The sequence below is a fragment of the Mesorhizobium sp. B2-3-14 genome (assembly GCF_006442175.1).
GTDB lineage: Bacteria > Pseudomonadota > Alphaproteobacteria > Rhizobiales > Rhizobiaceae > Mesorhizobium > Mesorhizobium australicum.
In genome coordinates this window covers 1-55217 of sequence record NZ_VFVP01000010.1, presented here as the reverse complement: position 1 = coordinate 55217, position 55217 = coordinate 1, and the positions used below count along the sequence as shown (strand labels likewise).

At 62.8% G+C, this 55217-nt stretch carries 57 protein-coding genes, 1 tRNA gene and 1 pseudogene (1 of these 59 running past the window's edge); 34 read left to right on the top strand and 25 right to left on the bottom strand.

Going from position 1 to position 55217, the window contains the following annotated elements; all coding sequences use genetic code 11:
• Window positions 1-114: the 5' portion of a hypothetical protein gene (locus tag FJ950_RS22940; protein WP_140618817.1), read on the bottom strand. Its footprint begins 210 nt before the window's first position; only the first 114 of its 324 coding nucleotides appear in the window; it begins with the start codon at window positions 112-114; the stop codon falls past the left edge of the window.
• A 131-nt stretch (window positions 115-245) separates the two neighbouring features.
• Window positions 246-974 (bottom strand): DUF2569 domain-containing protein, encoded by a 729-nt coding sequence (locus FJ950_RS22935; protein WP_246681366.1) that lies wholly within the window; start codon window positions 972-974, stop codon window positions 246-248.
• A 371-nt stretch (window positions 975-1345) separates the two neighbouring features.
• Here FJ950_RS22935 and FJ950_RS22930 point away from each other — a divergent pair.
• Window positions 1346-1435, top strand: a tRNA-Ser gene (locus FJ950_RS22930).
• Between the two features lie 89 nt (window positions 1436-1524).
• On the opposite strand, the gene FJ950_RS22925 is transcribed toward FJ950_RS22930, so the two are convergent.
• The 4 genes and pseudogenes from FJ950_RS22925 to FJ950_RS22905 all read right to left on the bottom strand — a co-directional run bounded on the left by FJ950_RS22925 (window position 1525) and on the right by FJ950_RS22905 (window position 4189).
• Window positions 1525-2220 carry a hypothetical protein gene (locus tag FJ950_RS22925; protein WP_181171405.1) on the bottom strand — a complete coding sequence of 232 codons (696 nt, stop codon included), beginning with the start codon at window positions 2218-2220 and terminating at the stop codon, window positions 1525-1527.
• A gap of 157 nt (window positions 2221-2377) precedes the next feature.
• Window positions 2378-2600, bottom strand: a pseudogene (locus FJ950_RS29875) (SOS response-associated peptidase); the annotation flags it as partial.
• Window positions 2601-2745: 145 nt separating this feature from the next.
• A complete protein-coding gene (locus FJ950_RS29700; RefSeq protein ID WP_210242365.1) occupies window positions 2746-3210 on the bottom strand; it encodes a KTSC domain-containing protein in 465 nt (154 codons plus the stop codon).
• Between the two features lie 406 nt (window positions 3211-3616).
• Complete coding sequence (locus FJ950_RS22905) at window positions 3617-4189, bottom strand: recombinase family protein (RefSeq protein ID WP_140618812.1); 573 nt, start codon at window positions 4187-4189, stop codon at window positions 3617-3619.
• 177 nt (window positions 4190-4366) lie between these two features.
• Between FJ950_RS22905 and FJ950_RS22900 the strand changes: the two genes are divergently transcribed.
• From FJ950_RS22900 to FJ950_RS22890, 3 genes are read left to right on the top strand one after another with little or no spacing between them, the layout of a single operon-like run.
• Window positions 4367-4993, top strand: a complete 627-nt coding sequence (locus FJ950_RS22900) for a hypothetical protein (RefSeq protein WP_140618810.1) — start codon at window positions 4367-4369, stop codon at window positions 4991-4993.
• Between the two features lie 26 nt (window positions 4994-5019).
• The gene (locus FJ950_RS22895) at window positions 5020-5376 is read left to right on the top strand and encodes a hypothetical protein (protein ID WP_140618808.1); all 357 of its coding nucleotides are present in this window, start codon (window positions 5020-5022) and stop codon (window positions 5374-5376) included.
• Window positions 5373-6413 carry an LPO_1073/Vpar_1526 family protein gene (locus FJ950_RS22890; protein ID WP_140618806.1) on the top strand — a complete coding sequence of 347 codons (1041 nt, stop codon included), beginning with the start codon at window positions 5373-5375 and terminating at the stop codon, window positions 6411-6413. Before FJ950_RS22895 ends, FJ950_RS22890 begins: the two co-directional genes overlap by 4 nt.
• A gap of 494 nt (window positions 6414-6907) precedes the next feature.
• On the opposite strand, the gene FJ950_RS22885 is transcribed toward FJ950_RS22890, so the two are convergent.
• Window positions 6908-7243 carry a tyrosine-type recombinase/integrase gene (locus tag FJ950_RS22885; RefSeq protein ID WP_140618804.1) on the bottom strand — a complete coding sequence of 112 codons (336 nt, stop codon included), beginning with the start codon at window positions 7241-7243 and terminating at the stop codon, window positions 6908-6910.
• Between the two features lie 341 nt (window positions 7244-7584).
• Here FJ950_RS22885 and FJ950_RS22880 point away from each other — a divergent pair, with 341 nt between their 5' ends.
• Window positions 7585-7887, top strand: a complete 303-nt coding sequence (locus FJ950_RS22880) for a DUF982 domain-containing protein (protein ID WP_140618802.1) — start codon at window positions 7585-7587, stop codon at window positions 7885-7887.
• Window positions 7888-7992: 105 nt separating this feature from the next.
• Here the strand turns inward: FJ950_RS22880 and FJ950_RS22875 are convergent, their stop codons facing one another.
• Window positions 7993-8229 (bottom strand): hypothetical protein, encoded by a 237-nt coding sequence (locus FJ950_RS22875; protein ID WP_015315763.1) that lies wholly within the window; start codon window positions 8227-8229, stop codon window positions 7993-7995.
• 219 nt (window positions 8230-8448) lie between these two features.
• Between FJ950_RS22875 and FJ950_RS22870 the strand changes: the two genes are divergently transcribed.
• From FJ950_RS22870 to FJ950_RS22835, 8 genes are all read left to right on the top strand, one after another.
• The gene (locus tag FJ950_RS22870; protein ID WP_140618800.1) at window positions 8449-9168 is read left to right on the top strand and encodes a Crp/Fnr family transcriptional regulator; all 720 of its coding nucleotides are present in this window, start codon (window positions 8449-8451) and stop codon (window positions 9166-9168) included.
• A gap of 368 nt (window positions 9169-9536) precedes the next feature.
• Window positions 9537-9626, top strand: coding sequence for a K(+)-transporting ATPase subunit F (gene kdpF, locus FJ950_RS22865; protein ID WP_015315765.1), 90 nt, complete (start codon window positions 9537-9539; stop codon window positions 9624-9626).
• A 20-nt stretch (window positions 9627-9646) separates the two neighbouring features.
• Window positions 9647-11350 carry a potassium-transporting ATPase subunit KdpA gene (gene kdpA, locus FJ950_RS22860; protein WP_140618798.1) on the top strand — a complete coding sequence of 568 codons (1704 nt, stop codon included), beginning with the start codon at window positions 9647-9649 and terminating at the stop codon, window positions 11348-11350.
• A gap of 7 nt (window positions 11351-11357) precedes the next feature.
• Window positions 11358-11573: a hypothetical protein gene (locus FJ950_RS22855; protein ID WP_015315767.1), complete on the top strand. Its 216-nt coding sequence runs from the start codon at window positions 11358-11360 to the stop codon at window positions 11571-11573.
• Window positions 11570-13663 (top strand): potassium-transporting ATPase subunit KdpB, encoded by a 2094-nt coding sequence (gene kdpB / locus FJ950_RS22850; protein ID WP_140618796.1) that lies wholly within the window; start codon window positions 11570-11572, stop codon window positions 13661-13663. The genes FJ950_RS22855 and kdpB overlap by 4 nt, the downstream gene beginning before the upstream one ends.
• 11 nt (window positions 13664-13674) lie before the next feature.
• A complete protein-coding gene (kdpC, locus tag FJ950_RS22845; protein ID WP_140618794.1) occupies window positions 13675-14238 on the top strand; it encodes a potassium-transporting ATPase subunit KdpC in 564 nt (187 codons plus the stop codon).
• 57 nt (window positions 14239-14295) lie between these two features.
• Window positions 14296-17031, top strand: a complete 2736-nt coding sequence (locus tag FJ950_RS22840; protein ID WP_140618792.1) for a sensor histidine kinase KdpD — start codon at window positions 14296-14298, stop codon at window positions 17029-17031.
• A complete protein-coding gene (locus FJ950_RS22835) occupies window positions 17028-17717 on the top strand; it encodes a response regulator transcription factor (protein ID WP_140618791.1) in 690 nt (229 codons plus the stop codon). Before FJ950_RS22840 ends, FJ950_RS22835 begins: the two co-directional genes overlap by 4 nt.
• Before the next feature lie 24 nt (window positions 17718-17741).
• On the opposite strand, the gene FJ950_RS22830 is transcribed toward FJ950_RS22835, so the two are convergent.
• From FJ950_RS22830 to FJ950_RS22795, 8 genes are all read right to left on the bottom strand, one after another.
• Entirely contained in the window at window positions 17742-19178 is a 1437-nt protein-coding gene (locus FJ950_RS22830; RefSeq protein ID WP_140618789.1) for an MFS transporter, read from the bottom strand.
• A gap of 385 nt (window positions 19179-19563) precedes the next feature.
• On the bottom strand, window positions 19564-20046 hold the full coding sequence (locus FJ950_RS22825) for a DUF992 domain-containing protein (protein ID WP_140618787.1): 483 nt from the start codon (window positions 20044-20046) through the stop codon (window positions 19564-19566).
• A 90-nt stretch (window positions 20047-20136) separates the two neighbouring features.
• Window positions 20137-20613 (bottom strand): DUF992 domain-containing protein, encoded by a 477-nt coding sequence (locus FJ950_RS22820; protein WP_023770564.1) that lies wholly within the window; start codon window positions 20611-20613, stop codon window positions 20137-20139.
• 208 nt (window positions 20614-20821) lie between these two features.
• Entirely contained in the window at window positions 20822-21664 is an 843-nt protein-coding gene (locus tag FJ950_RS22815) for a tetratricopeptide repeat protein (RefSeq protein ID WP_127275461.1), read from the bottom strand.
• A 139-nt stretch (window positions 21665-21803) separates the two neighbouring features.
• Window positions 21804-22070 (bottom strand): 30S ribosomal protein S21, encoded by a 267-nt coding sequence (gene rpsU, locus FJ950_RS22810; protein WP_010911429.1) that lies wholly within the window; start codon window positions 22068-22070, stop codon window positions 21804-21806.
• Window positions 22071-22245: 175 nt separating this feature from the next.
• Entirely contained in the window at window positions 22246-22632 is a 387-nt protein-coding gene (locus FJ950_RS22805; protein WP_140618786.1) for an SET domain-containing protein-lysine N-methyltransferase, read from the bottom strand.
• Between the two features lie 127 nt (window positions 22633-22759).
• The gene (locus tag FJ950_RS22800) at window positions 22760-23518 is read right to left on the bottom strand and encodes an SDR family oxidoreductase (protein ID WP_140618784.1); all 759 of its coding nucleotides are present in this window, start codon (window positions 23516-23518) and stop codon (window positions 22760-22762) included.
• 102 nt (window positions 23519-23620) lie between these two features.
• Complete coding sequence (locus tag FJ950_RS22795) at window positions 23621-23989, bottom strand: DUF2568 domain-containing protein (protein WP_140618782.1); 369 nt, start codon at window positions 23987-23989, stop codon at window positions 23621-23623.
• Between the two features lie 203 nt (window positions 23990-24192).
• Between FJ950_RS22795 and FJ950_RS22790 the strand changes: the two genes are divergently transcribed.
• The 8 genes from FJ950_RS22790 (at window position 24193) to FJ950_RS22755 (ending at window position 31937) form a co-directional block, all read left to right on the top strand.
• On the top strand, window positions 24193-25446 hold the full coding sequence (locus tag FJ950_RS22790; RefSeq protein WP_023793829.1) for a sarcosine oxidase subunit beta: 1254 nt from the start codon (window positions 24193-24195) through the stop codon (window positions 25444-25446).
• A 2-nt stretch (window positions 25447-25448) separates the two neighbouring features.
• Window positions 25449-25871 (top strand): hypothetical protein, encoded by a 423-nt coding sequence (locus FJ950_RS22785; protein ID WP_140619005.1) that lies wholly within the window; start codon window positions 25449-25451, stop codon window positions 25869-25871.
• A gap of 11 nt (window positions 25872-25882) precedes the next feature.
• Window positions 25883-26179: a sarcosine oxidase subunit delta gene (locus FJ950_RS22780; RefSeq protein ID WP_140618780.1), complete on the top strand. Its 297-nt coding sequence runs from the start codon at window positions 25883-25885 to the stop codon at window positions 26177-26179.
• Window positions 26176-29169, top strand: a complete 2994-nt coding sequence (locus FJ950_RS22775; protein WP_140618778.1) for a sarcosine oxidase subunit alpha — start codon at window positions 26176-26178, stop codon at window positions 29167-29169. The genes FJ950_RS22780 and FJ950_RS22775 overlap by 4 nt, the downstream gene beginning before the upstream one ends.
• On the top strand, window positions 29162-29743 hold the full coding sequence (locus FJ950_RS22770) for a sarcosine oxidase subunit gamma (protein ID WP_015315783.1): 582 nt from the start codon (window positions 29162-29164) through the stop codon (window positions 29741-29743). Before FJ950_RS22775 ends, FJ950_RS22770 begins: the two co-directional genes overlap by 8 nt.
• 58 nt (window positions 29744-29801) lie before the next feature.
• The gene (locus FJ950_RS22765) at window positions 29802-30026 is read left to right on the top strand and encodes a hypothetical protein (RefSeq protein ID WP_041163323.1); all 225 of its coding nucleotides are present in this window, start codon (window positions 29802-29804) and stop codon (window positions 30024-30026) included.
• 76 nt (window positions 30027-30102) lie between these two features.
• Window positions 30103-30888 (top strand): ThuA domain-containing protein, encoded by a 786-nt coding sequence (locus tag FJ950_RS22760; protein ID WP_140618776.1) that lies wholly within the window; start codon window positions 30103-30105, stop codon window positions 30886-30888.
• Complete coding sequence (locus FJ950_RS22755; RefSeq protein WP_140618774.1) at window positions 30888-31937, top strand: Gfo/Idh/MocA family oxidoreductase; 1050 nt, start codon at window positions 30888-30890, stop codon at window positions 31935-31937. The genes FJ950_RS22760 and FJ950_RS22755 overlap by 1 nt, the downstream gene beginning before the upstream one ends.
• A gap of 48 nt (window positions 31938-31985) precedes the next feature.
• On the opposite strand, the gene FJ950_RS22750 is transcribed toward FJ950_RS22755, so the two are convergent.
• The 6 genes from FJ950_RS22750 to FJ950_RS22725 all read right to left on the bottom strand — a co-directional run bounded on the left by FJ950_RS22750 (window position 31986) and on the right by FJ950_RS22725 (window position 36309).
• Window positions 31986-32234 carry a DUF680 domain-containing protein gene (locus FJ950_RS22750; RefSeq protein WP_140618772.1) on the bottom strand — a complete coding sequence of 83 codons (249 nt, stop codon included), beginning with the start codon at window positions 32232-32234 and terminating at the stop codon, window positions 31986-31988.
• A gap of 187 nt (window positions 32235-32421) precedes the next feature.
• Window positions 32422-33066 carry a TetR/AcrR family transcriptional regulator gene (locus FJ950_RS22745; RefSeq protein WP_140618770.1) on the bottom strand — a complete coding sequence of 215 codons (645 nt, stop codon included), beginning with the start codon at window positions 33064-33066 and terminating at the stop codon, window positions 32422-32424.
• A gap of 91 nt (window positions 33067-33157) precedes the next feature.
• Entirely contained in the window at window positions 33158-33934 is a 777-nt protein-coding gene (locus tag FJ950_RS22740; protein WP_140618768.1) for an SDR family oxidoreductase, read from the bottom strand.
• Window positions 33935-33937: 3 nt separating this feature from the next.
• Window positions 33938-34972: a phosphotransferase gene (locus FJ950_RS22735; protein WP_140618766.1), complete on the bottom strand. Its 1035-nt coding sequence runs from the start codon at window positions 34970-34972 to the stop codon at window positions 33938-33940.
• Complete coding sequence (locus FJ950_RS22730; protein WP_023770549.1) at window positions 34969-35454, bottom strand: MaoC family dehydratase; 486 nt, start codon at window positions 35452-35454, stop codon at window positions 34969-34971. The genes FJ950_RS22735 and FJ950_RS22730 overlap by 4 nt, the downstream gene beginning before the upstream one ends.
• A gap of 39 nt (window positions 35455-35493) precedes the next feature.
• The gene (locus FJ950_RS22725; protein ID WP_140618764.1) at window positions 35494-36309 is read right to left on the bottom strand and encodes an SDR family oxidoreductase; all 816 of its coding nucleotides are present in this window, start codon (window positions 36307-36309) and stop codon (window positions 35494-35496) included.
• Window positions 36310-36422: 113 nt separating this feature from the next.
• Here FJ950_RS22725 and FJ950_RS22720 point away from each other — a divergent pair, with 113 nt between their 5' ends.
• The 6 genes from FJ950_RS22720 (at window position 36423) to FJ950_RS22695 (ending at window position 42322) form a co-directional block, all read left to right on the top strand.
• The gene (locus FJ950_RS22720; protein ID WP_140618762.1) at window positions 36423-37664 is read left to right on the top strand and encodes an acyl-CoA dehydrogenase family protein; all 1242 of its coding nucleotides are present in this window, start codon (window positions 36423-36425) and stop codon (window positions 37662-37664) included.
• A 45-nt stretch (window positions 37665-37709) separates the two neighbouring features.
• Window positions 37710-38747 (top strand): zinc-binding dehydrogenase, encoded by a 1038-nt coding sequence (locus tag FJ950_RS22715; RefSeq protein WP_140618761.1) that lies wholly within the window; start codon window positions 37710-37712, stop codon window positions 38745-38747.
• Between the two features lie 210 nt (window positions 38748-38957).
• Window positions 38958-40124: a glycosyltransferase family 87 protein gene (locus FJ950_RS22710; protein WP_140618759.1), complete on the top strand. Its 1167-nt coding sequence runs from the start codon at window positions 38958-38960 to the stop codon at window positions 40122-40124.
• Window positions 40117-41103 carry a glycosyltransferase family 2 protein gene (locus FJ950_RS22705; protein WP_140618757.1) on the top strand — a complete coding sequence of 329 codons (987 nt, stop codon included), beginning with the start codon at window positions 40117-40119 and terminating at the stop codon, window positions 41101-41103. Before FJ950_RS22710 ends, FJ950_RS22705 begins: the two co-directional genes overlap by 8 nt.
• The gene (locus tag FJ950_RS22700; RefSeq protein WP_140618756.1) at window positions 41100-41918 is read left to right on the top strand and encodes a ChbG/HpnK family deacetylase; all 819 of its coding nucleotides are present in this window, start codon (window positions 41100-41102) and stop codon (window positions 41916-41918) included. The genes FJ950_RS22705 and FJ950_RS22700 overlap by 4 nt, the downstream gene beginning before the upstream one ends.
• Window positions 41915-42322 carry a GtrA family protein gene (locus FJ950_RS22695; RefSeq protein ID WP_140618754.1) on the top strand — a complete coding sequence of 136 codons (408 nt, stop codon included), beginning with the start codon at window positions 41915-41917 and terminating at the stop codon, window positions 42320-42322. Before FJ950_RS22700 ends, FJ950_RS22695 begins: the two co-directional genes overlap by 4 nt.
• Window positions 42323-42329: 7 nt before the next feature.
• Here FJ950_RS22695 and FJ950_RS22690 read toward each other — a convergent pair whose 3' ends face one another.
• The 3 genes from FJ950_RS22690 to FJ950_RS22680 all read right to left on the bottom strand — a co-directional run bounded on the left by FJ950_RS22690 (window position 42330) and on the right by FJ950_RS22680 (window position 47646).
• Window positions 42330-45461 carry an efflux RND transporter permease subunit gene (locus FJ950_RS22690; RefSeq protein WP_140618752.1) on the bottom strand — a complete coding sequence of 1044 codons (3132 nt, stop codon included), beginning with the start codon at window positions 45459-45461 and terminating at the stop codon, window positions 42330-42332.
• Window positions 45458-46618: an efflux RND transporter periplasmic adaptor subunit gene (locus FJ950_RS22685; protein WP_140618750.1), complete on the bottom strand. Its 1161-nt coding sequence runs from the start codon at window positions 46616-46618 to the stop codon at window positions 45458-45460. The genes FJ950_RS22690 and FJ950_RS22685 overlap by 4 nt, the downstream gene beginning before the upstream one ends.
• Window positions 46619-46818: 200 nt before the next feature.
• Window positions 46819-47646: a MurR/RpiR family transcriptional regulator gene (locus tag FJ950_RS22680; RefSeq protein WP_015315801.1), complete on the bottom strand. Its 828-nt coding sequence runs from the start codon at window positions 47644-47646 to the stop codon at window positions 46819-46821.
• Between the two features lie 145 nt (window positions 47647-47791).
• Here FJ950_RS22680 and FJ950_RS22675 point away from each other — a divergent pair, with 145 nt between their 5' ends.
• The 7 genes from FJ950_RS22675 to FJ950_RS22645 all read left to right on the top strand — a co-directional run bounded on the left by FJ950_RS22675 (window position 47792) and on the right by FJ950_RS22645 (window position 55157).
• The gene (locus FJ950_RS22675; RefSeq protein ID WP_140618748.1) at window positions 47792-48610 is read left to right on the top strand and encodes an N-formylglutamate amidohydrolase; all 819 of its coding nucleotides are present in this window, start codon (window positions 47792-47794) and stop codon (window positions 48608-48610) included.
• 22 nt (window positions 48611-48632) lie between these two features.
• Window positions 48633-50174, top strand: coding sequence for an amino acid permease (locus FJ950_RS22670; protein WP_140618746.1), 1542 nt, complete (start codon window positions 48633-48635; stop codon window positions 50172-50174).
• 95 nt (window positions 50175-50269) lie between these two features.
• Window positions 50270-51640, top strand: coding sequence for a glutamine synthetase family protein (locus tag FJ950_RS22665; protein ID WP_015315804.1), 1371 nt, complete (start codon window positions 50270-50272; stop codon window positions 51638-51640).
• A gap of 82 nt (window positions 51641-51722) precedes the next feature.
• Window positions 51723-52154 carry a hypothetical protein gene (locus FJ950_RS22660; protein ID WP_140618744.1) on the top strand — a complete coding sequence of 144 codons (432 nt, stop codon included), beginning with the start codon at window positions 51723-51725 and terminating at the stop codon, window positions 52152-52154.
• Window positions 52151-52570 (top strand): type II toxin-antitoxin system VapC family toxin, encoded by a 420-nt coding sequence (locus FJ950_RS22655; RefSeq protein ID WP_140618742.1) that lies wholly within the window; start codon window positions 52151-52153, stop codon window positions 52568-52570. The genes FJ950_RS22660 and FJ950_RS22655 overlap by 4 nt, the downstream gene beginning before the upstream one ends.
• On the top strand, window positions 52571-53968 hold the full coding sequence (locus tag FJ950_RS22650) for an aldehyde dehydrogenase family protein (protein ID WP_140618740.1): 1398 nt from the start codon (window positions 52571-52573) through the stop codon (window positions 53966-53968).
• Between the two features lie 16 nt (window positions 53969-53984).
• The gene (locus FJ950_RS22645) at window positions 53985-55157 is read left to right on the top strand and encodes an iron-containing alcohol dehydrogenase (RefSeq protein ID WP_140618738.1); all 1173 of its coding nucleotides are present in this window, start codon (window positions 53985-53987) and stop codon (window positions 55155-55157) included.
• Window positions 55158-55217 lie beyond the last annotated feature (60 nt).

Below are 55217 nucleotides of genomic sequence, written 5' to 3'. Positions count from 1 at the left end.
GGGGGTCAGCACAAGGGCCGACGCCGCCACCGTGCGCGTCGCGTCGAGCACCGCCATGATGACGGAAACCGACAGCGCGACCATGGCCGCAAGACGAAAGACGAAGCGAAACATCAAGGCTCTCCCCCGGCTCACCCTGGACGTTGACCAGAAGACCACCGGCACATATCCGAAACAGAAATAGAATGCGTGCGGTTCAGCTGCAATCGCGATACGCGAATTTGAAGGCCCGCGCTTTTCTGGGCCTATGCGGTCGGCTCGCGCCTGGTGCGGTGAACGAGCCAGACGGCAAGAATGCCTCCGGCAATGGCACCGACCACCAGCCCGGCCAATCCGACGAAGGCGGCAAAGTAGCCGCAGCCGCCCTCGAAGCAGCTGACCTCGGTGACATCGGCGATCACCGAGCCAGCCAGGAATCCGCCAACGGCGCCAATGACCGCGCCCAGGACGATGCCGAGCAAGGCAGCCACGATGGAGACGAAGACCGACGGCGCTTCGGCCCGCGGCCTGGCATAGACGCCCTCGGCGCCCGACCCACGGCGCAGCAGATAGATGCAGAGCAGGCCGATGGCGATTTCGGCGCCGCCGATCAGCAGGCTCCTGGCGGAAAAGACGAAATCTGGCACGGCGAGCACATAGGCCTGCCTCGCCAGCACCCAGGCGATGGTCGCCACCTGCCAGATGATGAACTGGCGCGGGAAGCGCGCCGAGCGGCCAAAGGCAAGTCCGAGCAAATAAAGCCCCCACAGGATGGTGATGATGTCGACGGCAAGCCCGCCAAGGAGGAAATAGAAGATCCTGTCCGGCAGGCCGGAATTGCCGGTCAGCCACCAGGTGGAGGCCAGGCCGTAGACCGACCACGCCATGACGAAGATAAGCCAGCCCACCGGCACGTAGGACAGCCCGCTGTCCGGGCGCCCGATTGGCGCCTGCCCCGGCATCCCGCCGCCCGGTTGTTCACTGCCTGATGTCATGCCCGGACGATGCCCCCCGCAAAGTCTCCGTTTCACTCGACAGGTGGCCCGCGACGAAGTCAAGCGCGGCCGGCCTTGCCGGCCCGCCTGTGCACATCATTCGGGGCGTCGGCACCTTGAAACGGATGCCGCCGCGGCCTCGCGAAGCGCTGTGTGGCCGGCAAAGCGAATAGACTGTCGTTATGGCTTGGCATTCGGCGCGGGATCGACTAGATGAGCCCCGCGCCTGTTGCTTTGACGGCTCAGGTGCCGGGGAGAGGTGTCCGCTGGTTGGCGGCGCCCATAGCGCGGAAATCGCTACTCCTCCCTGAAGGGACTGCATTGTCCCCAACCCGCGCGGCGAAACCGGCCGTCGCGAAAAATGCAAGGACGGAGAGGTGGCCGAGTGGTTGAAGGCGCACGCCTGGAAAGTGTGTTTACGGGAGACCGTAACGCGGGTTCGAATCCCGCTCTCTCCGCCAATTCTCTGATGAGGCGCTAACTATCTGAAAAATAGATGCCTTAGCGCAGCGCCTTTGAAGTGGTGCCCCACGCCGGTGCCCCAAGATTGCTATTGGTTGCCGTCCTTTGGCTTTCTAGGTGGCAACGAAGCTGCTTTGTGTTCCGCCTCCCGTCGCTTTCGTTCTTTCTCGCGGTCTTCGCCGGAATAGGTATCCGCCTTGAGGTGCCGAGAGCCGCTTGCGACATATCGCCAGTCTTCCCGTATTTTCTCAATTTGCTCGGCCATTTGCACAAACGGCGTCCGGGCTCCTAGATGCCCGAAATCTGCGTAGTCCCTCATCGAAAGTTCGTAACTGAGAGATTGGCGGTTTCGGTCGGCCGGGTGGTGTATCCAGCCGGTGGAAACTTGGTAGGTCTTCTCGCCAAAGGTTTCGTAAGCTCCGGCGTAGCACGACAACGATTGACCCGGCTTCAAAACACTTAGGTGCCTGAGAGGGCGACCGATGTGCAAGCCACCATCCCTTTCTTCAAGGTCGGGAGTGAACGAGACCACTACGTCGTGAGCAGCGGCGTTTCCTGTATTGGCGACAACAAGGTCATAGTGTTTGACTGACCATGGGTTCGGCTCAAGGGTTGCCACAACGTGAGCCTGGGCCGTTGCCATCGATAGCCGCTTGGTCTCCTTTGCCAACACCCAGGTGAAGAAGCCAAGCGCGATGGTTGCAGCGGCGGTGACAATCATGGACCACGTTTGCGCGTCCGCTCGCAATGCTCCCCAAAAGCCTGCCAAGAAATCCCAAATCATACTGAGTCCCCCAAACCGTGCAGTCATAGTAAGGGCCAAGGGTGGCATGTCCAGTCGACAGTCGCGAGGGCAGCGGAACGTTCACTCGTAGTGACGGCTCAATCGGCCCATCAACTTCGTATTTACCGGCATACGCGGGACTAGCACGGGCTATGTTAGTGCCGTAGTCGGCCTTGCCCCTCATCCGTTCAACGGGTGTCGGCATGCCCCACAGCAAATTGCAAGCTCCCGTTGCCCGTCCCGCGCGTTGCGGACCACGGGGCCGGGGCGGTTGGGATAGATGTCAATGGACGGCTCAAGGTTCCCAAGATGTCCCGTAAAGTTCGGGTCCATTGGCGGACGGCTTCTTGCGACGTGGCGATGTTGTAGAGATTGCACATGGCAACTAAGCTGCAACAAAAATTGGGAACATGCCATGGGCGCGGGGAGGTAAGAAGAGGTGCCAATCAAATACAGGGTAACAACAAGAAGCCGTCTCAACTCCGACGGCGTGCATGGAACATGGATGCTGTTGTTCTCGCCCTGCTACAAGCATTTGCGTGGGCTTGGTATTTCAAAGTGCCCGAATGGTGGGCTCTCGCTTTGATCGCCATTACCACCGTTACGTTTCTCGGCGGCTTTGTGCTCGTCCTCGTTGGCCGGGAATACGACAGCATCGTTGACGAAACCAGCACTACAGGCGATCCCAAATGGCGGCTTGGCGAGCGCTAGGGGATTAGAATTCCGGAACTGGCTTATCCCTGCAACCGAACTTGCCGCGCCCGTCGCCGCGTCCTTGATGTTCTTGTTGTAGAAAGCGCCCTTTGACCCGGCTGCCAACAGGGCAGACACCGTGCCTTGGTCTATCTCGCAGTAATGGTACCAGACCTGCTTTAGCCGGATGAGCATATAGGAATGCTCAGCGTTGTAGCAGACGCGCTTGACCACGCTACCGTCTAGCTCCGCTGTGCAATCGAAGTTGGCGAGGTCAACGGGACCGCGATATTTCACCTCAACTGTCTCCGCGTATCGGGGCCTCGCTGACACCAAGAGCAACAGAGCCCAGCAGGAAAGCAACCGACCTTGTTTCAGCAGAGCCACCATATCACTCGCTCCCCGGATGATGCGCCAACAGCCTACGACGCAAGAGCATCTAAAAACGCAACATCAACGCCCTGATGATACGTTGCGCCTCGAAAGGAGCGCACCGGACATGAGCGATTTGGAAGTGTCAATTTGGTTCGCCAAGGTAAAGGCCAATGGCCCCCTTGCTGTGGTCGGCACACTGTTGGCCATATTCGCTCTCGCGGTCCTAGTTCTATTTTGCGGAGCTGGTAGCTTCTTGGTGGGGCTGCCAAGCGTCTCACCTCACGCAGCCCCCAAGCACAAACTTACGGACCAAAGCGGAGCCCAGCCCCTAAGCTTCTGCGTTCTCTGCAAGAATTCGGAAGACGGACGCCCTGCTAATCCCCAAGGCCTGCACGATGTCGTTGACAGACTTGCGCTCTGTACGGAGCCGAAGCACCTCGCCGGCCTGCCGCCGGGCTGTAGGCTGCCTTCCAGCATACTTTCCCTCCGCCTTCGCCTTCGCTATCCCCTCGCGTTGCCGCTCAAGCATTAGCCCCCGTTCGAACTCCGCGATTGAACCCAGTAGGTTCAACATCAGCTTTCCTGTGGGCGTGGCCGTGTCGAGGTTCATTGCCAGGATGCGAAGACCTGCCCCCTTTGCCTTCAAGGCTGCCGTGATCGACACGAGGTCGGCAACGGAGCGTGCTAGCCGATCCAACTTCGTGACAACCAATGTGTCGCCTTCACGCACCCATTCAAGCACGGCGGCAAGCTGAGGCCGATTGGTGGCAACAGAGGAAATCTCTTCGCGAAACACCTTTGTGCATCCCGCTAGCTCAAGGTCGCGAAGCTGGGCATCAAGCCCTGCCTTTTGGTCAGTGGTGGAAGTGCGAGCGTAGCCGACTAGTGCGGTTGTGGTCATGACATAGGGTTCTCCATTGGATTAATTTGATACCACTATGTGAGACTGGCAGTCGAAATGTCAAGAAACCATTCATGTGAGACCGCTTGGACGACCTTTTGCGAGACTCACACGGGCTTGCTCTAGTGAGACAAACTGAACTCGTGATAGAAACTCCTCGATGAGGAGGGGTGGGGGATGTCATCAGCGAATATTGGCGACATGGCAACTTGGGCGGCGGCATTGGTCGCCCTGTTGGCGTTGCTAGTTGCAATTGTCGAACGACGTGGGGCAGATCGCGCCAACTTGGAGAACCGCGAACTCGCTCGACAGAACGCCGACTTGCTCAAACAACAACATCGGCTGGAGCAGCGAGCCTGGACGGATACGCATTTCGATGCTGTTCGTGACTGGGCCCAGCAAGTTTGCTTCACTGTTGCCGAGGCAATGCATATTCAGGAGGGACAGCGGGCTGCTGTGCTAAGCAAGCTGAGCGCCTTGATCGACATTGGGCGGTGGTATTTTCCCAACCAGTGGTCCGAGAAGTACGGAATTGACAAAGAGCCTGCGTACCGGGGGCTTAGACAGCCTGTATTGGATTGCTTGGTTGCCGTTTACGATTCTCTGTCAGACGGAACGCCTAGTTCTGAACTTAGATCGCGGCTGGAAGCTTGCCAACGACATTTCGTCAGCCAGATTCAGCTAGTCATCGATCCGCGTCGTCGCGAGAAGCAAGTCGCTCGTATCCTTAACGATTGGGAACAATCAGAGCGGCTCCGCGATCTACCAGATGGCGATGAAAATGCAGGGGCTAAGCCGAATTAGCAAAAGGGGCAGGAAAACAATAGTCGTTGAACAGTGAGCGCGAAGCCCGCAAAACGGCGCCGGCAGGGGGACAGGGCGGAAAGCTTGCCGCCGCGCTCACGATATGGCGTCTCAAATGTGTGACCCAAAAATTTCACTGGAATGACATCTCTAAGGATTTCAATTTTGCCGGATACGCCGTAGTGATTCCCATAAAGAGGAGTTACCTTATGACAACTTCTGACTGGATAGGCATTGCGGCAATCATAGTTGCTATCCTACTTGCAGTAATTGGCTGGGTGTTCGTCACCGGAAAACGAAAAAACTCACCTGACCAAAATCAAAATGTTGGCAAGGGAGGCACCGGAATTCAGTCGGGACGGGACACTAATTTACGCCGATGAGTAAACAATCCCAGCATGTCGCAGAAGGCGGCGTAGCAATACAATCTCAAGGCGATGTGACATTGGGCCTGACTCCCGACCAGATGGTCGAAATCATGACCAAGCTGATGCATAACCAAATCCAGTTTCAACAGGAAGCGCAGGCGACCGCCGATAAGCGGATGAAAGACCTTTGCGACGAGTTGTTGCATGTATTTGTTGATACCAACCGAGCTAACTCGGAAGCCCTACGGGAACCAGATTTCCAGTATATGCTTGGTGAGGCACAAGACGCCTTTGCACGAAGCGGAAGCCCCGCCGTAAAAGAGACGCTGGTCGATATCATCGCTAGGCGCTCCCAGGCCAAGGAGCACTCCCGAGAGGCTCTCACGCTTAACGAGGCGGCTGCTCGCGCACCGCGCTTAACAGTCAATGAGTTTGCTGCACTCTCACTTTGTTACGTGGTACGGCATACCGTCACACATTCGGTTAATTCTGTTGAAGCGTTCAGAGATTACATTAATCAAAAGCTGATTCCATTGGCTACCGACGTATCTCTGGAGCAGTCATCTTATTGGCATATAGTTGCTCAGTCGTGCGGCATCATTTCAATGGGTGAATTTAAGCTGCGTGACGCACTCGTAATGAGCTATGGCGGTTTGATCGGAATGGGAAACTCACTCGATGCATACAGGGCTAGCGTTGCGCCAGAGAAGGCGGAAAGCGTCGATAATTTATTGGTCGCCTGTGTCAGGAACCCGGGGATGGTCCAGCCAAACGCTACAAATGTAACTGTCTTCACGACACGGGGTTTAGCCCAGTTCGCCAAAGCGGAGCTTGAAGCCATCTGGGGAGTATACGCGGCGTCGATCCCCCAAAGAGATGGGTTGATCGAGATGCTGACGCCAGAGTCGCCGGAGATTGGCATGCTGTTCAACAAATGGGATGATTCCCCAATTAAGCACTTGGACTTGAACAGCGTTGGGATCGCCATTGGTCACGCAAATGCGGTTCGCGTTACGAATTTCGATGCACCGCTCAACGTCTGGATAAAGTAGCAACGCTGTGGAGAACTGCCCGCAGGAAGGCCTCAACATCCACCGCCAACGGCTATCCCAGTAGTCAGCTCAACTTCGACGCAAACGCTGGGGCAGCGCACCTGCCCAGCGCGTCGTCCACCTTGCCAGCCATACCGTTGCAATGTGCCTTGGGGCGATGAGCCGAGACGAACTCGTGCGGGTGGACATGCGGGGCAGGCTATGGGCCACAATTTTCCGCAACTTAGGTCAACCTTTAACGCCGCCTGGACCCAGCTAGCGGAAGCTTAACGGCCTCCACAAGCGCCCTTTTCGCCTTCTCCGGGTCCTGCCCAGCGTAGCCCGTGCTGGCTGAGGGCTCTTGGCCCGTTCGCTATCCGTGTGCCCCACCACCCATGTGATGGTCCACATCGAAGCCTTCCGCCCCCGCAAGCTTGGCATCACGCGCCTTGCGGATGAACCATCGGCGGAACGAGTGGAAATCCACATTGCTCTTGGCTTTCTCGTTTGGCCGCTCATCCACCCCCGCCTTGCGACGATACCGGGGAACTGCTTTGCAGCGGGTCGGAACGCGTCTCGCGTGACTTCGGGATAGGCGGCAGATCGTCAAACAAATATTCGCTGTCCTTCTTGCCTTCCGTGCGGCGCTTGACGATCTCTTCAAGCCCGCTGTGGATTGGGACCGTGCGGCGGGCGTTATCGGTCTTCCCTGCCCACACGCTGAACATCTCATCTCGGTAATCAGAAACGTGGAGTTGACAAATCTCCTCGATACGCATTCCGCTCAGCGCTCCGATAGGCACCAGGTCATTGAGCAGCGGACCGGCATCACCCGCCAGCAAGGTTGCCACTTCGCTATCCGCAAAGGGCCGCTTACCTTTGTCTGGTTCCGCTTCACGCCGTTGTCCCGCTCTCTCCGCCAGCTTCCCTTTTCAGCAGGAGCTTCTGGGTACAGCCTGGCATATTGCATCTCGATCATCGAACCTTAATCCGTCTTCTCGCCGGTCCGACCGAGCAGCAGCCATGGCCGGTGGATCAGGATGCAAGATTTTCGGCGCACTCAGGCGTGCGTTCCGCAAACGGTCCTGTTTGCTCCGGAACCTCCCGGCTCGCGATGCGTTACCCGGCGTCTCATCATAGATCCCCGCCAGGATTTTCTCCGAGAACCCGCGTCCAATCAGGAGCCCGCTTCATGCATGACAAGTTGTTTCATCCGCCCGTCGCACTGACCGTCGGTCTCGGCTTCAGGCGCGAAATCGCCTCGCTGGCCGAAATGCACGATTTCCTGACCAACTGGACGACCTCTCGCCGTGGTCCGCTTTATCGCAATGCCGTCGAGGCGTGCGGCCTGGCCCTGGAAGGCTGCATCACGAGGGACGAAGCGCGCCACGCGTTTGTTGAATTCGCGGAGGCCACCGGTATTCTCTGGCCCGAGATCGAGCCTGTCATCGTGGCGCGGGCCGTCGCACGCGGCCATGGCGGCTACGCCGCCTGATCGTTGGAGCTGTCATTGCGATGGCCAGTTCGTACGGCCGTCCCCGAAAGCCCGGCTTGGCCCTCCGAGCCGGGCTTTCCATTCCATCTTGCGGAGGGGCCGCGGTCAATCGCACCAACTCGATGAGATGACGAGCGATGCTTCGAAGACATGGCGCCCGCTCTCGTCGCGCACCTTCACGGTGATGGCCGTTCGGTCGTTTTCGATCATCTCGTCGCGAATGATGTCGGGCAGGATAAGGATTGCCTCGCGCCGCAGACGCTCGCGCGTATCGAACACCTGACCATGGTCATCCACCGTCAGGCCATCGCCATTGTAAAGGTCGAGAAAGTATCTGGGCATGATGCGGCCGGATCCCGAGCTGATGAAATTTCCAAAAGAGACTTGAGCGACAATTCGCGGGCTAAGCCGTTGTTCCATCAGAGATGATCTTCGTTGGCGAATAAGCGCCTTCTAACAAATGTTAATGCCCGCCGGCGCCCGACGACCTAGTGCTTCGGTAGCCGCCCCTTGCTTTCGACAGTTGGCGATCGGCTCTGAGCCCTTTCGCTGGAGATAGCGGTGCTGGAATCCCTGTATCTGAATCTCGCCCAGCACGACGCGCTTTCCGATGCCGAAAAGGCGCTGCTGGCAGAGGCCATGACTTTCGAGCGGCATTTCGCGGTCGGCCAGGATATCGTCGCATCGGGCGCGCGGCCGACCTATTCGACCCTGGTCCTCGACGGTTTGGCAGCGCGCTACAAGGTGCTCGAGAACGGCGGCCGGCAGTTCACCTCGCTGCAGGTGCCTGGCGATTTCGTCGATCTCCACGCCTTCCTCCTGAAGACGATGGATCACGGCATCGTTGCCATGTCGCCCTGTCATGTGATGTTCGCCGATCACAGCCGGCTTCGCGCCATCACCGAGGAAGCGCCGCATCTGACGCGGCTGCTGTGGCTGGACACGCTGGTCGACGGCGCCATCCATCGCGAGTGGATCGTGGCGATGGGCCGCCGCTCCAAGACCTCACACCTGGCCCATCTCCTCTGTGAGCTTTTCGTACGGCTGCAGGTGGTGCAGCGCACCAACGGCATGAGCTTTCACCTGCCGCTCTCACAGGCCGAGCTGGCCGATGTGCTCGGTCTTTCCGTCGTACACATGAACCGCGTCATCGGCGCCTTGCGCAAAGTCGGCGTCGTCAATTGGGCAAATCACACGGTGACAATCCTGGATTGGCACAGGCTCCAGGAAATCGCCGAGTTCGATCCGACCTATCTCAGCCTGACGCGGGAGCCGCGGTAGAGCGTTCCCAGCAAGGCCGCAAAGCGCGGCGGCATATCCTTCCCGGCAATCCGCGTCGACAAGCTGCTCTTCGACGGCGAGCCGCGCCGGAAACCTTTATAGAATTCCTATTTCTTTCCCATCCGCCCCGTCTCGAACCTTTATGGCGATCGGGTCCATATTCACGTCGAGCAAAGCCGTCGACGCCGCCTAGTGCGGCGCGCCGTCTCACAGTATTTACGCCCTGTCTTTGGCAGGAGACAAGTAAAAAATTGGAAGCAAGGAAAACAGAATGGACATCATTGTTCTTGGGGTCGGGGCTTTGTTCTTCGGTCTGTCCATCGTCTACGTCAAAGCTTGCGACAGGATCTAGGCTGAAGGATCGAACCATGCTTGTCGATTACATCCTCGGCGGTGGCGTGACCTTGTTCCTGCTCGCCTATCTGACATACGCCCTCATTCGTCCAGAACGCTTCTGAAGGCACGGAAAGCCACAGCCATGACACTGAACGGATGGATACAGATCCTCCTCTATTGCGGGATCCTCGTTTTGCTGGTGAAGCCGCTTGGCTTCTACATGCACCGCGTCTTCAATGGCGATCGCACGCCGCTTTCACCGATCCTCGGCCCGCTCGAGCGCGGGCTCTACCGCATTTGCGGAACCAGCGAGCGCGAGGAGCAGCACTGGACCACCTATGCGGTGGCTCTCCTGCTGTTCAACCTGGCGGGCTTCCTGGTGCTCTATGTCCTGCAACGCCTGCAAGGCAGTCTGCCCTACAATCCGGTCGGCATGAGCGCGGTCGACCCAGCGCTCGCCTTCAACACCGCCGCCAGCTTCATGACCAACACCAACTGGCAGAACTACGGCGGCGAAAGCACGATGTCCTATCTCGTGCAGATGGCCGGGCTGACGGTCCAGAATTTCGTTTCGGCCGCCACCGGCATCGCCATTGCAATCGCGCTGGTCCGCGGCTTCGCCCGCGCTTCCGGAAGATCGATCGGCAATTTCTGGGTCGATATGACGCGCGCCACGCTCTATGTGCTCTTGCCGCTCTGCGTCGTGCTCACCCTGGTCTATGTCTGGCTCGGCATGCCGCAGACGCTGGGGCCTTACGTCGACGCCACGACGCTTGAGGGCGCCAAGCAGACCATCGCGCTGGGGCCGGTCGCCTCGCAGGTCGCCATCAAGATGCTCGGCACCAATGGCGGCGGTTTCTTCAATGCCAACGCGGCACATCCATTCGAGAATCCCGACGCCGTCTCCAACCTGATCCAGATGCTGTCGATCTTCGTCGTCGGCGCCGCATTGACCAACGTCTTCGGCCGCATGGTCGGCAATCAGCGCCAGGGCTGGGCGATCCTCGCCTCAATGGGCGTGCTGTTCATCGTTGGCGTCGCCGTCTGCTACTGGGCGGAAGCCGCGGGCAATCCGCTGGTGCATGCGCTGGGCATCGACGGCGGCAATATGGAAGGGAAAGAGACCCGCTTCGGCATAGCGCTCTCGGCTTTGTTCGCCGTCATCACCACGGCAGCTTCCTGCGGTGCGGTCAACGCCATGCACGATAGCTTCACCGCGCTCGGTGGCATGATTCCGCTCATCAACATGCAACTCGGCGAGGTCATCGTCGGCGGCGTCGGCGCCGGCTTCTACGGCATGCTGATGTTCATCCTGATCGCCGTCTTCGTCGCCGGCCTGATGGTCGGCCGCACGCCCGAATATCTCGGCAAGAAGATCGAGGCGAAGGAGGTCAAGATGGCGATGCTGGCGATCCTGTGCCTGCCGCTGGCGATGCTGATCTTCACGGCGATCGCGGTGGTGCTGCCGAGCGCGGTGGCGTCGATCGCCAATGGCGGGCCGCACGGCTTCTCCGAGATCCTCTACGCCTACACCTCGGCGGCGGCCAACAACGGTTCGGCTTTCGGCGGCCTCAGCGGCAACACGCCCTGGTACAACATCACGCTCGGCATCGGTATGCTGATGGGCCGCTTCCTGGTCATCATCCCGGCGCTCGCCATCGCCGGCGCGCTGGCGGCGAAGAAGACCGTCCCCGCCTCAGCCGGCACCTTCCCGACCGACGGTCCGCTGTTCGTCGGGCTGCTGGTCGGCGTCATCGTCATCGTCGGCGGCCTGACCTTCTTCCCGGCGCTCGCCGTCGGACCTGTCGTCGAGCACCTGGCGATGATCCATGGACAGACATTCTGAGGCAGACATGTCCTGGTTCAGCAACAAGCGCCGCAATATCAGGCATCGGGCCGATCCGGGGAAGGAGGGGCTGCCGCCTCCCTTCCCGACCATGTCGACGTTTCTTGGGCTTGCCGCCGCCATGATCGCGCTTTGGCTGCTGGCCTACGGGCTTCCTCATCTTTTTTCGGCATCCGACCAGTCGCCGCCGCACACCAACACTGAAGCCGGAGCTTCAAAATGAGTCAGTCAAAGTCAGCCAGCATCATGGATGCCGGCATCCTGTGGCCCGCCATCGGCGGCGCCTTCCGCAAACTCGATCCGCGCACGCTGGCCCGCAACCCGGTGATGTTCGTCGTCGCCGTCGTCTCGGCGCTGACATCGGTGCTGTTCGTCAAGGACCTCGTCACCGGCGGCGGTGATTTGCTGTTCACGCTGCAGATCATCATCTGGCTGTGGTTCACCGTGCTATTCGCCAATTTCGCCGAAGCCGTCGCGGAAGGGCGCGGCAAGGCGCAGGCGGATTCGCTGCGCAAGGCTCGCACCGAAACCCAGGCCAAGCTTTTGACGGGCGTGGACCGCACCAGGTTCAAGCTGGTACCCGGCACCAGCCTGAAGGTCGGCGATATCGTTCTCGTCGAAGCCGGCGACATCATCCCGTCCGATGGCGAGGTGGTGGAAGGCGTCGCCTCAGTCAACGAGGCGGCGATAACGGGCGAATCCGCGCCGGTGATCCGCGAATCCGGCGGCGACCGATCGGCCGTCACCGGCGGCACGCAGGTGCTGTCGGACTGGATCCGCGTGCGCATCACCGCCGCCGCGGGCCACACATTCCTCGACCGCATGATCTCGCTGGTCGAAGGCGCCGAGCGCCAGAAGACGCCCAACGAGATCGCGCTCAACATCCTGCTTGTCGGCATGACGCTGATCTTCGTGCTGGCCACAGCGACCATCCCGAGCTTTGCCCACTACTCGGGTGGCTATATTTCGGTGACTGTGCTCGTCGCGCTGTTCGTGACGCTCATCCCGACCACGATCGGCGCGCTGCTGTCGGCCATCGGCATTGCCGGCATGGACCGGCTGGTGCGCTTCAATGTGCTGGCCATGTCGGGTCGCGCCGTCGAAGCCGCCGGCGACGTCGACACGCTGCTCCTCGACAAGACCGGCACCATCACGCTCGGCAATCGCCAGGCGACGGAATTCCGCCCGGTCAAGGGCGTCAGCGAGCAGGAACTGGCGGACGCGGCACAGCTTGCCTCGCTCGCCGACGAGACGCCTGAAGGCCGCTCGATCGTGGTGCTGGCCAAGGAGAAATATGCCATCCGTGCCCGCGACATGGCGACATTGCATGCTGCTTTCGTGCCCTTCACCGCCCAGACCCGCATGAGTGGCGTCGACATCGACGGTTCGTCGGTACGCAAGGGCGCGGTCGATTCCGTGCTCGCCCATGTCAGCCAGGCGACATCGGCCAGCCGCGCGACGCGTCCGAACAGCGACACGATCAGGGATTTACAGGCGATCGCCGACGAGGTTGCGAAATCCGGCGGCACGCCGCTGGCGGTCGAGCGGGACGGGCGCCTGCTGGGTATCGTGCACCTCAAGGACATCGTCAAAGGCGGCATCCGCGAGCGTTTTGCCGAGCTGCGCAAGATGGGCATCCGCACGGTCATGATCACCGGCGACAACCCGATGACGGCAGCCGCCATCGCGGCCGAAGCCGGCGTCGACGACTTCCTTGCCCAGGCGACACCGGAGGACAAGCTGAAGCTGATCCGCGACGAGCAGGCCAAGGGCAAACTGGTCGCCATGTGCGGCGACGGCACCAACGATGCGCCAGCCCTTGCGCAAGCCGATGTCGGCGTCGCCATGAACACCGGCACGGTCGCTGCTCGCGAGGCCGGCAATATGGTCGACCTCGACAGCGATCCGACCAAGCTCATCGAGATCGTCGAAATCGGCAAGGCGCTGTTGATGACGCGCGGCTCGCTGACCACCTTCTCGATCGCCAATGACGTGGCCAAGTATTTCGCCATCATCCCGGCCATGTTCGCGGTCTTCTACGTCGCGCCCGGCCAGACCACAGGTCCGCTGCAAGCGCTCAACATCATGCATCTGGCGACACCGCAGAGCGCCATCCTGTCGGCCATCATCTTCAACGCGCTGATCATCATCGCGCTGATCCCGCTGTCGCTGCGCGGTGTGAAGTACCGGGCGATCGGCGCGGGTGCGCTGCTCAGCCGCAACCTTCTCGTCTACGGTCTCGGCGGCATCGTCGTGCCGTTCGTCGGCATCAAGACAATCGACATGGCCGTCACCGCCCTTGGCCTTGCATAAGGATCATTCCGATGCTCAAGCAGATCAGACCCGCGATCATCATGATCGTTTTCTTCACCGTGCTGACCGGGCTCGTCTATCCCATCGGCATGACCGGCATCGCCCAGGCGCTGTTCCCGCGCCAGGCCAATGGCAGCCTGATCGAGAGGGGCGGCAAGGTGATCGGCTCCGAACTGATCGGCCAGGCCTTCGCCAGCGACACGTATTTCCACGGACGGCCGTCGGCTGCCGGCAACGGCTACGATGCCAGCGCCTCCGGCGGCTCCAACCTCGGTCCGACCAACCCGAAGCTGATCGAGCGCATCAAGGGCGATGCGGAAAAGCTGAAGTCTGAGAACCCGCACCAGCCGGTTCCGATTGACCTGGTGACGACGTCCGGCAGCGGCCTTGATCCGCAGATCAGTCCCGAGGCCGCTTATTTCCAGGTTCCGCGCGTGGCCAAGGCAAGGCGCATCGACGAGGCCAAGGTCAAGGCGCTCGTCGACGGCCAGGTGGAGGACCGGGAATTGGGCGTGCTCGGCGAGCCGGCGGTTAATGTCCTGGCCCTCAACCTGGCGCTGGATGCCGCGAAGTAGGTGATGTCCGGCGCCAGGGATCGACACGGTCCCCGGCGCCATTCATGATCGGACCCGATGCCGGACGACAGAAGCTACGTCGAAAACAGACCATCTCCCGACGCGCTGCTAGAGCATGCCGAGCGGGAAGGGCGCGGCCGTCTGCGCATATTCCTGGGCGCGGCACCCGGTGTCGGCAAGACTTACGAGATGCTGATGTCGGGTCGTGCCAGGGTGGCCGACGGTGCCGACGCGGTGATCGGCGTGGTCGAGACGCATGGCCGCAAGGAAACACAGGCCCTGGTCGAGGGGTTTGAAGTCATTGCCCGCCGCAGGGTCGACTACAAGGGGCGCGTCCTCGACGAGATGGATATCGATGCCATCCTTGCCCGGCGTCCGGCGCTGGTCCTGGTCGACGAACTCGCCCACACCAACGCGCCCGGCAGCCGCCACCCCAAGCGCTATCTCGATGTCCAGGAAATCCTGGCGCGGGGCATAAACGTCTATACGACGCTGAACATCCAACATGTCGAAAGCCTGAACGACGTCGTCGCCCAGATTACCCGGGTCAGGGTGCGCGAGACGGTTCCAGACTCCATCATCGACCAGGCGGATGATGTCGAGATCATCGATCTGACGCCCGACGACCTGATCAAGCGGCTGGAGGAGGGCAAGGTCTATTTCCCCAATACCGCGCAGCGTGCCGTCGAGAACTATTTTTCGCCGGGCAATCTGACGGCGTTGCGGGAACTGGCGCTGCGCCGAACCGCCCAGCGCGTCGACGAGCAACTGCTCAACCACATGCAGTCCCACGCCATCCAGGGTCCGTGGGCGGCGGGGGAGCGGGTTCTTGTCTGCGTCGATGCCCGTCCGGGCGGGGCAGCCCGCATTCGCTACGCACGCAGGCTGGCTGACAGGCTTCGTGCGCCATGGACGGCGCTTCATGTCGACACGCCCCGCTCCGCCGGCATGTCCGAGGACGACAAGGACAGGCTCGCCACACTGCTGCGCCTCGCCGAGCAGCTCGGTGCCGAGGTGACGACCATCCCGGGCCAGAGCGTCGCGCAGGACATCGTTCGCCATGCGACGGCCAACAATTTCACCCACATCGTGATCGGCAGGCCGACCCGGTCGCGCTGGCGCGAACTGATCGAAGGGTCGCTCACCTATGATCTGATCCGCAACGCCGGCGACATCAGTGTCCATGTCATCTCGGGAACGGAGCGGGACACCGAAACGTCTTCCAGGAGAGTGGACGCGGCAGCCGAGGAAAGGCATTTCCAGGCTAAGCCGTATTTGCTGGCCACGGCTTACGTTGCCGGATCATTGGCCGTCAGCACTGCTCTCGACCAGTTCCTCGACGTTCGCAATCTGGCGATCGTCTTCCTGCTCTCCGTGCTGACATCGGCGGTGGCCGGTGGTCTCTGGCCGGCGCTTTACGCCTGTTTCCTCAGTGTCCTTGCCTTCAACTATTTTTTCCTCGAGCCACGCTACACGCTGACGATCCGCGATCCCGAGAGCATCGTCGCGATTGCCGTCTTCGTCGCCGTTGCGGTCATTGCCAGCAACCTGACGGCGCGCGTGCAGCGTCAGGCCGCCGCCGCCCGCTCGCGGGCGCGGGCAACCGAGGACATCTATCTGTTCTCCAAGAAGCTCGCAGGCGCCGGCACGCTCGACGACGTGCTCTGGGCCACCGCCTTCCAGATCGCCTCGATGCTGAAGCTGCGCGTGGTGCTGCTGCTGCCGGAAGAGGGCACGATCACCGTCAAGGCAGGCTATCCGCCCGACGACACGCTGGCCGAGGCCGACATTGCCGCCGCACGCTGGGCCTGGGAGCACAACCGTGCCGCCGGACGCGGCGCCGATACGCTTCCTGGCGCCAAGCGCCTCTATCTTCCCTTGCGCACGGGACGCACCGCAATCGGCGTCGTCGGCCTCGACAATGACAAGCAGGGCCCGCTTCTGACGCCCGAGCAGCAGCGGCTGCTCGACGCGCTGGCCGATCAGGCGGCGGTGGCGATCGAACGCATCCAGCTCGTCGCCGATGTCGATCGCGCCAAGCTCGCGGCCGAAGCCGACCGGCTGCGCTCGGCGCTGCTGACCTCGATTTCGCATGACCTGAAAACGCCGCTCGCCGCCATCATGGGCGCGGCCGGCACGCTCAAGGAATTCGCGCCCGACCTCCCCGAGCAGGACAGGGCGGAGCTGCTGTCGACCGTGATCGACGAATCGGAGCGGCTGAACCGCTTCATCGCCAACCTGCTCGACATGACCAAGATCGAATCCGGGGCGATGGAGCCGAACTACGCCCTCCATTATGTCGGCGATATCGTCGGCACGGCGCTCGACCGTGCCCGCAAGATCACCAGCGAGCACAAGATCGAGGTCGATATTCCGCCCAACTTGCCGATGCTGCGGCTCGATCCCGTGCTGTTCGAACAGGTCCTGTTCAACCTTCTCGACAATGCCTCGAAATATTCGCCGCCCGGCTCGACGATCCGCATCCAGGCCTGGGCCGATAATGGCTCCGTCATGGTGCGGATCATGGACGAGGGACCGGGCATTCCGGCGCAGGACCTGGAACGTGTCTTCGATACCTTCTACCGGGTGCGCAAGGGCGATCAGGTGCGCGCCGGCACCGGGCTCGGCCTGTCGATCTGCCGTGGCTTCGTCGAGGCGATGGGCGGCACGATCGCGGCCGCCAACCGGACCGACCGCCCCGGTGGCGCCTTCACCATCAGGATGCCGGTGCCGGCGCAGGCGCGCGATATCGGCAACCGCGGCGACGAGCCCGGCATGGATCAGCCTCGATGACCAATTCGAATGTCAGGATACTGGTCGTCGACGACGAGCCGCCGATCCGCAAGCTGCTGCGGGTCGGCCTTGGCAGCCAGGGTTACGCGGTCAGCGAGGCGCCGAACGCCAAGGCGGCGATCGAGCTGATGGAACAGGAGACGCCGGATCTCGTGCTGCTCGATCTCGGCCTGCCCGGCATGGGGGGCCATGAACTCCTGCGCAAATGGCGGGAGGAGGGCGTCGACGTTCCCGTCGTCATCCTTTCCAGCCGTACCGACGAGGCCGGCATCGTCAGCGCGCTCGAACTCGGCGCCGACGACTATGTCACCAAGCCGTTCGGCATGAACGAACTGGTGGCACGCATCCGGGTGGCGCTGCGCCACAAGTTCCAGCAACAGGGTGAGAAGCCGGTATTCCAGAGCGGTGACCTCAGCGTCGATTTGGTCAAGCGCGTCGTCAAGGTCGAGGACAGGGAGGTGAAGCTCTCGCCGAAAGAGTACGACATACTGCGCATCCTGGTGCAGCATGCCGGCAAGGTGCTGACACACCACTTCATGCTGAAGCAGATCTGGGACGATTCGACCGACGTGCAGTACCTCAGGGTCTATGTCCGCCAGCTCAGGCAGAAGATCGAAAAAACCCCCGACCAGCCGCGCTACATCACCACCGAGACCGGTGTCGGCTATCGCCTGCGTGTCGAGTGAAACAGCCTGTCCGATAAACCTGCGTCAGCCGATCGCCTCCAGAGGCCGATTTGCCGCCGCCGATATCCGCAAGGCGGCGAGACAGCCCAGAATGCCGAGCGGCACGAAGGCAAGGAACAGCCAGCTCGCGACATTGGCCGCGGCGTCGTGATTCAGGCCCTGCGAAAAGCCGCTGGCGTTGGCGACGATGCCGGCAATGGCGGCGCCCACTGCATAGCCGATGCGCTGCATCGTCGGCACCGCGGCCGAGGCGATGGTCTGCTCCTCGGCCGGTGCGGAGGCGACGATGACGCGGGTCAGGAACGGCCAGGCAATGCCGAAGCCTCCGCCCTGCAGCAGGGCGCAGACCAGGATCAGCGGGATCGAGCCCAGCGGTATCGTGTAGGCGAAGCCGGCGATGCCCGCCGCGATCATCAGCGCGCCGCAGACGATGATCAGCCTTTCGCGCCGCGGCGGCGCGTTGGCGACGAGAATCGACAGGATCGACCAGGCGATCGATTCGGCGGCGATGATGTAGCCGGTGGTCAGCAGCGGAATGTCGTGCAGGCTGGTCAAGAGCAGCGGCCCGTAGACGCCGAAGGAGCAGGTCGCGATGGAAAAGGCGGCGACCATCGTCATGCCGGCGCCGACCGGAGTGCGCCAGGAGAACAGCCGCGCCGGGAACAGCCTGGAGCGCGGCTTCAGCGCGTCGACGTAGAAAAACAGCGCGAGGCCCGTCAGGCCCAACACGATCAGCAGCGAGGAACGCAACAGGGCGATGTCGACGCCGGCCGAGGCGATCAGCACCACGGCGACGGCAAGACAACCAAGCGCCACGAAAGGGAAGGGCGGCGCCTTGCCGGCACTCGTGCTGGGTTTCTTCGCCTCCGGCGTGTTGAGTACGAGGAAGCTTGCCAGCGCCATGGCGGTGCCGCCGAGTGTGAAGACGCCGAAGGCCCAGCGCCAGGACAGCAATTCGGTCGTAACAGCGCCGAGCAACGGTCCGCTGAACGCGGCGACGCCCCAGATAGCCGACATGATGCCGAAAAGCTGCGGCCAGATGGCACGCGAAAACAGCCGCTCGACCGATACGAAGGCCAGCGACACCAGCGCGCCGCCGCCGAGGCCCTCGATCAAGCGGCCGGCAAGGAACAATTGCATCGAGGGCGAGGTGGCGCAGATCAGCGCGCCGGCGGCATAAAGCAGGGCCGCGACCACCATGTTGGTGCGCAGCGGAACATAACTCACCAGGCGTCCGGCGGCGGCACCGGCGACGATGGCGCCGAGTTCGTAGATCGCCAGGGACCAGCCGACGAGCTGTACGCCGGCCAGTTCGCCGACCATGGCCGGCATGACCGTCGCCACCATCGTCTCATTGGTGGCGTGCAGCAGGATGCCGAGGCTGATGAAGCAGAAGCGGGCGAGGTCGCCGCTTGCCCACAATGCGCGCCAGTCTACCTTGTTGCTGGTGATTTCAGTCATGTTCACCCCTGCCTTTGCCTATCTCGCTTGTAGCGCATGCTGCCAGAGGCCAGTGCGGGCTTCCGGCAGGACCATAAGGATCGACAGCGCCGTATCCAGGCGCTGTCTACCCAGGGCAGGCCTCTAAAACCTCAAGCATGGTTGAGTTCAAGCGGCTTTTTTGCAGACGTTCGCGAAGTCTCTCAATTTCGTCATCTACGGGCGAAGCAGCCGCGTAGCGGCGTCGCGAAGACCCGAGGATCCTGTGTGTCGGTTCCTGTGTGTCGGTTCCGGTGTATGGTTTGAAGTGGGAAGGAGACCGAGTGGATCCTCGGGTCTGCGTCGCTACGCTCCTAGCTCCGCCCGTGGATGACGAATCGCCGCGGAAGCCGCCCTCATGGCCCAGTCAATTCTCGGTGCTGCGCAACTGGAATTGGCTGACGCCGATGGCGAGATTGATGCCGGTCTGCGTCTGCAGGCTGAGCGGCTGCAGGGTAAAGGCCTGCGAGGAGCCGCCGACCAGGAGATTGGCGCCGGCGCCGACGGCGGCGGTCACTTCGGCGCTGGCGCCGATATAGTCACCGGCCAATGCACCCGGCGCGTAAATGTTCTTCAGCGGCGTCAGCACCAGCCAGCGCATCACCGCCTGCTTGGTCGTGCCAATATCGAGTCCGTATTTGTTGACGGCGCCGAAATAGGCTTCCGGCGCGAAGCTCCTGTCGGCCGGGGTGAAGGTGCAGCTCAAATCCTTGCTCGAGCCGAAGATGAAGCCGGTGCCGCCTGAAATGGCGCATTCAAGCGCACCGAGTTCGATACCCTGGTCCTGCGCTCGTGCGGCGCCCGCAAGCATGATCGTGGTCGCGGCAGCGGCGATGGCTGTCCTGAACATGGCGGTCCCCTCAAAATCAAACGGCGCGAACCATACTATCTGGTTCCGCGCCGCAGGGTGAGGGGTCGTGGAGCGCGTGGCTCCGTGCAATCACTTGAGCGAGTGGATCAGCTCCAGCGAGGTGACGGCGACCGCCAGGTTGACGCCGGTCTGCGCCTGGACGCTGAGTGGCTCCAGCATGAAGGCGCTGTCGAAGCCACCGACCAGCAAGTTGGCGCCGCCACCGGTGACGACGCTCGCCTCGGCGTTGACGCCGTAGTAGCTGCCGGCAAGGTCGCCCGCGTCACGGTCGCGGGTCGCGGCAAACACCGCCCAGACCAACTGGCCCTGGTGCGTCTTGCCGAGATCAACGCCGAGCTTCGAGATGACGCCGGTGTAAATTTCAGACGGCCCGTGATGATAGGGCCGGAACACACAGGACACGCCCTTGTTGGAGGTCACGAGATAGCCGGTGCCGCCATCGATGGTGCAGTCGAGCGTGCCGAGCTGCAACCTGCCGGCGCTGGCCGGGGCGGCAGCGAACATTGTCGTTGCAAGGGCGGCAGCGCAGACGAGTTTCTTGATCATGGGAGGGTCCTTTCGCAATCAGTCTTCAGTAACGTCTCGAGCGCCGCGACCGTTCCGCCGAAAACTTGGCGCGAACAAGGCGAGGGTTAACGGCTTGTCGCGGGGGTTAATACAGGGTTGCCGGATTGGCGGCGATCTTCAACGCCGCGTGTCCTTTCGGATACGCACGATGCAGTGCGCACCTTGCCGTGGGCCTGATGAGCCGACGTCAGCTGACGCGGGCGAGGCCGTCCTTGGCCGGCTGGTAGCTGGGGTTGAGGCGCACAGCCTCGCGATAGGCCTTCGCCGCCTTTGCCTTGTCGCCGCGCCGTTCGTAGATCAGCGCCTGGTTGGCCCAGGCCTCGGCGTTCTGGCCGTCGAGCTTGATGGCCATGTTGAAATCGGAGAAGGCGTTATCCTCGTCGCCGGTCGCCAGATAGGAGAGGCCGCGGCCGTTATAGGGCTCGGCGGCGTCAGGAGCCAGCGAGATGGCGGTCGAGAAATCCTCGATGGCGAATTTGTGCTGGCCCTGGCTCTGGTAGATCAGGCCGCGATTGTGGTAGGCGCGGGCGTCCGTCGTGTCGAGCTGGATCGCCTTCTGGAAGTCGTTGAAGGCATCCTGGGTGCGGCCGGCCTTGCGGTAGAGATTGCCGCGGCCGATATAGGCGGCGTCGTAATTGCCGTTGATCTGGATCGAGCGGTTGTAGTCGGCAAGGGCTGCTTCCTGGTTGCCGAGGAAACGCTGGATGAGGGCCCGGTTCGAATAGGCCTGGTAGAAATTCGGATTGAGCTGGATGGCCTGGTTGAAATCCTTGAGCGCCGCCTGGTACTGGCCGCCGCGGCCATAGGCCGAGCCGCGGACATTATAGCCTTCCGGATCCTGGGGATTGCGCTGGATGACCGCCGACAGCGAGGAGATGTTCTCGCTCGACCCTTGCGCCTTGTCGATGTTGTTGAATTCACCGGCCGGGCCCGATGTCTGGCAGCCGGCAAGCACCAGTCCAGAAAGCAGGGCCGCTGTCAGGGCGAAACCACGCAATGCGGTCCCGCGCTCCACGCTTGTTGCGTTCATGTCTGCCCTGTCCTCACTTGCGCCGTCGTTCAGGTCCGGTTCCCCCTCCGGGCCGGGTCACATCAAAATAAAAGGGTGGCGGCGATTCCGCATCGCGCCACCCTGGTATCCTTCGAAAAGGACGAAATATTGGCGATAATCAGCGCGGCGGACGCGCTGCACCGGCAGCACCGCCAGCAGCGACCGGACGCGGGGTCATCGGCAGCAGGCCTTCGCGCTGTGCGCGCTTGCGGGCCAGCTTGCGGGCGCGGCGAACGGCTTCGGCCTTTTCACGGGCGCGCTTCTCGGAAGGCTTCTCGTAGTGGCCGCGCATCTTCATTTCGCGGAAAATGCCTTCGCGTTGCATCTTCTTCTTCAGCGCGCGAAGCGCCTGATCAACGTTATTGTCGCGGACGAGTACCTGCACGGGCAATCCTGTCTTTCGGGTTTGATATCAACAGGCAAGCAGCCATAGCCGCAAGCCTCCGCGGCGCTCGACACCACGAATTGTGGCGGCTGATAGCAGAATCAAGCCTCGCTGTCCACAGTCGAAATGAGAGACGACAGCCAAATTGCCACGTCGCCTGGAGATAGTGTGCCCGTTACGCCGTCGCCAAGTGCAGCCGCTCGAAATCCTCGAAGAACTCACCGTAGTCGCAGGTGATCTCCTCGCCGATGGCGATATCCCGGGTCGCGGTCGCACCGCCATATTGCGAAAAGTCGGTGTTCGGGGTCGCCGAATGGTTCATGAAGCGGCCATTGTCGACCTCGTAGACCATGAAACCGGGCTTGTCCGGGCTCGGATAGGCATAGCGGTCGAGCAATTCCTTCAGGGGCTGGGGTGCGGCCTCATATTTGTCCATCGGAATCAGCCGGTCGAAATCCGGATCCAGGCGCCAGATCGAGGCGCCCTTCCGGATTGGTTCGGCGGCGAACATGCCGACGCCTTCGATTGCGCTCTGGGCGACATAGGTTCGGACCAGCATCATGGTTTCACAACCCGTCTTGGCAAGAAGACCCGTTTCGACAGGAAACGGAATCGCCAAATCGCGCCGAAAAAGCAAGAGCGGCGGCCTGCGTCACAACGACGAACAGGCAGTTCTCCGTAAAAATCCTTCACGTCCGGTTGATCGACACACCGCCATCGGCAAACAACGCGGTACCCGTGGTGAAGCTCGAGGCGTCAGAGGCAAGGTAAAGCGCCGAGCGGGCGATCTCTTGCGGCTGGGCCATGCGTTTCAGGGCATGGAGGCCCTCGACGAAGGCGCGGGCCTCGGGTGTGGTCGTCGTCGCACCCGGTGTGTCGGTGCCACCCGGCAGCAGCGCGTTGACGCGCAGTCCCTTCGGTCCATATTCGGCGGCCAGCACCTGCGTCAAACCGATCAGGCCTGCCTTGGCGGCAGCGTAGGCGGCCATGCCGGGCATGCCGGCGGTGTAACCGACAAAGCTCGATGTGAAGATCAGCGAGCCGCCGCCGCGCTCCAGCATGGCCGGTATCTGATACTTCGCGCCGAGAAAGGCGCTGGTCAGGTTGGTATCCATCGTCCCGTGCCATGTCTGTGCCGACATGTCGGGGACGGAGCCCATCAGTCCGACGGAGCCGGCATTGTTCAATGCGATGTCGAGGCCGCCGAAGCTGCCGACCGCCAGCTCGACGAGGGCTTTCGCATAGGTCTCGTCGGTGACATCTCCCGCGAGAGCGACGGCCGTGCCGCCGGCGTCCTCGATTTCGACTGCGAGTGCATCAAGCTCCGTTTGGCGGCGAGCGGAAATGACGAGCCTGGCGCCTTCCTCGGCGAACAGCTTTGCCGTGGCGCGGCCGATGCCGGAACTGGCACCGGTGACGATGGCGATCTTGTTGGCGAGTGCGAGCATGTTTGGCATCCTTGTCCTTCGCGCCAGCTTCGCCGGCGATCGGATGCTTGGTCGCAAATCGGTAGAACAGCAGCCACCCGAAAGCTGCAGAGATTCGCGCCACTACCGCCGCAGCAGCCATGCCAGACGATCCAGCGAGAACGCGTAGCTGATGACGATCAGCAAGGCCATGATGATGGCCGTAATGGTATGGCCCGCCAAATGGAAACCCGCGGCGCCGCCGAACAGGACGATGAATTCCAGCGCCAGCCTGACAGCGCCCGGTACAGGCACCGGTGCCCGGCCCGACCGGCTTGGATCGTTGAGGACCGCGAAGATACCCCATGCCGCGGCTGCGGCGAGCGGCAAGGCAATGGCGAGGACCCAACGCCACGCTTCGTCCGAAAGGCTCCAGCCTGCCATGCCGAGGCCGAGCAAGGCGGCAAGCTCCAGCAGGAAGCGCAATGTGAGATTCCACCAGGCGTTGCCCATCATCATCCTCCGAACCCCAGCGCCGAGAAGTGTGACTGAAGGCAATCATGGGAGCCAGGCCGGATAGCTCTTTTTCAGCGCGGCGCAAAACGGCAAGCGCCGTCGCAAACAGCGCAAGGGTGGCAGCGCTGTTTCGCTAGTGATACACCTCGCGCGCCGGGGCTTGATGATGAACGCCCGGCTGCCATTTGCGAGGCTGGAACGTGAAGAAATATTCGGTATTCGCCATCGCCCGCGAGGCCATGCGCGGCCACAAGGGCTGGGAGGAACAATGGTCCTCGCCGGAGCCGAAGAAGGAATACGACGTTATCATCGTCGGCGCCGGCGGCCATGGGCTGGCAACCGCCTATTACCTCGCGACCGTGCACGGCATCACCAATGTCGCGGTGCTGGAAAAGGGCTGGCTGGGCGGCGGCAATACCGGCCGCAACACCACCATCATCCGTTCCAACTATCTCTATGACGAGAGCGCCGGCATTTACGACCACGCGCTGAAGCTGTGGGACGGGCTCTCCCAGGAGCTCAACTACAACGTCATGTATTCGGCGCGTGGCGTCATGATGCTGGCGCATAATGTGCACGACATCCAGGTGCTGAAGCGCCATGTGCACGCCAACCGGCTCAACGGCATCGACAATGAATGGCTGACACCCGAGCAGGCGAAAGAATTCTGCCCGCCGCTCAACACGTCCAAGGACGCACGCTATCCGGTGGTCGGTGCGGCGCTGCAGCGTCGCGGCGGCACGGCGCGCCATGACGCGGTCGCCTGGGGTTATGCGCGCGGCGCCTCGGCGCGCGGCGTGCACATCATCCAGAACTGCGAGGTGACCGGCGTCAAGCGGGCCGCCAATGGCGCGGTGACGGGCGTCGACACGACGCGCGGCTTCATCGGCGCCAAGAAGGTTGGCGTCGTCGCCGCCGGCCACTCCTCCGTCATCATGAACATGGCCGGGGTGCGCATGCCGCTGGAAAGCTATCCGCTGCAGGCGCTGGTGTCGGAGCCGATCAAGCCGGTCGTGCCTTGCGTCGTGATGTCGAACACGGTGCACGCCTATATCTCGCAGTCCGACAAGGGCGAGCTGGTGATCGGCGCCGGCACCGACCAGTATGTCTCCTATTCGCAGACCGGTGGGCTGCACATTCTTCAGCATACGCTCGACGCCATCTGCGAAATGTTCCCGATCTTCACGCGCATGAAGATGCTGCGCTCGTGGGGCGGCATCGTCGACGTCACGCCCGACCGCTCGCCGATCCTGGCCAAGACACCGGTGCCCGGCCTCTACGTCAATTGCGGCTGGGGCACGGGCGGCTTCAAGGCGACGCCGGGGTCCGGGCATGTCTTTGCCCACACCATCGCCAAGGACGATCCGCACCCGATCAACGCACCCTTCACCATCGAGCGCTTCCGCACAGGCCGCCTCATCGACGAGGCGGCGGCCGCGGCGGTGGCGCACTGATGATGATGGCCGAGGTGGCAGTCGCGGTGCCGCTGATGCTGGCGGGAGAACAGGGCATGTTCCATGTTCCGACGGCGCAAGAAGTGCGGCTGCAGCCGATCAGCCGTGCGGGAAACGAGACCGGCTGGCCGTTTTCTGTCGACGAGGGAATGCTCGCCTGCGTCTGGAGTGTCGGCCAGAAAGTGGTGATGTTCTTCGAAGGCAGGCCGCATGGGCTGGATGAAGACGAGGATTTCCAGCCGCGTGGCGTCATCGTTACGACAGATCCGATGCAGCTGACGCTCGGCAACATGGCCAACCGCGATCTGTTCAGCGCGGCGACGAGCGTCGAGGAGCGGCTGCGGCTCGTCGCTCCCTTCATGACCATGGGCCAGAAGCTTTGCGATCAACCGGCTGGCGCGCGCGTCGGCCACGGCGAATTGTAGGAACGAACAAAATGCTTCTCATCCGCTGCCCCTATTGCGAGGAAGAGCGCCCGGAACTCGAATTCCGCAACGCCGGCGAGGCGCACATCGTACGCTCGGCCAACATATCAGGCGAGAGCGACGACGACTTCGAGAAGTTCTTCTTCATCCGCTCGAACCCCAAGGGCATCATCTATGAGCGCTGGCGCCACATGCATGGCTGCGCGCGGTTCTTCAACGCGGTGCGCGACACCGTGACCGACAAGTTTGTCATGACCTACAAGGCCGGCGAACCGAAACCCTCCAAGCTGCCCGGAGTAGCGAAATGAGCGGCGCGTTGCGCATTCCCGGCGCCGGACGCCTCAGCCAGGCCAAGACCGCGCGGTTCAGCTTCGACGGCCAGTCCTATGAGGGCATCGAGGGGGACACTCTGGCCTCGGCGCTGCTCGCCAATGGCGTGCATCTGGTCGGCCGATCGTTCAAGTACCACCGCCCGCGCGGCATCCTGTCGGCCGGCGCGGAGGAGCCGAACGCGCTGGTGCAGATCGTGCGCGACGACGCGCGCAAGACGCCGAACGTGCGCGCCACCGTGCAGGAGCTCTATGACGGGCTCGCCGCCACTTCGCAGAACCGCTGGCCGTCGCTGTCCTTCGATGTCAGCGCGGTCAACGACCTGGCCTCGCCGCTGTTCTCGGCCGGCTTCTACTACAAGACCTTCATGTGGCCGAAGGCGGCCTGGAAGAGCCTTTACGAACCCAAGATCCGCGAAGCCGCCGGCCTCGGTGTTTCGCCCGACAAACCCGATCCCGACCATTATTCGTCGCGCTACGCCCATTGCGACGTGCTGGTGCTGGGCGGCGGCGCGGCCGGCATCGCGGCGGCACTTGCCGCGGCGGAGACCGGCGTGCGCGTCATCCTGGCCGACGAGCAGGCCGAGTTCGGCGGCAGCCTGCGCTTCGAATCTGGTGCGAAGATCGACGGCCAGGACGGCTTTGCCTGGGCACAAGCGGCGATCGCCAGACTGAGCGCGATGGACAATGTCCGGGTGCTGCCGCGCACCACGGCGTTCGGCTATTACGCGCAGAATTTCGTCGGTCTGGTCGAGCGCGTCAGCGATCACCTGAAGGTCCCCGGCCACGATCTGCCGCGCGAACGGCTCTGGCAGGTCCGCGCCAAGCGCGTGGTGCTGGCCTCCGGCGCCATCGAGCGTCACATGGTGTTTGCCAACAATGACAGGCCCGGCATCATGCTGGCGGGTGCGGCGCGCACCTTCCTCAACCATTATGGTGTCGCGGTTGGCCGGAATGTCGGCGTCTACACCGCCAACGATTCGGCTTACGGCGCCGCGATCGACCTGAAGAAGGCCGGCATCAACGTGGCGGCGATCGTCGATTTGCGTGACAACCCGACCGGCCCGGTGATCGATGAGGCCAGGGCCCTCGGCATCGAGATCAATTTCGGCCGTGCAGTGATCCGCGCCGGCGGCAAGCTACGCGTGTCGTCGATGACGGTGCAGCCGAAGAATGGCGGCGGCGAACGCACTATTCCCGTCGATGCGATCCTGATGTCCGCCGGCTGGACGCCGTCGGTGCATCTGTTCTCGCAATCGCGCGGCAAGGTTGCCTTCAACGACGAGACCAAGCGCTTCGTGCCTGGCACCTACGCGCAGGACTGCGTGTCGGTCGGCGCCTGCAACGGCACCGACGGCCTGACGGCGACCGTGGACGAGGCCTATGCGGCGGGCGCCAAGGCGGCGAAAGAAACAGGCGGCAAGGCGTCCAAGGGCACCAAGCCGAAGGTCGAAGCCTCGGAAAGCTGGTCGCGCGGCATGCTGGGTGCTGGCCCCGGCGCCGGGCCGGACACGACGGTGAAAGCCTTCGTCGATTTCCAGAACGACGTGACCGCCAAGGACATCCGCCAGGCGGTGCATGAAGGCATGCGCTCGATCGAGCATGTCAAGCGCTTCACCACCAACGGCATGGCGACCGACCAGGGCAAGACCTCTAACATGCACGGACTGGCGATTGCCGCCGAAACGCTGGGCAAGCCGATCCCGGAAGTCGGCCTGACCACGTTCCGCGCGCCCTACACGCCTGTCACCTTCGGCGCGATCGTCAGCCACGCGCGTGGGCCGCTGTTCGACCCGACACGCAGAACCGCGATCCATCCCTGGGCCGAGGCGCAAAGCGCGGTGTTCGAGGATGTCGGCCAGTGGAAGCGCGCCTGGTACTTCCCCAAGGCAGGCGAGGACATGCATGCGGCGGTCGACCGCGAATGCGTCGCCGTCCGCAACCAGGCCGGCCTGTTCGATGCGTCGACGCTGGGCAAGATCGAAGTGGTCGGCCCCGACGCGGCGAAGTTCATGGAACTGCTCTACACCAATCCGTGGGAGAAGCTGGAGCCGGGCCGCTGCCGCTATGGCATCATGCTGCGCGAGGACGGCTTCATCTATGATGACGGCGTCGTCGGCAGGCTGGCGCCGGACCGCTTCCATGTAACGACGACGACGGGCGGCGCGCCGCGCGTCATGAACCACATGGAGGATTACCTCCAGACCGAGTTCCCGCATCTTAATGTCTGGCTGACCTCGATCACCGAGCAGTGGGCGGTCATTGCCGTCCAGGGGCCGAAGTCGCGCGAGATCATTGCGCCGCTGGTCGAAGGCATCGACATGTCCGATGAGGCGCTGCCGCACATGTCGGTGCGCGAGGGCAAGATCTGCGGCGTGCCGACGAGGCTGTTCCGCATGTCGTTCACCGGCGAGCGCGGTTTCGAGGTCAATGTGCCGGCCGACCATGGCCAGGCGGTCTGGGAAGCGTTGTGGGCCGAGGGCCAGAAGCATGGCGCCACCGCTTACGGCACCGAGGCGATGCACGTGCTGCGCGCAGAGAAGGGCTACATCATCGTAGGCCAGGATACGGACGGTACGGTGACGCCAAACGATGCCGGCCTCGACTGGGCGGTCGGCAAGAAGAAGGCCGATTTCGTCGGCATTCGCGGCCTGACGCGGCCTGATCTCGTCGCCAAGGGCCGCAAGCAACTGGTCGGCCTGAAGACCAAGGACCCCAAGGTGGTGCTGGAAGAAGGCGCGCAGATCGTTGAGGATCCCAAGCAGACGATCCCGATGAAGATGATCGGCCATGTCACCTCGAGCTATTGGTCGCAAAATTGCGGCCGTTCCATCGCGCTGGGGCTGGTGGCCGGCGGCCGTGACCGGATGGGCGACACGCTCTATGTACCGATGCCGAACGGGGTCATCGAAGTGGAGGTTACCGGCATGGTGTTCTTCGACGAGACGGGAGGGCGCCTCAATGGCTAAGGCTGCTGCAAAGACGGCCACGATGGCTTCATCATCAGCAGAGCGGCGTCCGGCATTGGCCGGGCGCACTGTCTCCGCAACGAGTGTCAAGGTCGAAGTGCTGCCGCCGGCCGAGCGTATCTCGCTGCGCGCCCCGGAGGCTTCAGTCGCCGCTTTGTCGAAGGCGCTCGGCCTGACCTTGCCGAAGAAGCCGAAAACCTCGGCGTCGAAGGGCGGGCGTACGGCGTTGTGGCTTGGCCCGGACGAGTGGCTTGTCATCGACGAGGCCGGCAAGGACCCACTCGCCGATTGCGCAGGAGTTTCCGCCTTGCATTCGTCGGTCGGTATCTCGCATCGCAACATCGCGATTTTAGTCGCCGGTCCGGCGGCGGAAGCCGCGATCAATTCGGGCTGCCCGCAGGACCTGTCGCTCGACGCCTTCCCGGTGGGCGCCGCTTCGCGCACCATTCTCGGCAAGGCCGAGATCGTGCTGCTGCGCACGGCCGACGAGGCCTTCCGGGTCGAGTGCTGGCGTTCCTTCTCGGACTATGTCTTTACTTTCCTGTCCGAGGGAGCCCGCGACGCCGCCGGCTGACCCCGGAACGTTTGCCGCCCGCGTCCGTTGAGCGGCGACAGTCGAGGGAGAGATGCCGATGCCGTCGAAGTCCGCGCCGAAATCGCCGAAAACCGCGGCGGTCCGTTCGCTCGAACATGAGCGGCATTACGAGGCCGACGCCGAAGAGGAACTTGAGGAAGGCCTCGAGGACACGTTCCCGGCCAGCGATCCCGTGTCGATTACCGGGTCGTCCATTCCTGGAGCACCGGCGAAACCCGGCAAGGCCAAGACCGTCCCCGGCCGCAAGACCCGCAAACCCTGATTTCAGAATTTTTGGCGGACGGCCTCTTCCCAAGACCTCCGTGGATGCGATATTCAAAGCGCTTTGGAGAGGAAAAATGCCTGTTAGAGCCGTTGTCTGGGGTGAAAACGTCCATGAACAGACCAATGCCGCCGTGCGCGACCTCTATCCGCTGGGTATGCATGGCACCATTGCCGCCGCACTCAACCAGGACAAGGGCGTCGAAGCGACCACCGCCACCTTGCAGGAACCCGAGCATGGCCTGAGCGAGACGCGCCTAGCCGCCACCGACGTGCTTTTATGGTGGGGCCATGCCGCCCACGGCGAGGTCAAGGACGAGATCGTCGAGCGCGTGCAGAAGCGGGTCTGGGAAGGCATGGGGTTGATCGTGCTCCATTCCGGCCACTACTCGAAGATCTTCAAGCGGCTGATGGGCACGCCCTGTTCGCTGAAATGGCGTGAGGCGGGCGAGCGCGAGCGTGTCTGGGCGATCAACCGCGGCCACCCGATCGCGCAAGGCATCGGCGAATGCCTGGAGATCGGCGAGACGGAAATGTATGGTGAGCCGTTCGCCGTGCCGGAGCCGCTGGAGACGGTATTTATCTCCTGGTACGAAGGCGGCGAGGTGTTCCGATCGGGGCTGACCTATCAGCGCGGGGCGGGAAAAATCTTCTACTTCTCGCCGGGCCATGAGATCTATCCGATCTATCACAATAAAGGCGTTCAGCAGGTGCTGCGCAACGCCGTGCATTGGGCGCATAACCCGGCCCCGGCCTGGTCCGGCATCACCAATGCGCCAAACGTGCCGACGGACAAGGCCAAGGAGAAGATCGTCCAGAAAGGCCTGCGCCTGCATGCGGACGGTGACAAGGGGCTGAGCTGATGCACCGCCTGCTCTTGCTCGGCACCGGTTGGATCGCGGCGCATCATATCGAGGAGTTCGGGCAGGTCCCGGGCTGCGCCATCGTCGCTTGCGTGGACCACCTGCCGGGCCGCGCGGCGGCGTTCGCAGCCGCCAACAAAATAGGCAATTTCTTTGAAAGCCTCGATGCGGCGATCGCTTGGGGCGAGTTCGATGCCGCCATCAACGCCACGCCCGACCAGGTTCACAAGGCGACTACGCTGGCCCTGCTGGCCGCCGGGAAACATGTGTTCTGTGAAAAGCCGCTGGCGCCGAACCACGCCGATGCGCTTGCGATGAGCGATGCCGCCGAGGCGGCCGGGCTCGTCAACATGGTCAACCTGACCTATCGCAACACTCCGGTGATCCAGGAGGCGCGGCGCATGGTGCAGGCCGGCGAGATCGGCGAGTTGCGCCATGTCGAGGCGAGCTACCGGCAAAGCTGGCTGGTCAGCAAGTTCTGGGGCGATTGGCGGGTCGACGACAAATGGCTGTGGCGCCTGTCGGGCCGGCACGGTTCGACAGGCGTTCTGGGCGACGTCGGCATCCATATCCTCGACTTCGCGACCTATGGGGCGGCCGAGGATATCGTCAGCCTGCATGCCGATCTTGTGACCTTTCCGAAGGCGGAAGGCGATCGCATCGGCGACTATGTGCTCGACGTCAATGACAGCTTGGCGATAACGGCGCGGCTCGGTTCAGGCGCGCTGGCCACGATCATGGCCAGCCGCTACACGACAGGCCACGGCAATGATTTGTCGCTGGCCCTGCACGGTACCAAGGGCGCGATCAAGGTCGAGACCGACGGCAAGGTTTCGAAACTGTCCGCTTGCCTGGGTGACGACGTCGATCAGCACCGTTGGCGGACGCTGACGCCACCTGGCGTCAAGCACAACGCCCGGCGCTTTGTCGATGCGCTGGACACGGGACAGAACGGCGATCCGTCGTTCCGGCGGGCCGCCGACATGCAAAGGCTGATCGACGCCGCCTTCGAAAGTTCAGCGACCAAACTGCCGGTCTCGATCGGCTGAAATCACCATCCGGCCGGCTGAGCCGGCCAGAACCGACTTTCGAAAATCTCAGTAGGCGCTCGGCATGATCCACGGGTTCACCGTGATGCCGAGCCGGGGACCCTTCCCGTCGGTCGTGGCTTCCGTGGAGGCCTTCTTGTCGACTGAGCCGGTCGAAGCGCAATCGAGCTTCATATTGGTCTTGGTGTCGACGCAGGTCGCGGCGGGAACGTGCTTGACCGCGTGGGTGGCGTTGGCGGCAAAGGCCGAGCCCGAAAGTGCCAGCACGGCGGCGAGGGTGAGGAGTGTCTTTTTCATGGCCTGTCTCCGGTTTCGGCGGGTGAATTTTTTTCGTACATGTACGTTATTCCGTACAAATACGTCCGTCGATCGCGAAGTTCAAGAGAAAATCGTACGCGTACGGTAGTTTTTTGTTAACCAAGAAAGTCGCCGCGGCAGGCTTGGAGGGGCGGTGCGGAATCTGGGAGAACAAAGGATATAGCGCTCAGCAGTTGACCGGTGTCTCGGTCAATGGCGGCACATATTGCGTGCTGAGCGTGGCAAGGGTGAAGTCGCACATTCGCTTCACGAAAGCCTGCGGGTCGCCGAACGGGTAGAAGGGGAAGGTGATCAAAAGCGAGATCGTGCCATGGCCGACGGCCCACAGTATGGTGGCGATGGCGCGTGGATCGCCATGCAATTTGCCGGCGGCGACACAGGCCTCGACCCTGCTGATCAGCGCCTTCATTGCGGGGTTGCTTTCCTCCATGTCCTCGTAGCTCCTGCCTTCCGGCAGCTTGGTCTTTTCGGTCATGAAGACGGTGCGGTATTCGTTGGGGTTGCCGAGCCCGAAGGCGGCATATTCGGTCATGACCGCCTGCAAGGCCTCGATCGGATCGTCGGACGGGTGCTCCTCAATGCGTCGGGCGAGCGTTTCGAACGCGTCCTCGGCCAGGGCGAACAGGATGTCCTGCTTGTCGGCGAAGTAGGAATAGACCGACATCGGCGCATAGCCGACCCGCTTGGCCAGCTTGCGGATGGTCAAGCCTTCATAGCCTTCTTCCTGGACGAGCTTGTGCGCGGCCGCGACAAGCTCCGAGCGCAGTTCGGCCTTTTGTTTCTCGCGGCGTTTCTGGACGCTCAGCGGCAAGTCCGTTGCCCTTGTCTGGTTGGTGCCTGGCTAAATTATATACGCTGTACGGAAACGGACAAGGGCGCCGCGGGTTCCCACGCGGCAGGCGTCAGATCGCGCCGACACCGCCATCGATGGCCAGCGCATGGCCGGTCATGAAGGAATTGGCTGGGTCGGCGGCAAACAGGATGGCCGTGGTGATCTCGTCGACTTCCGCCACGCGCTTCATCGGTATGCCACGGGTCAGCTCGGCCAACGCCTCTGCCTCCGGAATGCCGGAGACGCTCACGAAACCGTCTATCATGCCCGTTCTGGTGTGGGCGGGGCAGATGGCATTGATGCGCAGACCCTTGCTGGCATATTCGACCGCCGCCGACCGGGTCAGGCCGATCACGCCATGCTTGGCGGCTGCATAGACCGAAAGCTTCGGCGCGCCCGAAAGGCCGGCGGCCGAGGCAATGTTGACGATGGCGCCGCCCTTGCCGGTCGCCTTGAACTGCCGCTCCATTTGCGGGATCTGGTGCTTCATGGCGTAGAAGACGCCGAGCAGGTCGATCTCGAGCACCCGGCGGGCTTCGTCCGATGGAACCTGCGGCAGGCGCACGAAACTCTGAACGATGCCGGCATTGTTGACGGCGACATCCAGGCGGCCAAATTTTTCCAACGCCAGCGCCACCAGCGCTTCCGACAGTGCCTCCTCGGCAATGTTGCCTGCCAGCATCGCGGTCCCGGTATCGAGCGTCTCGGCGAAACTCATCAGGGCCGTTTCATCCAGGTCCGAGAGAACCAGCCGGGCGCCTTCGGCGGCAAAGCCCTTGGCGGCGCCACGGCCGAGGCCGCCGGCCGCGCCCGTGATCAGCACCGTGGTTCCATCAAAGCGGCCCATTGCTTAGTCTTCCTTGTCGATCAGCTCGGCGGCGAGGTGCGACAGCAGCTTCACCGCCTCGCCATAGGTCCTGGCTTTTTCCGGATTGGAAGCATTGCCGTCCAGCGCCCGCTTGTAGACACCCTGGCAGATTGCCGCCAGGCGGAAGAAGGAGAAGGCGAGGAAGAACGTCCAGTTGCCGATGCCGGCGAGGCCGCGCCGCCGGCAATAGGCAGCGACATAGTCTTCTTCCAAGGGCAGGCCGAGGGCCGGGCGATCGATGCCGCCAAGGCCGCGAAAGCCGGAGGCATGCGGCAGGCGCCATTGCATGCATTGATAGGCGATGTCGGCGAAGGGGTGGCCCGATGTCGACAATTCCCAATCGAGCACCGCCAGTACCCTCGGCTGGTCCGGCGCAAAGATCAGATTGTCCAGCCGATAGTCGCCATGCACCAGCGATATCAGGCCGTCATCGACCGGCAGGTGGGTTTCCAGCCAGGCGATCAGCCGGTCCATGTCGGCAATGATACCGGTTTCGGAAGCACGGTACTGGCTGGTCCAGCGTGCCAGCTGCCGCTCGAAGTAATTGCCGGGGCGTCCGAAATCGCCAAGACCCACGGCCTCGACATCGACATCGTGCAGGGCGGCGAGCGTGGCGTTCATCGCGTCGTAGATCGCGGCGCGTTCCTCGTTGCCGTGCGCCTCCGGCAGTGCCGGATCCCAGAAGATGCGGCCGTCGAGGAAATCCATGACGTAGAACATGCGGCCGATGGGCGAATCCTCGGTCGACAGGTGCAGCATTTCGGGCACTGGTACGGCGGTGCCGGAAAGCGCCTTCATCACACGGAATTCGCGGTCTACCTGGTGAGCCGATTTCAGGAGGTGGCCTGGCGGTTTGGCGCGCAGCACGTAACGGCCGCTTGCCGCCGTCAGGAGATAGGTCGGGTTGGATTGGCCGGATTTGAATTTTTCGATGGCCGCGAGTCCGGAAAAACCCGGGATATGCGCGTCGAGGTAAGGCGCGAGCGTCGCCTGGTCGAGCGCGTTGGCGTCGCTCATGCTGTCTCGGGCTGGCGTTCAAGCAAGGTCAGCGTCAGCCAACGGGCGGTGAGCGCCGGCTTTTTGGAGCCTTCGATCTCGATGGTCACGTCGTGCGCCGTCTGCACCCAGCCCGACGGCCTGACCTTGACGTCGGCCAGCACGAAACGGGTGCGGATGCGCGCGCCGGTCTTCACCGGGGCGAGGAAGCGCAGCGAATCGAAACCGTGATTGACGCCCATCTTGCCGTTTTCCAGCGGCGGCATGGTTTCGAACGTCATCGCCGACAGCAGCGACAGCGATAGGAAGCCATGCGCGATGGTGCCGCCGAACGGCGTTTCGCGCTTGGCCCGCTCCGGATCGCAGTGGATGAACTGGTGGTCGTCGGTGGCGTCGGCGAACTGGTCGATCATGCGTTGCGTAACCACCCGCCAGGGCGAAACGCCGACCTCCTTGCCGACACTGGCCAGAAGCACATCGAGACTGATTGGTTCCACGCTCATGTCCTCCAGTTCACCTCCGGCTTCTGCGGCCGGCAAATGTCATTCCTTGAACAAGGTCAACCCATGCTGCACCGACTGTCCGCCGTCGATCGGCAAGATGGCGCCGGTGACATAGCTGCCTGCACGGCTGCACAAATAGAGCGTTGCGCCGGCAATGTCATCCGGTGTGCCGATACGGCCGATCGGCACATGGCCGCCGACATGCCTGGCTTGTTCGTCCGTGCCGGTGGCGAAAGCGGTCATGCGGCTCTGGAAGGGACCGGGGGCAAAGGCGTTGACGGTGATGCGGCGGCCTGCGAATTCGAGCGCCAGCGTGCGTGTCAAATGGTGCACCGCGGCCTTGGAGGCGGTGTAGGAATAGGCGTCGTCGGCCAGCGGCTGCGTGCCCATCACCGAGCCCAGATTGATCACGCGGGCAGGATCTTCGTCGCTGGCGGCGGCATCGAGCAGCGGCAGCAATTCGCGTGTCAGATGGAAAACCGCGGTGACATTGACGCCGAACACCTTGGCCCATGCCGAATAAGGGAAGCTCTCCAGCGGCGCACCCCAGGACACGCCGGCATTGTTGATGAGGATATCGAGTTTGCCGGTGCGCGCCTTGACTTCGCCGACCAAGGCGGCAATGCCGGCCTCGCTGGAGACGTCGCCGGCAAAGCCTTCCGCTTGGCCCGAAGCGCCAAGCCCGTTCAACTCACTGGCCACCTTGATGCAGTCCTCGCCCTTGCGCGAGGCGATCATTACGCTGGCGCCGGCCTTGATCAGCGCGGTCGCCGCCATGCGGCCGATGCCGGTCGCGGCTCCCGTCACCAGCGCGGTCTTGCCGGTGACCGAAAACAGCTCGTCCAGATAACTCATGACAATCCTCCGCACGGCCTGCGGGCAAACAGTTCGCGTTGACAAGGCTATCCGAAGTACGGTCATCCTTGCCACTGACAAAATGCCCGGCCTGCATGAAGGGTTAGCGACCGATGACGGAGATGAATCTCGGCATGACCGAACGGTTGAAGCCGATCCACGCCCGCGTCGCGGCCATGGTGCGCGACGAGATCATGCCGCTCGACAAGGAATTCCTGAGCGAGGTCGGCAAGGCCGGCGACCGTTGGGTCTACAGCAAGCGCCAGGGGGAGATCCTTGAGGGGCTGAAGAAGACCGCACGGGAGCGCGGCCTGTGGAACTTCTGGCTGACCGGCTCGGAGCGCGGCTACGGCCTGTCCACCGTCGAATACGCCTATTTGGCCGAGGAGATGGGCAAGGCGCATCTGGGCGCCGAAACCTTCAACTGCTCGGCACCCGACACCGGCAACATGGAGGTTCTGGAGCGCTACGGCTCGGCCGAGCACAAGCGGGAATGGCTCGAGCCGCTGCTGGACGGAAAGATCCGCTCGGCCTATCTCATGACGGAGCCGGACGTCGCCTCCTCCGACGCCACCAACATTTCCATGCGCTGCGAGCGACAGGGCGGCGACTATCTGCTCAACGGCGAGAAATGGTGGGCGTCGGGTGCCGGTGACCCGCGCTGCGCCATTTACATCGTCATGGTGCGGACCGCCGGCGATGAAGAGCCACAGCACCGCCGCCATTCGATGATCCTGGTTCCCTCGGGCGCGAAGGGTGTGACCAAGGTCCGGGCGATGCAGGTCTATGGCGACGATGACGCGCCGCATGGCCACATGCATCTTCGCTTCGACAATGTGCGGATATCGACGTCGAACCTGATCCTCGGCGAGGGCAGGGGCTTCGAAATCGCGCAAGGCCGGCTCGGCCCCGGCCGCATCCATCACTGCATGCGCGCCATCGGCCAGGCCGAGATGGCGCTGGAGATGCTGTGCCAGCGTTCCCTACGCCGCGAGGCCTTCGGCCAGAAGCTGGCGAAACTCGGCGCCAATCTCGACATCATCGCCGAATGCCGCATGGAGATCGAGATGGCCCGGCTGCTCTGCCTCAAGGCGGCATGGATGATCGATCAGGGCGACGCGCGGGCCGCGGCCCCCTGGATCAGCCAGATCAAGGTCATCGCGCCGCGTGTGGCGCTCAAGGTCACCGACGAGGCGGTGCAGATGTTCGGTGCGCAAGGCATCAGCCAGGATACGCCTCTCGCACGCTCGTGGACGCATCTCAGGACGCTGCGCCTCGCCGACGGGCCCGATGCAGTGCATCGGCGGCAGGTGGCACGCATGGAGCTGAAGAAATACACGCATGAAAAGACCTGAGCGCTGCCCGGCAGCGTTGCCGCTGACAAACAAGGAATACCGTCAATGACGATCCCCTCCGAAATGAAGGCGCTGCTCTTGGTCGGTGACGGCTATACGAGGACGCCGAGCGGCAGTGCGCTCGAGGCGATGGAGCCGTATCTCGAGCTGGGCAGCATCGCCGTGCCTGCGCCGGGACCGGGTCAAGTGCTGATCAAGGTCAGCCTCGCTTCGATCAATCCATCGGATGTCGCCTTCATCAAGGGCCAGTACGGCCAGCCGCGCGCCAAGGGCCGTCCGGCCGGCTTCGAGGGTGTCGGCACGGTCGTCGCGATCGGCGAGGCGCCCCATCCCAAGAGCCTTGTCGGCAAGCGCGTCGCTTTCGCCACCGGTCTGAGCAATTGGGGGTCGTGGGCTGAATATGCCGTCGCCGAGGCGGCGGCCTGCATACCGCTTCTCGATACGGTTCGAGACGAGGATGGCGCCGCGATGATCGTCAATCCGCTGACCGCGATCGCCATGTTCGACATCGTCAAACAGGAAGGCGAAAAGGCCTTCGTCATGACCGCCGGTGCGAGCCAGCTGTGCAAGCTGATCATCGGGCTGGCGAGGGAGGAAGGGTTTCGGCCTGTTGTCACGGTGCGCCGTGACGAGCAGATCGCGTTGCTGAAAGAGCTTGGCGCGGCGCATGTCCTCAACGAGAAGGCGCCGGATTTCGAGGCCACGCTGCGCGAGGTGATGAAGGCCGAACAGCCGCGCATCTTCCTCGATGCCGTCACCGGGCCGCTGGCGTCAGCCATCTTCAACGCGATGCCAAAAGGGGCGCGCTGGATCATCTACGGCCGGCTCGATCCCGAGGCAACGATCATCCGCGAGCCCGGCCAGTTGATCTTCCAGCACAAGCACATCGAAGGCTTCTGGCTGAGCGAGTGGATGCGGCAATCCAGGGATCGGCGAGGTCCGGCGGTCCTCGAGGCACAGAAGCGTTTTTCCGACGGACGCTGGTCGACCGACGTGACGGCGGTCATTCCGCTGGCCGAGGCAATGGCGCGAATGCCAGCGGAACTGGCCAAGCCCAACGGCAAGGTGTTCATCCGGCCCTGATGCCGTCTTATGCGGCGCCGGAAGGGCGATCGCAGGCTTTCTGGACGCTTTTTCCAGTTCGGTCGACCATCCTTGACGATCCCCGAAATTGATCGCCGCGTCTTTCGGCCCCTATGCCTCGTCGCTTTGTCCGTGATATGTCGCCGCCATCGAATGCCGGGACGGCGCCAAGGCTGAGGCGTCTTCCCCAATGGCGTGCGGGGTGAATTGATGACGATTTCCAAGCCGGTTTTCGATCGTTTGGGGCTGGGCATGTGGATCGGGGCATTCCTGATCGTTCTCGGCCTGGTGCTATGGTCGCCCGGCACGCGCACGGTGACGCAAGCCTATGGATATGGCAGCGAAGCATTCCTGACCGGGCGGCCGCTGTACAATCTTCAATCCGAGATGGGGTACCTGTATGCGCCAGCCTTCGCCGCGCTTTACCTGCCGGTGCTGAAGCTCGGACCCTATCTGGGCGGCGTGGTGTGGCATGTGGTGGGCTTCGCAGCGCTCACCTTCGCGGCGATGCGGCAAGTGCGCAAAATCGGCGGTGAGGAATTGCCATGGCTGCTTTCCTTCGGCCTCTTCCTTGCCCTGCCGATGGCACTGGGTGCGATCCGCAACGGCCAGGCGACGATCCTTTTGACCGCGGCCTGCTGGCTTCTGACCCTGTCGGCGCTCGAAGGGCGGCGCGCCGAAACCTTCTTCTGGGCTTCGGTCGCCATCATCGCCAAACCGACCGCGATCATCATGCTTTTGCTGGTGGGAGCCCTGCGCCTGCGGCTGATACCCGTGCTCGTGCTGGCAGTGCTGTTGGTACTGGCCATACCGTACGCGTTCGCGCCTGCCGGCTACCTCAACCAGCAGTACGGTGATTTCGCCCGCATGTTGACCTCCATGGCCGTCGACAAGTCCGGCCACTTTGTCCCTACCGACTTCACGGCGCCTTTCACCTCGGCCGGGCTGCCCATGCCTGAGTTCGCCGCCACGATCGTGCGCATCGTCGTGGCATTGCTTACGCTGTCGACCGTCCTCTGGTTCGACCGCAAGCTCCAGCCTGGAATAGCCGGACTGGCGATCTTCCTGGCGGCTGCCTTCTACATGTGCGTCTTCAATCCGCGTGTCGAGCCAAATACCTATGCCATGATCGCCGTGCCCGCCGGCCTCGCTATCGCCACACTGTGGCGGGAGGAGCGTGGCGGCGTCCTGGCCTCGGTGCTGTCGACGGTATTGTTCCTCACAGGTTTGACCAGCGTCGAGCGCCACATGCATGATTTCTTCTACCCTTGGTTCCGGCCGATCGCGGTCACCCTCATCGCCTGTTCGCTGATCTGGTGGTTCTGGGCCAAGGCGCGCGAAAAGATCGTGAGCGTCGGGCCCGTTGCACATGGCTGATCCGCGTCAAAAACTCGACATCGTGGCGCCCTTCTTCAACGAGGCGCAATCGGCGCCGGCCTTTGCCGCCCTGCTCGACAGGCTCGAGGAAGCGGTATCAAGCCGTTTCGGCATGGCCGTCCACAAGATCCTGGTCGACGACGGCAGCCTCGACGATGGCGCCAGGCGATTTTCGCAAGCCCTGTCGGGATCGTGGGAGATCGTTCGCCTCAGCCGCAATTTCGGCAAGGAGGTCGCGGTGCTCGCCGGCCTCGACCAGTCGCGGGGCGACATGGTGCTGATCATGGATTCGGATCTGCAGCATTCCATGGATATCAGCTTGAAGATGATCGCCGAGCTGGTGGAAAGCCCCGATATCGACGTCGTGTACGCGCAGAACGACCGCCGCGAGGCGAGCTGGCGGCGCAGCCAGCTGGCGCGACTTTTCTACAGCCTGATCAACAGCAGCCAGCGTTTCGACATTCCGGAGAACGCCGGTGATTTCCGCGTCATGCGCGGTCCCGTGGTGCGCGCGCTGACCAGCCTGCGCGACAAGCGGCGCTTCAACAAGGGCCTGTTCGCCTGGGCCGGTTTCCGTCAGAAAGCCATACCCTATTCGCCGGAAAACCGCGCCATCGGCACGTCGAAATGGAGCCGGCTCAACCTGATCGCCTTTTCGCTGGAAGGGTTTACATCGTTTTCCGTCATTCCGCTGCGCATCATCAGCTTGAGCGGGATGCTGGCGGCGCTGGCGGGCGTCGTTTACGGCGCCAAAGTGTTCTTCGAGGTGATGTTCTACGGCGTTGCCGTGCCTGGTTACCCCAGCTTGATGGTCGCCGTCGTGCTGCTCGGCGGTCTCAACCTCACCTTGCTCGGCCTGATCGGCGAATATGTCTGGGTCACGCTGTCGGAGAGCAAGGACCGGCCGGTCTATCTGGTGCGCGATGTGGTGCTCAGCGAGACCGCTCCCGACAAGCCGCCGGGCGCGTCCCGCGGATGACGCGGCGCATTCGCCTGATCGCCGATGACTACGGGCTGGCACCAGGGGTTTGCGCCGGCATTCTCGACCTGCTCGACCGCGGACGCCTGACCGGCACCAGCTGCATGACCGGTTTTCCGGAATGGGCCGAGGCGGCAGCGCGCATAAAGCCGCTGCGCGGCCGCGCGGCGATCGGGCTGCACCTGACCCTTACGGACCAGCCAGCGGTCACAGGCAAATCGAGCCTGGCGCCCGAGGGCCGGTTGCCGCCGCTTCGTTCGCTGGCCCTGCCGATCCTGCGCGGGCGGATCGACGAGCGCGACGTCCATGCCGAACTCGACGCGCAATATAGCCGTTTCGTCGAGGCGCTGGGCCGCAAGCCCGACTTCGTCGACGGTCATCAGCACGTGCATTTCCTGCCTGTCGTGCGCGGCTGGCTGCGGACACGTTTTCCCGACACTGCCGGCAGGCCGGTGCTGCGCGGCGCTCCGGCGCTGAGCGATGCCGCCGCCGCACCGAAAATCGCGGCAATCGCTGCCCTGGCCGCCGGCTTCAACCAATCGATGCAGCGCGCCGGCTTTGCCGTTTTGAAGCCGCTCGCCGGCATCTATGACTGGCGGCAACCCGAAAAGTTCGCCCCCCTGCTGGAGGCTGCCGTCGAGGCGCTGTCGGACCGTGGGCTGTTCATGTGCCACCCCGGCCATGTGGACCAAACGCTCTGCGCGCGTGACCCGATGCAAGGCGTGCGCGAAGTGGAATTCGGCGTTCTGGCTTCGGATGCGTTCGGCGCGAGCCTGGCCCGAGCCGGTGTCGAGATCTTGGACGGCAGGGAATGAATGGCGTTCAGCAACGGCGATCGACCGGCAGCAAGATCGTCCGTTTTGCGCTGGTCGGACTGGCAAATACGGCCATCGACCTTGCCGGTTTTTTCCTGCTGCTCAAGCTGCACGCCCCGCCGCTATCCGCCAATGTCATCTCGTGGTCGATTGCCGTCGTCTTCTCTTTCGTGGCGAATGGCTTCTGGTCGTTCGAACGCAATCACGCCATTCGGCTGCATGATGCCTTCCTGCGCTTCGTCTCGGCTGGGGCGTTGATTTCGCTCGGCGTGTCCAGCCTGTCGATCGCACTCTTCGCCGGCATCGGCGGTGTTTGGCCGGCAAAGATCGGCGGGGTCATCGTCGCGGCCGTGCTGAACTTCCTTGCCTCGCGTTGGTCGATCGAGGGCCGGCTGCTGAAATAGGGAATCTCTATTCCGCCGGTTCCACATTGGTGTAGGCGGCTTCCTCGAGTTCGCGCTTCAGCCGTGCTTCCTCATGGGTCTTCGGCGTGACGAAGCGGCCAAGCAGAAGATAGGCGACCGGGGTCAGGAACAGTGTCGAGATGGTGGCCAGGCCAAGCCCGCCGACAATGACCCAGCCGAGCGCTACGCGTGCCTCGGCGCCCGCGCCGGCGGCCAGCACGAGCGGCACACCGCCAAGTATGGTGCAGATCATCGTCATCATCACCGGCCGCAGGCGGATGGTGGAAGCCTGCTCGATAGCTTCGCGCACGCCCAGGCCTCGATCTCGCAGCTGGTTGGCGAATTCGACGATCAGGATGCCGTTCTTGGCCATGACGCCGACCAGCAGCACCAGGCCGATCTGGCTGTAGGCGTTGAGGCTGGTGCCTGAAAGCAGCAGCGCGAAAATGGCGCAGGCAAGGCCGAGCGGCACCGTCGCCATGATGATGACGGCGCTGACGAAACTCTCGAACTGGGCGGCCAGCACCAGGAGGATGATGACCAGGGCGAAGCCGAAGATGGTGACCATGGCGCTGTTGGTTTCACCCAAAGTCGCAGCCTCGGCCAGGGGCAGGATGCGGCTTCCGGGCGGCAGGAGCGGCGTGGCGATCTGCTCGGCGCGTATCAGCGCATCGCCAAGCGCGAAATTGCTTGAGAGGTTGGAGGTGATCGCCACCGATGGCTGCTGCTGTTCGCGCGACAGCGACGGCGGCACGGCGCGCTCGGTCAGCGTGGCGATGGTCGACATCGGCACGAAGCGGCCATCCGCGGTCTTGAGGAAGACATTTTCCAGGTCGGTCGGGTCGTTGATCGGATTGGTCGTCGAGACCAGCTTCACGCCGTAGCTGCGGTCGGCAATGTAGACATCGACGACGTCGTTGCCGTCGAGCATGGCTTGCATGGTGTTGGCGAGCCCCGTGATGTCGATGCCGAGATCGGAGGCGCGCTCACGATCTATAGCTACGGCCAGTTGCGGCTGCGTCGGGTCGATCGACAGGCGCGGCGTCTGAAAGTGCTCATCCTTCTGCATCTCGGCGATGATCTTGACCGCTGCATCGCCAAGCGCCTTGCGGTCGTTGCCAACCAGAGCGAATTGCAGGCCGTTGCCGGCGCCGCGGATGCCGAGACTGTTGGGTTGGACCGGGAAGATCCGCACGCTGGGCACCTGCTTGGTCAACTGACTGATCTCGGCCATGATCTCCTGCTGGCTGCGGCTGCGCTCGTCCCACGGCGCCAGCGTCATCACCATGAAGCCAGAATTGTAGGAGCCGTTCTGGCCGGCGTTTTCGAAAGTCGAGCGGATCTCGCCGGAATCGCGCATCGGCTGGATCAGCCGCTCGATCTTCTGCATCTGCTGCGTCGTGTAGTCGAGGCTGACGCCTTGCGGGGCGTTGATGCGCAACAGCACGGCGGCGCGGTCCTCGGTCGGCGTCAGTTCCTGGCGGATGGTGCCGAACAGCGCGAAGGCGACGCCGGCAAACAGCACCGCGACCAGAACCACGATCCAGGGCGCATCGAGGCAAGCGTGCAGCGCGCGCTTGTAGCCGGCATTCAAGACGCCGCCGATGCGAGCGCCGACGCCTTGGCCGCCTTCGTGGTGAAGCGGCGCGCTGGTCAGCATGCGCGAAGCAAGCATCGGGCAAAGCGTCAGCGCGACCACGCAGGACAGAAGCACCGACATCGCAAGCACGAAGCCGAATTCGCGGAACAGGCCGCCGGTCTGGCCGGGCAGGAACGAGATCGGCACGAAGACGGCGACAAGCGTCAGTGTCGTGGCGACGACGGCGAAGAACACTTCCTGCGCGCCGAGCACGGCCGCCGCACGCGGCCCCATGCCTTCGTTGCGGCGTCGCACGATGTTTTCCAAGACGACGATGGCGTCGTCGACGACAAGGCCGGTGGCCAGCACCAAAGCGAGCAGCGTCAGGATGTTGACGGAGAAGCCGGCCAGATAGATGGCGGCGATGGTGCCGATCATGGCGACCGGCATCGACAGGCCGGGGATGAGCGTGGCGCGCCAGTCGAGCAGGAAGATGTAGATGACGATCAGCACCATGGTAACCGACAGCCCAAGCGCGATCTCGACCTCGTGCACCGCACCCTTGACGAAGACAGCGTCGTCGCTGGTGATCTTGATCGACATGCCCTTGGGCAGGTTCTCCTGCAGCTTGGCGACGGCGACCTGGACGCCCGTCGAAATGTCCAGCGTGTTCGATTCCGCCTGGCGGATAATGCCGAGGCCGATTCCGGTCTTGCCGTCCGAACGCAGCGTCGTCTGGCCAACATCGGGGCCGAGCGTGACGGTCGCGACATCGCGGATGCGCGTCGTGCCGCCGATGATGATGTTTTCGAATTCCTCGGGCGTCGTCACGTCGGCCGTGGTGCGGACGATCAGGTCCTGGTTGGTCGTTGTGATCGACCCGGCCGGGGAATCGAAGGCGACGGAGGCAAGCGCCGCCCGGAGGTCGGCGACCGTGAAGCCGAGGCTGGCGAGCTTGTTCTGGTCGACATCGATGCGAAAGATCTTGTCGCGGTCGCCATAAACCTGGACGTCGGCGACGCCGGGCACGGCGGCCAGTTCGTCCTCGATCTGGTCCTGGACCACCACCGTCATGTCCTGGATCGACATGGTGTCCGAAGTCACCGCCAGCCGCATCACCGCGTCGGAATTGGCATCGGCCTTGACGATGCGCGGCGGATCGGCGGTATCGGGCATCTGGTTGGCGACCCGGCCGACGGCATCACGCACATCCGAGGCGGCGACATTGAGATCGACACCGTCGTTGAACTCGATGGTGACGCGGCTCGAGCCGAAGGAGGAGGAAGATGAGATCGACTTGACGCCGGAGACGCGGGCGACGGCGCCCTCGATCGTGTCGGTCAGTTCGCGGTCGACGGTTTCGGCGGCCGCGCCTTCGAAGGTCGTGGAGACCGTGACGACGGCGCGGTCGACGTCGGGCAGTTCGCGGATCTCGACACCGTAGAAGGCAGCGAGGCCGGCAACGGCTATAAGGGTGTTCAGCACGAACGCCATGACCGGCCTGCGGATGAACAGTGCGGTGAAGCCGGTATCGCTGGCGGCGTTGACGGAGCCGGTCATGAGCCTTCCGCGGCGTTGGTGGCGCGCTGCTCCTGGCCCGCGATGCGAACCTCGCCGCCTTCGCTGACACTTTGGGTGCCTTCGGTGACCACCATGTCGCCGCTGTCGATCTCCGCGTCGATCAATACGGTCTCGGTGTTGCGCTGGATGATGCGCACCGGCACGCGCCTGGCCTTGCCGTCCTCGACTTGCCAGACATAGGCGCCGTCCGAACCCCAGAGGATCGCCAGCGGGCTGACGGCCGGATAGGTCTCGCCGGGGAATTTCATGGTGATGGAGAACGACATGCCGGCGCGCAGCGAATCGGCCGGATTGGCGATGGTGGCCTTGACCAGAAGTGTGCGGCTCTTTTCGTCGATATGATTGTCGATCGCCGAAACCGTGCCGGTGTATGCGTTGCTCGGATTGGCGATCGGCGTCGCCGTCAATTGCGCGCCGACCTTGACGGCGGCGGCGAAGCGCTCGGGCACCTGGAAATCGACCAGGATAGAGGACCGGTCGTCAAGCGTGGCTATCGCCGACTGGTTGGTGACGTAATTGCCGGCCGAGATCGGCAGGATGCCGACCGTGCCGGTGATCGGCGCCAGGATCGAGCGGCGCTGCAGTGCAAGCTCGGCATCCTGAAGCGCCAGCTTGGCGCCGGCCAGAACCACTTCGGCATCGGCGACCGCGACCGGTGTCGCCGCGTTGGAGGCACGCAGCGACTTGACGCGGTCGAGCTTGGACTGAGCATCCTGCAAGGCAAGCTTGGCGCGGTCCTGTGCGATGATCTCCGTCTCGGAATCGAGCGTTGCGATGATCCGTCCCTTGTCGACATGAGTGCCGGATTCGACCAGCAACTCGGCAAGACGGCCGGAACTGTAGGGATTGACGGTCACCGAGGCGTTGGCACGGCCGGTGCCGATCGCTTGCAGGCGGTCGTTTATGGTGGCCGTACCGGCAGGCAAGGCGACGACGTTGACCTGCCGGACTCCATTGCGATTGCCAGCCTGTTTCGCGCCGTCCGCACCGCTTCCGGCGGGAGGCGTTGCCGCGTAGGCCCAATCCATCCCCCAGCGCGCCAGCACTGCCGGCGCGCCTGGATAGAAGCGTGCCCAGGCGGCCGCGGCGGCGACCACGATCACAAGCGCAACGACAATTTGCTTCCAGGTCCGCATCGACACTCCGGTTTCAGAAATCGTCGGCCATTCGCAAAGGAACGGCACAGCGACGATGCGGGCGGGCGGCAAAAATCCGGCCACGCCACACCCCGATATCAGCGGTTTATGGCAATTATCACGCAATCGTGCACATTAAATCTCGGTAACGTGAAACCGAGACGGCCGCGAAGCCGATGCAGTGATCCGGAGGATTCTGCTTATCGCAGGCCTTCCATCTCGCGGATGCGCCGGGCGCCGTCGGCCTCGAGTTGCCTGGTGACGGCGCCGATCAGCGTTTCGGCGACGACGAAAAGTGCCGCCGAGGAATCCCATGCGGAAGGCACGGCGGTTCGTCCGGCGATGACATGGCGAGCAAAGCGGGCGATCGGCGACAGCCACTGGTCGGTGAACAGTACGATCTGAACGCCGCGCTGATGCGCCTTCTCGGCGAAGCGGACGAGGCTGTCCTGGTAGCGCCTGATGTCGAAGATCACCAGCACGTCGCGCTTGCCCATGTCGATCAGCCGGTCACGCCACATGCTCTCCTGGCCGGCGAGGTGAAAGACATCGGGCTGGATGACGGCGAGATGGGCGGCCATGTAGCGCGCCAGCGGGTCGGTAAAGCGGCCGCCGATCAGGAATGTCTTGCCACGCCGCTCGGCCAGCCTGGTGGCAATGTCGGCAAGCTGCTTGTCGGACAGGTGCCTGAAGGTCTCGCGCATATTGTCCAGCGTTGCTTCCAGCATGGGCGACACCGTGCCGCCACTAGGCGAGGGCGGGTTGAGCGTTCGTATCGCCGGCGATTGCAATTGCGCCGCCAGTTCATCCTGCAGGCTCGACTGGAACTCGGGGTAATTCTGGAAGCCCAGCCGGGCGACGAAACGCAGGATCGTCGGCGAGGAGACGCCGGCCGCGGATGAGAATTCGGCGACCGTCTTCAGGCCGATCATCGGATAGCTCGCGATCAGCGTCTGCGCTGCGCGCCGTTCGCCGGCGGGCATCGCGCCGATACGGTCGGCAATCAATTCGGCAATGTTGGAAATCATCTTTTCCCCACCCTTGGCCCGCCGACCGTCTTTTCCCCAGATCGCATTTGACAAAGCCAAACAAACTGTATGAAATCATCCACTGGGACGCAATGAAACAAAATACGTAACATACGATACAGCGCTCCCAGGGGACGGCAGGACTATGGAGACAGCGCGGCCCGCCAGCCTTGCATCGTCTGATACCGTGGGGGTGACGAACCCCGGCGGATCGAGCCCCTTCGTGCTGACCTGCGATCACGCTTCCAATTTCCTGCCGGCTGAATTCGGCACGCTCGGCCTCGCCGCCGACGACCTGTCGCGTCACATCGCTTGGGATCCCGGTGCTTTGCCGGTTGCGCTGCGGATGGCGCAGGCGCTCGATGCGACGCTGGTCGAAACCCGCATTTCGCGTCTCGTCATCGACTGCAACCGGCCGCTCGATGCGCCGGACCTGGTGCCGCCGGTCAGCGAAACCACTGCCATACCGGGCAATACCGGCTTGTCGGAAAAACAGCGCGCGGCGCGGGTCGCCCTGTCATGGCAACCGTTCCATGGCGCCATCGAGCGCATCGTCGAGGACCGGTTGGCGCGCGGCCAGGAGACCCGCCTGGTTTCCGTTCATTCCTTCACGCCGGTCTATAAAGGCCGCAATCGGCCCTGGCATATCGGCATCATCCATGACGATGATCGCCGGCTGGCGTCGCCGCTGATATCGGCGCTGCAACGGCTCTCAGGCATCACCGTCGGCATCAACGAACCCTATTCGCCGGCCGACCGCGTCTATTTCACGCTGGAACGGCACGCGCGCTCGCGCGGGCTACCCTGCGCGATGATCGAAATCCGCAACGATGAAATCTCCGGCGAAACCGGGCAGCGGAAATGGGCGGATATGCTCACGGGCATTTTTTCGGATCTGGAGCCAGAGGAGGCCAAGGGCTCTCGACGAAGCGCAGTCGGAAAGTCAGTTCAATCGGCCAGCTAAGAACCAACAGGGGAACTCTGACATGACAACACCTGATCACTCTGACAAGTCGGAGGACACAAAAATCCTCCACAGTATGGGCTACGCCCAGGAACTAGCGCGCCGCATGAGCGGCTTCTCCAACTTCGCCATTTCCTTCTCGATCATCTGCATTCTGGCGGGCGGCATTACGTCTTTCCCGCTGGCCATGGCGACCGGCAGCGGTTTCGAGGCGACCATCGGCTGGGTCATCGGCGGCGTCTTTGCGCTCGTGGTCGCGGCGTCTCTCGGCCAGATTGGATCGGCCTATCCGACAGCCGGCGGCCTCTATCACTGGTCCTCGATCCTGGGCGGACGCGGCTGGGGCTGGGCCACGGCCTGGATCAACTTGCTCGGCCTGATCTTCGTCGTCGCTTCGGTGAATGTCGGCGTCTACCTGCTGTTTCAGGGGCTCGTTGCTGGCCCGATCTTCGGCTGGGACACATCGGCCTGGGGCTTCTGGCAACAGACGGCGGCAGTCGTCTTGATTACAGTTACCCAAGGTCTGTTCAATCATCTCGGCATCAAGACGACGACGATGTTGACCGATTTTTCCGGCTACCTCATCCTCGTTGTCGCGGTCGTGCTGACGCTGACCTTCCTGATCTGGGGCGCGCATGGCTTCGACCTCGCGCGGCTGACGACTTTCGTCAACACGACCGGCGATCTCGGTGGTGGCTATGTTCCGACGGCCCGCACCGCACTCGTGGCCTTCCTGATTGGCCTTCTCTACCCGCTTTACACGATCACCGGCTTTGACGCCTCCGCGCATACCGCCGAGGAAACGCACAATGCCCGCGTCGCTGTGCCCAGAGGCATGATCCACGCGGTCCTCTGGTCTCTCGTCTTCGGTTTCGTCATGGCGGTCTCCTTCGTCCTTGCCAGCCCCGATCTCGTGGCGACCGCCAAGGACGGCGGCAATGCCTGGTTCAACCTGTTCAACAATCTGCCGGCGCCAACCTGGCTCAAGGCTCTGCTCGGCATCGCCATCGTGCTGTCGAACTATCTGTGCGCGCTAGCAGGGCTCACTTCGACCTCGCGCATGATCTTTGCCTTTTCGCGTGACGGAGGTCTGCCGGGGTCTTCTTTATGGAAGCAGGTTTCGCCGACCTGGCGCACGCCCGTCCCGGCCATCTGGCTCGGCGTCGTTCTGTCGATTGCCGCCACGCTCTATTCGCCGGCTTTCGCGGCGCTGGCAGCCGGCTGCGCACTCTTCCTCTACGTCTCCTACGCCATGCCGATCGCGGCCGGACTTCTTGCGGAAGGAAAGAGCTGGACCGAGTTCGGACCATTCCGGCTCGGCATCTGGTCAAAGCCGTTCGCGGTCATCACCGTGCTTGGTGTTCTGGTGTTGATGTATGCCGGCATCCAACCGCCCTTCGACATCTTGATCAACTATGCGATCGGATTGATCGTTCTGCTCGTCGTTTTGTGGTTCGCCGTTGAGAACCGCCGCTTCCAGGGGCCGCCCATCGGCGAGACGGCAATCGCCAAGCGCAGGGCGACCATCGCAGCGGCCGAAAAGGCCGTTGGCGAATCCGCGTAAACAACCAATCAAGCCGTGGCTGGTTCGCCCGCCACGGTTTTTTGTTCTCGTTCATGTGACAAGCCCGAAACGCCAAGCACTGGAGTGCCAAAGGAATGGCCGGAAGTTTCTCGTTCGATCAGTTGAAGAAAGCGGTCTCCAGCGGCGAGATCGACACGGTGCTGGCATGCATTGTCGACATGCAGGGCCGGTTGGCGGGAAAGCGGTTCCTGGCGCAATACTTCGTCGATTCCGCGCATGACGAGACGCATGGCTGCAACTACCTGCTGGCGGCCGACATCGATATGGAGCCGGTGCCGGGCTACAAGGCGGCAAGCTGGTCGAAGGGCTATGGCGACTTCGTCATGAAGCCGGACCTGGCGACGCTGCGGCGCATTCCCTGGCTGGAAAAGACGGCGCTCGTCATTTGCGACGTGCTCGACCACCACACCCATGACGACCTGCCGCATTCGCCGCGCGCCATCCTGAAGAAGCAGGTCAAGCGGCTGAGCGAGCGCGGCTATATCGGCTATTTCGCTTCCGAGCTCGAATTCTATCTGTTTAACGAAACCTACGATTCCGCCCGCAAGAAGCATTGGCAGGGGCTCGATACAGCCTCGCCCTATATTGGCGACTACCAGATCGGCATCACCACCAAGGAAGAAGGCGTCATGCGCCGGCTTCGCAACGAGATGGAAGCCGCCGGTATTCCGATCGAGAATTCCAAGGGCGAGTGGGGTCCGGGCCAGGAAGAGATCAATGTGCGCTACGCCGAGGCGCTCGACATGGCCGACCGCCACGTCATCCTGAAGAACGGCGCCAAGGAGATTGCCGAGTCCGAAGGCAAGGCGATTTCCTTCATGTCCAAGTATAATTACGGTCTCGCCGGCAATTCCAGCCACATCCACAATTCGCTGTGGAGCGCGGACGGCAAGACGCCACTGTTCTTCGACAGACAAGCCGACTGGACCTTGTCGACGCTCGGCCAGCAATGGGCGGCCGGGCAGTTGAAATACGCCAAGGAATTCACCTGGTTCCTGGCGCCCTACATCAATTCCTACAAGCGCTTCCAGGCCGGCACTTTCGCGCCGACCAAGATCATGTGGAGCGAAGACAACCGCACCGCCGGCTTCCGCCTGTGCGGCGAGGGCACCAAAGGCATCCGCATGGAGTGCCGCATCGGCGGCGCCGACCTCAATCCCTATCTCGCCTTCGCGGCGCTGATCGCGGCCGGCCTCGCCGGTATCGACGAGAAGCTGGAATTGCAGAAGCCTTTCGTCGGCGACGCCTATCAGGCTTCTCGTTTGCCGGAAATTCCAAAGACGCTGCGCGATGCGACCGAGACGCTGGCGAAATCGAAGATGCTGAAACAGGCGCTCGGCGAGGATGTGCTCGAGCACTATGTCCACACAGCGAAGTGGGAGCAGTTCGAATACGATCGGCGTATCACGGATTGGGAACTGCACAGAGGGTTCGAGCGTTACTAAAGCTTTATGCAGCTTTATGTTGACAATGTAGTTAATGTAGCTCATATGAAGGCTGCAAGCTGCAATTGTTGGGGAGTTCGCAATGTCCAAATATGCGCCGCTGAAGGAATTTCTGGTCGCCCAGAATGCCGACCGTGTGCCTATGTCGTTCGATCAGATCGAAAGCGTGCTTAGTCTGCCGTTGCCGGCATCGAAGCGATACCCCGCGTGGTGGAGCAACAATCCGAGCAACAATCCCATGACCAGGGAGTGGCTCGAGGCCGGGTTCGAAACCGAATCCGTCAACGTAGGCGCTGGCAAGCTTGTCTTTCGCCGCGTTCGCAAGATGCCGACCGGTGACGCCGCACCCGCTGTGCGTACGCACCGTCACCCTGGATTTGGTTTCATGAAGGGCTTGATAGCAATCGAGGCCGGGTTTGATGTCACCAAACCGTTCGATGATGAGCCTTGGGATCGGGGTTATCTGGGCGGTGAAACTCAGGCGCAGCATGGTAAACACGTGATGCGCAAATGAGTGAAGAGCCGAGCCTGCTGCTGGACACGTGCGCGATGATCTTCATTGCAAACGACAGCAAAATCGACCCTCAGGCAAGTCAGAAGATTTCCGACGCGGCCTATGATGGCCGCCTCTATCTCTCGCCGATGTCAGCATGGGAGATCGGCGTCGGTGTGGCCAAGGGCCGGCTCAACTTGCCCATAGCGCCGCTCGATTTCGTAGAGCGATTCATTGAGCGCATGTCCGCAAAACTCAGCGCGATTTCGCCGGCTATTCTGATCGCGTCCTCCAACTTGCCGGGTTCGCCCCATGGCGATCCTATGGATCGAATACTGATTGCCACTGCAAGGGCCTTGGACATGGTTCTTGTGACGCGAGACGAGCCCATCCTTCGCTACAGCCGCAACGGCCATCTGCGTACATTAGCCTGCTAAATGGAGCACCTTTTGGAAACCGTAGAACTCAAATCCCCCATCGACGGCTCGATCTATGCGGAGCGGCCGGTCGCTACCGACCAGGCGATCAACGCCGCGGTCGAGCGTGCCAAGGCGGCGCAGGAGAAGTGGGCGCAGACGCCGATCGTCGAGCGCGGCAAGTACATGCTGGCGATGCTGGAAGCACTGGTCGCGATGACCGACGAGATCGTGCCGGAGATCGCCTGGCAGATGGGGCGTCCCGTTCGTTATGGCGGCGAGTTCGGCGGCGTCAAGGAGCGTACCAACTACATGGTCGAGATCGCGGAAGCGGCGCTCAAGTCCGTGCCGGCCTCCAACCCGAAGGACGGCTTCCGGCGCTATGTGAAGAAGGATCCGCTTGGGGTGGTCATGGTGATCGCGCCATGGAACTATCCCTATCTGACAGCGGTCAACACCATCGTGCCGGCGCTGATGGCCGGCAACGCCGTCATCCTGAAACATGCCGCGCAGACGTTGCTGGTCGGCGAGCGCTTTCAACAGGCTTTCGACAAGGCCGGCCTGCCAAAGGGCGTGTTCCAGAATGTCGTGCTCAACCATGCACAGACGGAAAAACTGCTGGGTTCCGGCAAGATCGACCATGTCAATTTCACCGGCTCGGTCGCTGGCGGCCGTGCTATCGAAAAGGCGGCGGCAGGCACCTTCATGACGCTTGGGCTCGAACTCGGTGGCAAGGATCCGGCCTATGTGCTGCCCGACGCCAAGATGGACCATGCCGTGGCCAATCTGGTCGACGGCGCCTTCTTCAATTCCGGCCAGTGCTGCTGCGGCATCGAACGCGTCTATGTGCACGAAAAAGTCTATGACGAGTTCGTCGAAGGCTTCATCGCCGAGACCAGGAATTATGTCGTCGGCAATCCGCTGGAGCAGGCGACGACGATGGGACCGATGGCGCAGGCGCGCTTTGCCGACCTGATCCGCGAGCAGAAGGCCGAAGCGCTGCGCAAGGGTGCCAAGGCGCACATCAACATGAAGGTGGCTAACGACAAGGCCGGCTCGCCTTACCTGGCGCCGGAGGTGTTGACGCAAGTCGACCATCAGATGAGCGTCATGCGTGAGGAAAGCTTTGGCCCGATCGTCGGCATCATGAAGGTGCGCAACGATGAGGAGGCGATCGCTTTGATGAACGACAGCCCCTACGGGCTGACGGCCTCGATCTGGACGCGCGACACCGAGCATGCGGTGGCGATCGGCGACCGCGTCGAGACCGGCACGGTGTTCATGAACCGCTGCGACTATCTCGATCCCGCGCTGGTCTGGACCGGCGTCAAGGACACCGGCAAGGGCGTTGCCCTGTCGGCGCTGGGCTATGACAATCTGACCCGGCCGAAATCCTTCCATCTGCGTGAAGCCATCTAATTTTCGAAAGACAAAAATGTCCAAGCTCATCTCCAAATGGAACTACCCCACCACCGTTCGCTTCGGCGCCGGGCGCATCAAGGAACTGCCGGAGGTGCTCGCGGCCACCGGCATCAAGCGGCCGCTTTTCGTCACCGATCCGGGATTGGCGAAACTGCCGGTCGTCGCCTCGACGCTCAGGATTCTCGACGAGGCCAAGGTGCCCTATGGCGTGTTCTCCGAGGTGAAGCCGAACCCAGTCGAGTCCAACCTCACCGCTGGCATCGCGGTGTTCAAGAAGGGCAAGCATGACGGCGTCATCGCCTTCGGCGGCGGCTCGGCGCTCGACCTCGGCAAGCTGATCGCCTTCCAGGCCGGCCAAGTCAGGCCGGTCTGGGACTTCGAGGATGTCGGCGACTGGTGGACGCGCGCCAACTCCGACGCCATAGCGCCGATCATCGCGGTGCCGACCACCGCCGGCACCGGCTCGGAGGTCGGTCGCGCCGGCGTCATCACCAACGAGGAGACGCATACCAAGAAGGTCATCTTCCATCCGAAGTTGTTGCCGGCGATCGTCATCGCCGATCCGGAGCTGTCGGTCGGCATGCCTTCCTTCATCACCGCCGGCACCGGCATGGACGCGCTTGCCCATTGCCTCGAAGCCTATTGCGCGCCGGGCTACCATCCGATGGCCGACGGCATTGCCGTCGAAGGCATACGCCTGGTGTTCGAGAACCTGCCGAAGGCTTATGCCAATGGCAAAGACCTCGTCGCCCGCGCCCATATGATGAGCGCGGCCGCCATGGGCGCCGCGGCCTTCCAGAAGGGGCTGGGTGCCATCCACTCGCTGTCGCATCCGATCGGCGCGCTCTACGACACCCATCATGGCATGACCAATGCCGTGTTCATGCCATATGTGCTGGCCTTCAATCGCGACTCCATCGAGGAGCGTATCGCCCGCCTCGCCGCCTATTGCGGCATCAAGGGCGGTTTCGACGGCTTCGCCAAGGCTGTTATCAAGCTGCGCAAGGAGCTGAAGGTGCCGCACGCGCTGCCGGCCCTGATCAAGGGGCTCGACATGGACAAGAAGCGCAAGGGGCTGATCGCCGACATGGCGGTGGTCGATCCGACGGCCGGCGGCAATCCGGTCAAGCTGACCAAGAAGGCGGCGCTGACACTGCTCGAAAACGCCATCGCCGGGACGGTCTGAGGCCGGTTCCCGGGGGGCGGAAGTTGATCGGGAAACGAGGGGAAAGGAGAGGGGAAGGGG

Bases quoted from the DNA above. Each gene is read 5' to 3' on its own strand.
- FJ950_RS22935 (WP_246681366.1), bottom strand. From the start codon at position 974: ATGACATCAGGCAGTGAACAACCGGGCGGCGGGATGCCGGGGCAGGCG.
- FJ950_RS22925 (WP_181171405.1), bottom strand. From the start codon at position 2,220: ATGATTTGGGATTTCTTGGCAGGCTTTTGGGGAGCATTGCGAGCGGAC.
- FJ950_RS22905 (WP_140618812.1), bottom strand. From the start codon at position 4,189: ATGACCACAACCGCACTAGTCGGCTACGCTCGCACTTCCACCACTGAC.
- FJ950_RS22900 (WP_140618810.1), top strand. From the start codon at position 4,367: ATGTCATCAGCGAATATTGGCGACATGGCAACTTGGGCGGCGGCATTG.
- FJ950_RS22890 (WP_140618806.1), top strand. From the start codon at position 5,373: ATGAGTAAACAATCCCAGCATGTCGCAGAAGGCGGCGTAGCAATACAA.
- FJ950_RS22880 (WP_140618802.1), top strand. From the start codon at position 7,585: ATGCATGACAAGTTGTTTCATCCGCCCGTCGCACTGACCGTCGGTCTC.
- FJ950_RS22875 (WP_015315763.1), bottom strand. From the start codon at position 8,229: ATGCCCAGATACTTTCTCGACCTTTACAATGGCGATGGCCTGACGGTG.
- kdpF (WP_015315765.1), top strand. From the start codon at position 9,537: ATGCTTGTCGATTACATCCTCGGCGGTGGCGTGACCTTGTTCCTGCTC.
- kdpA (WP_140618798.1), top strand. From the start codon at position 9,647: ATGACACTGAACGGATGGATACAGATCCTCCTCTATTGCGGGATCCTC.
- FJ950_RS22855 (WP_015315767.1), top strand. From the start codon at position 11,358: ATGTCCTGGTTCAGCAACAAGCGCCGCAATATCAGGCATCGGGCCGAT.
- kdpB (WP_140618796.1), top strand. From the start codon at position 11,570: ATGAGTCAGTCAAAGTCAGCCAGCATCATGGATGCCGGCATCCTGTGG.
- kdpC (WP_140618794.1), top strand. From the start codon at position 13,675: ATGCTCAAGCAGATCAGACCCGCGATCATCATGATCGTTTTCTTCACC.
- FJ950_RS22840 (WP_140618792.1), top strand. From the start codon at position 14,296: ATGCCGGACGACAGAAGCTACGTCGAAAACAGACCATCTCCCGACGCG.
- FJ950_RS22835 (WP_140618791.1), top strand. From the start codon at position 17,028: ATGACCAATTCGAATGTCAGGATACTGGTCGTCGACGACGAGCCGCCG.
- FJ950_RS22830 (WP_140618789.1), bottom strand. From the start codon at position 19,178: ATGACTGAAATCACCAGCAACAAGGTAGACTGGCGCGCATTGTGGGCA.
- FJ950_RS22825 (WP_140618787.1), bottom strand. From the start codon at position 20,046: ATGTTCAGGACAGCCATCGCCGCTGCCGCGACCACGATCATGCTTGCG.
- FJ950_RS22820 (WP_023770564.1), bottom strand. From the start codon at position 20,613: ATGATCAAGAAACTCGTCTGCGCTGCCGCCCTTGCAACGACAATGTTC.
- FJ950_RS22815 (WP_127275461.1), bottom strand. From the start codon at position 21,664: ATGAACGCAACAAGCGTGGAGCGCGGGACCGCATTGCGTGGTTTCGCC.
- FJ950_RS22805 (WP_140618786.1), bottom strand. From the start codon at position 22,632: ATGATGCTGGTCCGAACCTATGTCGCCCAGAGCGCAATCGAAGGCGTC.
- FJ950_RS22800 (WP_140618784.1), bottom strand. From the start codon at position 23,518: ATGCTCGCACTCGCCAACAAGATCGCCATCGTCACCGGTGCCAGTTCC.
- FJ950_RS22795 (WP_140618782.1), bottom strand. From the start codon at position 23,989: ATGGGCAACGCCTGGTGGAATCTCACATTGCGCTTCCTGCTGGAGCTT.
- FJ950_RS22785 (WP_140619005.1), top strand. From the start codon at position 25,449: ATGATGGCCGAGGTGGCAGTCGCGGTGCCGCTGATGCTGGCGGGAGAA.
- FJ950_RS22780 (WP_140618780.1), top strand. From the start codon at position 25,883: ATGCTTCTCATCCGCTGCCCCTATTGCGAGGAAGAGCGCCCGGAACTC.
- FJ950_RS22775 (WP_140618778.1), top strand. From the start codon at position 26,176: ATGAGCGGCGCGTTGCGCATTCCCGGCGCCGGACGCCTCAGCCAGGCC.
- FJ950_RS22770 (WP_015315783.1), top strand. From the start codon at position 29,162: ATGGCTAAGGCTGCTGCAAAGACGGCCACGATGGCTTCATCATCAGCA.
- FJ950_RS22765 (WP_041163323.1), top strand. From the start codon at position 29,802: ATGCCGTCGAAGTCCGCGCCGAAATCGCCGAAAACCGCGGCGGTCCGT.
- FJ950_RS22760 (WP_140618776.1), top strand. From the start codon at position 30,103: ATGCCTGTTAGAGCCGTTGTCTGGGGTGAAAACGTCCATGAACAGACC.
- FJ950_RS22755 (WP_140618774.1), top strand. From the start codon at position 30,888: ATGCACCGCCTGCTCTTGCTCGGCACCGGTTGGATCGCGGCGCATCAT.
- FJ950_RS22750 (WP_140618772.1), bottom strand. From the start codon at position 32,234: ATGAAAAAGACACTCCTCACCCTCGCCGCCGTGCTGGCACTTTCGGGC.
- FJ950_RS22740 (WP_140618768.1), bottom strand. From the start codon at position 33,934: ATGGGCCGCTTTGATGGAACCACGGTGCTGATCACGGGCGCGGCCGGC.
- FJ950_RS22735 (WP_140618766.1), bottom strand. From the start codon at position 34,972: ATGAGCGACGCCAACGCGCTCGACCAGGCGACGCTCGCGCCTTACCTC.
- FJ950_RS22730 (WP_023770549.1), bottom strand. From the start codon at position 35,454: ATGAGCGTGGAACCAATCAGTCTCGATGTGCTTCTGGCCAGTGTCGGC.
- FJ950_RS22725 (WP_140618764.1), bottom strand. From the start codon at position 36,309: ATGAGTTATCTGGACGAGCTGTTTTCGGTCACCGGCAAGACCGCGCTG.
- FJ950_RS22720 (WP_140618762.1), top strand. From the start codon at position 36,423: ATGACGGAGATGAATCTCGGCATGACCGAACGGTTGAAGCCGATCCAC.
- FJ950_RS22715 (WP_140618761.1), top strand. From the start codon at position 37,710: ATGACGATCCCCTCCGAAATGAAGGCGCTGCTCTTGGTCGGTGACGGC.
- FJ950_RS22710 (WP_140618759.1), top strand. From the start codon at position 38,958: ATGACGATTTCCAAGCCGGTTTTCGATCGTTTGGGGCTGGGCATGTGG.
- FJ950_RS22705 (WP_140618757.1), top strand. From the start codon at position 40,117: ATGGCTGATCCGCGTCAAAAACTCGACATCGTGGCGCCCTTCTTCAAC.
- FJ950_RS22700 (WP_140618756.1), top strand. From the start codon at position 41,100: ATGACGCGGCGCATTCGCCTGATCGCCGATGACTACGGGCTGGCACCA.
- FJ950_RS22695 (WP_140618754.1), top strand. From the start codon at position 41,915: ATGAATGGCGTTCAGCAACGGCGATCGACCGGCAGCAAGATCGTCCGT.
- FJ950_RS22690 (WP_140618752.1), bottom strand. From the start codon at position 45,461: ATGACCGGCTCCGTCAACGCCGCCAGCGATACCGGCTTCACCGCACTG.
- FJ950_RS22685 (WP_140618750.1), bottom strand. From the start codon at position 46,618: ATGCGGACCTGGAAGCAAATTGTCGTTGCGCTTGTGATCGTGGTCGCC.
- FJ950_RS22680 (WP_015315801.1), bottom strand. From the start codon at position 47,646: ATGATTTCCAACATTGCCGAATTGATTGCCGACCGTATCGGCGCGATG.
- FJ950_RS22675 (WP_140618748.1), top strand. From the start codon at position 47,792: ATGGAGACAGCGCGGCCCGCCAGCCTTGCATCGTCTGATACCGTGGGG.
- FJ950_RS22670 (WP_140618746.1), top strand. From the start codon at position 48,633: ATGACAACACCTGATCACTCTGACAAGTCGGAGGACACAAAAATCCTC.
- FJ950_RS22665 (WP_015315804.1), top strand. From the start codon at position 50,270: ATGGCCGGAAGTTTCTCGTTCGATCAGTTGAAGAAAGCGGTCTCCAGC.
- FJ950_RS22660 (WP_140618744.1), top strand. From the start codon at position 51,723: ATGTCCAAATATGCGCCGCTGAAGGAATTTCTGGTCGCCCAGAATGCC.
- FJ950_RS22655 (WP_140618742.1), top strand. From the start codon at position 52,151: ATGAGTGAAGAGCCGAGCCTGCTGCTGGACACGTGCGCGATGATCTTC.
- FJ950_RS22650 (WP_140618740.1), top strand. From the start codon at position 52,571: ATGGAGCACCTTTTGGAAACCGTAGAACTCAAATCCCCCATCGACGGC.
- FJ950_RS22645 (WP_140618738.1), top strand. From the start codon at position 53,985: ATGTCCAAGCTCATCTCCAAATGGAACTACCCCACCACCGTTCGCTTC.